Consider the following 57671-nt stretch of genomic DNA (forward strand, 5'->3'; position numbering starts at 1 on the left):
GCCGGCAAGCCCACCACGATGCCAATCAGGGCGGACAGAAAACCGGACACCCCCAGCGCCAGGAGAAATGGCAGGCCTGCCGCGATGAGGTAGGCCTGGGTGTATGCCCCTACACCCAGGAAGGCCGCATGCCCCAGCGAAAACTGCCCGGTGAAGCCAGCCAGCAGCATCAGCCCCAGGCCTGCAATCGCGTAGATCAGGACCAGGACGAGCTGCGCCAGGCTGTATTCGGCCAGCAGCCACGGAGCGGCCAGCAAGAAACCACCCAGTGCGCTGTACCAGAACACATGCCCGCCATGTTTGGCAAGCTTGATGTCCTGCGCATAGTCTGTCTTGAATATGAATCTCATACCTTCTTCCGCAGCTTTTCGCCGAACAGGCCGTTAGGCTTGACCATCAGCATGACCAGCACCACCACATAGGCTGCGGTGTCTTTGAAGCCGTCGGGCAGGTAGAAGCCGGCAAACGACTCCACCAGCCCGATCACCAGCCCGCCCACAATCGCGCCGGGCAGGCTGCCAAAGCCTCCCACCACAGCTGCCGGGAAGGCCTTGAGTCCGATCATCCCCATGTTGGCGTGCACAAACGTGATGGGTGCCAGCAGGATGCCGGCGATGGCGGCCACCGCCGCGGCGAGGCCCCAAGCGAGGCCATTGAGGCGCTGCACGGGAATGCCCATGTAATAGGCGGCCAGCTGGTTTTGTGAAGCCGCCTGCATGGCGATGCCCAGTTTGCTGTAGCGGAACAGCGCAAACAGCAGCGCACACAAGATGCCGGTGGCACCAATGATGGCCAGATGCTCCACATTGAGCACCAGTGCGCCAATGCCCATCTCATTGCCGCCAAACTTGAGGATTTCGTCTTTGTAGGGAACGGGCAGGGCATTGGTATCGGTGCCCATGCCAGGGATCATGGTGATGAGCCCGCGCGCCACATAGCCAATACCGATGGTCAGCATGACGATGGAAAAGGCCGGCTGCCCGAGGATGGGGCGGATCACCACGCGCTCCAACAGAATGCCAAACACCGCCATGGCCACGATGGCGCTGGGCACTGCGACCCAATAGGGAAAGCCCAGCAGGGTCATGCCCGCCAGACCGCCGAAGGCGCCCAGCATCATCAGCTCACCCTGGGCGAAGCTGACGGTCTCGGTCGCTTTGTAAATGAGCACGAAGCCCAGCGCGATCAGGCCGTAGATGCACCCTTGTGCGACGCCGCTGATCAGCAATTGAAGGAACTGCACCTTGCCTCCTCGTGTTGTGCAGTCCGGTTATAGCGGGAGCCCCCTGTTTTACCGATAGGGTTCTCACTGATCTCGTAGACCCTAAGCACAGGGGTCTGAACGGTGTTTTCTTGAGTTTGTGAGATTTATAAGAAATGGGCCTGTAGGGCCCATGAATGCGGCGCGAGCAGCTATAAAGGTTGTAGCATCAGATGGCGCGAACTGGTATCTCTCTGGGTTGGCCGTTGTCGTCGATGGCCACATAGGTCAGTGACGCCTCGGTGACTTTGATGTACTGGCCCTGGCTGCGAAAACGCTCGGCATAGACCTCCACCTTCACGGTGATGGAGGTCCGGCCAATGCGGCTGACCTTGCTGAAAAAGCTCAAGATGTCGCCCACACGCACCGGCTGTTTGAAGACAAATTCGTTGACCGCCACGGTGGCCATGCGGCCCTGGGTGTAGCGCGCGGGCAGCACGGAGCCGGCCAGATCGACTTGGGCCATGACCCAGCCGCCAAAGATGTCGCCGTTCGCATTGCAGTCGCCGGGCATGGGGATGACTTTGAGCACGAGCTCCTGGTCGGTGGGCAATTGGACGATGGGTGGGCTTGAATTGGTAGACATGGGCACAATCCTGACTTGAAACTTATCCCGGATTGTCCCCCATGCGCCCCTCTGGTCTCCCCGCTGCAGCCCCTGCGGCCTCCATCTCCACCACCGGTCTGGCCGTGACCGTTCCCCCCAAGTCGGACTGGGACACGCTGCGCCGCCTGTTCCCCTACCTGTGGGCCTACAAATGGCGGGTCATTGCGGCACTGGCCTTCATGGTGGGCGCCAAGATGGCCAACGTGGGCGTCCCCGTGTTGCTGAAAAACCTGGTGGACGCCATGACCCTGAAGCCGGGCGACCCCGCTGCGCTGCTGGTGGTGCCCGCTGCGCTGTTGCTGGGTTATGGCGCCTTGCGCCTGTCCACCTCCTTGTTCACCGAGCTGCGCGAGCTGGTGTTTGCCAAGGCCACTGAGGGGGCGGCGCGCTCCATCAGCCTGCAGGTGTTCCGCCACCTGCACGCCATGAGCCTGCGCTTTCACCTGGAGCGCCAGACCGGCGGCATGACGCGCGACATCGAACGCGGCACGCGCGGCGTGCACTCGCTCATCAGCTACTCGCTCTACAGCATCATTCCCACCTTGATCGAGGTGGCGCTGGTGCTCACGCTGTTGGCGGTCAAGTTTGACGTCTGGTTTGCCTGGATCACCATCGTGGCCTTGGCCGTCTACATCGCCTTCACCATCACCGTGACCGAGTGGCGCACCCAGTTCCGCAAGAAGATGAACGACATGGACAGCACGGCGCACAGCCGTGCGATCGATTCGCTCCTGAACTACGAAACCGTCAAGTACTTCAACAATGAAGAGTTCGAGGCCCGGCGCTATGACGAGAACCTGGAGAAGTACCGCCGCGCCGCCGTCAAGAGCCAGACCACGCTCTCGTTGCTCAACACCGGGCAACAGCTCATCATCGCGGTGGCGCTGGTCACCATGTTGTGGCGCGCCACCCAGGGCGTGGTCGACGGGCGCATGACGCTGGGCGATCTGGTCATGGTCAACGCCTTCATGATCCAGCTCTACATCCCGCTGAACTTCCTGGGCGTGATCTACCGCGAGATCAAACAAAGCCTGACCGACCTGGAAAAGATGTTCACGCTGATGGAGCGCGAGCGCGAGATTGCCGATGTGCCCGGCGCGCAAGCCCTGCAGCTGGCAGCCAGCGGCGCCGATGCCACGGTGCGGTTTGAGAACGTCACCTTCAGCTACGACCAGGCGGGCAGCGCCGCCGCCACGGGCACCACGGCACGCACCATCCTGCACGGCATCAGCTTCGAGATTCCGGCCGGCAAGACGGTGGCCGTGGTGGGCCCCAGCGGCTCGGGAAAGTCCACGCTGGCACGCCTGCTATTCCGCTTTTATGACGTACAGCAGGGCCGCATCACCATCGCCGGGCAGGACATCAAGCAGGTCACCCAAGGCAGTGTGCGCCAGGCCATCGGCATCGTCCCGCAAGACACCGTGCTGTTCAACGACACGGTGGAATACAACATCGCCTACGGCCGTCCTGGCGCCACACGCGCCGAGGTGGAGGCTGCTGCCAAGGCCGCCCATATCCACGCGTTCATCGCCGCGGCGCCCAAGGGCTTTGAGACCATGGTGGGCGAGCGCGGCCTCAAGCTCAGCGGTGGTGAGAAACAGCGTGTGGCGATTGCCCGCACGCTGCTGAAGAACCCGCCGGTGATGATTTTTGACGAAGCCACCAGTGCACTGGACAGTGCCAACGAACGCGCCATCCAGGCCGAGCTGGCGGGCGTGTCACAGAACAAAACCACCCTGGTCATCGCCCACCGCCTCTCCACCGTGGTGGATGCGCACGAAATCCTGGTGATGGATGCGGGTCATATCATCGAACGCGGTACCCACGCCCAGCTGCTGGCCGCCAACGGCCGCTACGCGCAGATGTGGGCGCTGCAGCAGAGTGCGGAGTGATTTGAGGGTGTTTTATGCCTCCGGGGCTCATGGATATTGCGTGAAAAGCTATTGAATTGATAGCGTTCGAGGCGCGGTGCAGGGATACTCTGCGCCCGCGTACACTCTGCGCCGACTGTTCCCCTCCGCATTTCTGATCCCTATTTCCCCATGGACCTTCTGATTTTTGCCGCGCTGGTGATTGGCGTGGTGGTACTCAAAAAACGCGACCAGCGCCGCCGCATCCTGCTGCTGGGCAGCCATCTGGCCCGCTATGACATCGAAAAACTCATGGAAGGCCTGACCGAAGGCTACTTGCGCGTGCTGGGCGAGGCCGATGTCGAGCGCCAGGCGCAGGTGTGGAGTTTTCTCGATACGCAAGAGGTGAAGCTGCGTGACCAGTTCCAGACCTTTGCGACCGAGTTTGCTCAGGAAGACGCGGCACTCACCCGGGTCAGCAAGCTGCCCTTTGCCCTGCCGTTTGCCACCACCCTGTTTCCTGCAGCCACCTTCGACGTGCGCCAAGCTTTGCAGATCCACGCCCAAGCCATTGCCGACGCGGTAGAGAACCGCGAGCGACGCAGCCAAAAGGCCAAGGCATTCACGCTGTCGGCCGAACTGTTTCTGATGCAACACACCTGCCACTGGTTTTGCCGCTCCAAGGCGGTAGCCTCGGCGCGTTTGCTGGCGCGCCACAAAACGCCGTACGCGCAAGTGCTGGCCTCGGTAGCCCCGGCCACCCGCGCGCGTTATGAGGCATTGCTGCAGGGGCGTTGAAGCCACCGCGCATAATTTGCGCATGTCCCGCTCCCGTGCCGCATCCCTGTCCACCAAGCTGATCCGCATTGGCGCCAGCCTCTTGGTGGTGGCGCTGATGTCGATTGGCCTCACCCTGTGGGTGACCTGGCAACTGGAGGGCGGCGCGGCTTCGGTCAATGAGGCCGGGCGCATGCGCATGCAGGCCTGGCGCCTGGCCAGTGCCTTGCAGGCCGATGTGCCGCGTCCACAGGTGTTGGCGTTGGTGGCGCAGTTTGACCAGAGCCTGGAATTGCTGCGAACCGGTGACCCCTCGCGTCCGCTGTTTGTGCCCTGGGATGCGGGCGTGCGTGAGCGTTTTACGGGAGTCAATCGCCTGTGGCAGGCCCAGCGCAGCCAGTGGGCGGGGGAGCCGCCGCCCACAGCGAAGGCGTCGTTGCAGGCTGCTGAGGAATTTGTGGCCGCCATCGATGCGCTGGTGCTGGCCATCGAGCACCAGCTCGCCCGACTCACAGCCATCCTGAACCTGTTCCAGTTTGTGATGATGGCGCTTGCCATTGGCGGGGCGGTGCTGATGCTCTACACCGGCTACTTGTATGTCATCAACCCGCTGCTGCAGCTGCAGCAGGGCTTGCACAAAGTGGAGGAAGGGGACTTTGGCACCCGCATCGAAGTGGATAACCAGGACGAGTTTGGCCAGGTGGCGCAGGGCTTCAACCGCATGTCTACGCAGCTGCAGGCCATGTACGACGGGCTGGAAGCCCAGGTCATTGCCAAGACCGAGCGCATCGAGGCGCAGCGCGCACGCATTGAGGCCTTGTACGAAGTCAGTGCATTTTTGGCTGGCGCCAATTCCATCGAAGAGATGTCGCGCGGCTTTGCGCAGCGGGTGCGCCTGGTGATGAGTGCCGATGCCGTGACTGTGCGCTGGTCAGACGAGGCCAATCAGCGTTACCTGATGCTCGCATCCGATTGCTTTCCGCAGGACATGCTGGAGGAAGAGCGCAGCCTCTTGGCCGGCGCTTGCGCCTGCGGCAGCCTGCAGCCCGATGCGCGCACGCGTGTGATCCCCATCCATGACCACACGGCAGCGCCCATGCGCCGCTGCGTTAAGGCCGGCTACGAAAGCCTGGTCAGCGTGCCCGTGCGGCTGCAGCAGCGTCTGATGGGGGAAATTGACCTGTTCTTCCGGCACGCGGTGGAGCTCTCCAAGGACGAGGTGGAGCTGCTCGACGCACTGGCCAGTCACCTGGCCAGTGCCCTGGAGGGGCTGCGTGCGGCTGCGTTGGAGCGGGAAGCGGCGGTGGGCGAAGAGCGGGCCTTGCTGGCACGCGAGCTGCATGACTCGATTGCGCAGTCGCTGGCGTTTCTCAAAATCCAGGTGCAGCTGTTGCGCAGCGCGACCCACAAGGCTCAGCCGGAGCAGGTGCAGTTGGCGCTGGACGAGCTGGACACCGGGCTCAAGGAAAGTATCAACGATGTGCGCGAACTGCTGGTGCACTTTCGCACCCGCACCAACACCGAAGACATCGCGTCCGCGTTGCTGGAAACCTTGCAAAAGTTCAAGCACCAGAGTGGCTTGGCCACGCAGCTGCACATCAGTGGCGATGGCCTGCCGCTGCCTTCGGACGTGCAGGTGCAGGTGCTGCATGTGGTGCAAGAGGCCTTGTCGAATGTGCGCAAACATGCCCAGGCGAACCAGGTCACACTGAATGTGACCAAGGGCGAGTGCTGGCGCTTTGCCGTGCAGGACGACGGGGTGGGGTTTCTGGCCGCGCAGCAGCGTGACAGTTCACACGTGGGGCTCACCATCATGCAGGAGCGTGCCGCCCGCATTGGTGCCACTGTCGAGGTGCAGTCCCACCCCGGGAGCGGCACCACCGTGAGCTTGGATCTGCCGGCCCACCCGGTGATCGGCAATGTTTCGGCGCCCGCCCCCTTGGCCTGACAATACCCGCCATGACGCTTCTCCGACTGATGGTGGTGGACGACCACTCCCTGTTTCGCCGTGGGCTGGTGGCCCTGCTGTCCCAGGACGGCCGCTTCGAGGTCGTGGCCCAGGCCGCTGACATGGGCGAGGCGCTGCGCTGCGCGGGTACCTTGGCCCCGCAGCTGATCCTGCTGGACAACCACCTGCCGGGCGTGCGCGGGGTGGATGGCATTGCCGCTCTGAAAGAGGCCTTTGCCGGCGTGCGCATTCTCATGCTCACCGTCAGCGAGGACGCGCAGGATTTGGCCGCGGCCATGCAGGCCGGGGCCGATGGCTACCTGCTCAAGACCGTGGAGTCCGAGCACCTGTGCGATGCGCTGGTCAAGGTCATGGCGGGGGAGCCCGTGATCAGCCCCGAGATGATGACCAAGTTTGTGGCCGCTTTCCGGGCCAAGCCGGTGCAAGCAGCCGTGGCGCCGGCCGAGGCCAGCCTGACGGCCGACCTGGCGCCCGCGGATGGCGGGCTGGAATCGCTGTCGGCCCGCGAGCGCGAAATCCTGGCGTACATCGCGCGCGGCGACAGCAACAAGTTGATCGGGCGGGCATTGGACATTGCCGAAACCACGGTCAAGGTGCACGTGCAGCACATCCTGCGCAAGCTGCAGCTCAGTTCGCGGGTGCAGGCGGCGGTATACGCCGCGGCGCGCGGCCTAGTTTGATCCAGATCAGGCGCCCGCCACACTTCCTGGACGCTACTCCTTTGGAACTATGCCGCCCCGTGGCGACATAGTTCTTTGGCGGCCTGCGACCAGTACCAATGGCGGATGTTCAATCCGCCCCCAAACCACGACAGTCATTCCATCCCTAGGAGATGGAATATGGCCTCTGATTTAAGCAACGCGCGCAAAGCCTGGTCGGTACTCATCGTCAGCACGTTGGCGTTTACCGTGTGTTTCATGGTGTGGATGATGTTTGGCGTGATCGGTATCCCGATCAAGAAGATGCTGAACCTGAATGCCACGGAGTTCGGCCTGCTCACCGCCACGCCGGTGCTCACCGGCTCGCTGATCCGGGTGCCGCTGGGCATCTGGACCGACCGCTTTGGTGGTCGCATCGTCATGGCGGTATTGATGGCTGTGACCGTGCCTGCCATCTGGATGATGGCCTACGCCACCCAGTACTGGCACTTCATCACCATCGGCCTGTTTGTCGGTCTTGCCGGCGGCTCGTTCTCGGTCGGCACCCCTTATGTGGCGCGCTGGTTCCCCAAGACCAAGCAGGGCACGGCCATGGGCATTTACGGAGCGGGCAACTCGGGCTCGGCCGTCAACAAGTTTGTGGCGCCGGTGATTCTGGTCGCCTTTGGTTGGACCATGGTGCCGCAGGTCTATGCGGCCATCATGCTGGGCACGCTGGTGCTGTTCTGGATGTTCAGCCACAGCGACCCGGCCCACTTGGTGCCCAACAACGTCAAGTTCACCGACCAGCTCAAGGCGCTGAAAGACCCCAAGGTCATCAAGTACTGCCAGTACTACAGCATTGTGTTTGGCGGCTATGTGGCGTTGGCGCTGTGGATGGTGCAGTACTACGTGGGCGAGTTTGGCCTGGACATCCGCGTGGCTGCCTTGCTGGCCGCGTGTTTCTCCTTGCCCGGTGGGGTGCTGCGTGCCTTCGGCGGCATGCTGTCCGACAAATACGGTGCCCACAGCGTGACCTGGTGGGTGCTGTGGGTGAGCTGGATCTGCCTGTTCCTGCTGTCCTACCCGCAGACCGATTTCACCGTCATGACGGTGAACGGCCCCAGCACCTTCCACATCGGCCTCAACGTCTATGTGTTCACCGGCCTGATGTTCATCCTGGGCATTGCCTGGGCCTTTGGCAAGGCCAGTGTCTTCAAGTACATCAGCGATGACTATAGCCACAACATCGGCGCCATCAGCGGCATCGTGGGCCTGGCCGGCGGCCTGGGCGGCTTCATCTTGCCCATCCTGTTTGGCGTGTTGATGGACCTGACCGGCATCCGCTCCAGCGCTTTCATGCTGATGTACGGCGTGGTCTGGGTGTCGCTGATCTGGATGTACTGGACCGAGGTGCGCAAGACCGAAGTCATGGGTCAGAACGCCAAAAACTTTTCCCTTCAAAGCTAGGACATTGACATGAGCACCAACGCCTCCTCGCGTGCTGACATTGCCGACTGGCGCCCCGAAGACGAACGCTTCTGGGAGAGCACAGGCAAAAAGGTCGCTTACCGCAACCTCTGGATTTCCATTCCGGCCCTGCTGTGCGGCTTTGCCGTCTGGGGCATGTGGGGCATCATCACCGTGCAGATGCTGAACCTGGGCTTTCCCTTCACCCAGGCCGAACTGTTCACGCTGACCGCCATTGCCGGCATCTCGGGCGCCACCATGCGCATCCCGGCGTCCTTCCTGATCCGCATGGCGGGCGGGCGCAACACCATCTTCCTGACCACGGCCATGCTGCTGGCCCCCGCCATCGGTACCGGCGTGGCGCTACAGCACCCCGAGTGGCCGCTGTGGGTGTTCCAGCTCATGGCGCTGTGGTCGGGCGTGGGCGGCGGCAACTTTGCGTCCTCCATGTCCAACATCAGCACCTTTTTCCCCAAGCGCCTGCAGGGCACGGCCCTGGGCCTGAACGCCGGCTTGGGCAACTTTGGCGTGACCACCATGCAGATCGTCATCCCGCTGGTCATGACCATCGGCATCTTTGGCGCCTTCGGCGGTGAAGCCAAGGCCCTGGTGAAAGACAGCGGCTGGATCTTCGGCAAGATTGCGGCCGGCACCCCCACCTACATCCAGAACGCGGGCTTTGCCTGGGTGCTGTCGCTCATTCCGCTGTCCATCCTCTGCTGGTGGGGCATGAGCAACCTCAAGACCGTGTCGCCCACGACCGGCAACCCGCTGGTGGCCTTCGGCAAGATCACGTATCTGTATTCGCTGGCCTTCATCCCGTCCATCGGCATGTTGTACCTGTACCTGCCAGCGCCCACCGGCCTGGGCCTGCTGAACATGTGGGTGGCGATTCCTTTGGACATTCTGGCCGCCGTGCTGATGATGCGCGTCGCTGCCTTCGGCGCCATGCGCGAGAACGTGCAAAAGCAATTCGCCATCTTCCGCAACAAGCACACCTGGAGCATGACCGCGCTCTACGTGGTCACCTTCGGCAGCTTCATTGGCTTCTCCATGGCCCTGCCCCTGGCCATCACCGTGATCTTCGGCTTCCAGCACATCCCCGATGCGGCTGGCGTGCTGCAGCACACGGTCAAGAACCCCAACGCCCCATCGGCCCTCACCTACGCCTGGATAGGCCCCTTTGTCGGCGCCGCCGTGCGGCCCGTGGGTGGCTGGATCTCGGACAAGGTAGGCGGCTCCATCGTCACGCAAATCATCTCCGCCATCATGGTGCTGGCGTCGGCCGCCGTGGGTTACGTGATGTTGCAGGCCTACCAGTCGCCCACGCCCGAGCAGCACTTCATGGCCTTCATGGGCCTGTTCATCGTGCTGTTTGCCGCCAGCGGCATTGGCAATGGCTCCACCTTCCGCAGCGTGGGTTTCATCTTTGACCGCCAGCAGGCCGGCCCGGTGTTGGGCTGGACCTCGGCGGTGGCAGCCTACGGCGCCTTCATCGCCCCGGTGCTCATCGGCCAGCAGATCAAGGCCGGAACACCGCAATACGCCTTCTACGGCTTTGCCGTCTTCTACGCCCTGTGCCTGGTGCTGAACTGGTGGTTCTACCTGCGCAAGGGCGCCGAGATCCAGAACCCCTGAGACGGAAGATTGCTACCAAATGTATAGCTGCTTGCGCATATTTCACCTGGGCTACGGCCTGATTTCATTCAAAAAATCGACTGCAGAGGTATCCCCATGAGCCATTTTCTGGACCGCCTGAGCCATTTCTCGGCTCCCACAGAGGAGTTTGCCGACGGCCACGGTGTGGCCACCGGCGAAGACCGCACCTGGGAAGACGCCTACCGCGACCGCTGGGCGCACGACAAGATTGTTCGATCCACCCACGGTGTGAACTGCACCGGTAGCTGCTCGTGGAAGATATACGTCAAGGGCGGCATCGTCACCTGGGAAACCCAGCAGACCGACTACCCCCGTACCCGCGCCGACCTGCCCAACCACGAACCCCGCGGCTGCGCCCGCGGTGCCAGCTACAGCTGGTACCTGTACAGCGCCAACCGCGTGAAGTACCCCATGATCCGGGCCCGCCTGCTGCAGCACTGGCGCGCAGCCCTGCTGGTGGCCAAGAGCCCGGTGGACGCCTGGGCCAGCATTGTGGAGAACCCGCAAGCCCGCGCCGAATGGCAAAAGCAGCGTGGCCTGGGCGGCTTTGTGCGCAGCACCTGGGAAGAAATCAACCAGCTGGTGGCCAGCGCCAACGTCTACACCGCCAAGCAATATGGCCCGGACCGCATCATCGGCTTCTCGCCCATTCCGGCCATGAGCATGGTGAGTTATGCCGCAGGCAGCCGCTACCTCAGCCTCATCGGTGGCGTGTGCATGAGCTTTTACGACTGGTACTGCGACCTGCCGCCCGCCAGCCCCCAGGTCTGGGGTGAGCAAACCGACGTGCCCGAGAGCGCCGACTGGTACAACAGCACCTTCATCATCGCCTGGGGCTCCAACGTGCCCCAGACCCGCACGCCCGATGCCCACTTCTTCACCGAGGTGCGCTACAAGGGTGCCAAGACGGTGGCCATCACCCCCGACTACGCCGAGATCAGCAAGCTCGCCGACCTGTGGATGCACCCCAAACAGGGCACCGACGCCGCCGTGGCCATGGCCATGGGCCACGTCATCCTCAAGGAGTTTTACTTCGACAAGCGCAGCAGCTACTTTGACAACTACGTGCGCCGCTACACCGACATGCCGAATCTGGTGCAGTTGGAGGAGCGCACGCTGCCCGATGGCCGCAAGGTCATGGTGCCCGGCCGCTACCTGCGCGCCAGCGACTTCAACGGCAAGCTCGGCCAAAGCAACAACCCCGAGTGGAAGACCGTCGCGCTGGACGAGAACGACAAGATGGTGCTGCCCAACGGCTCTATCGGTTTCCGCTGGGGCGCGGCCGAACGCGAGGATCTGGGCAAATGGAACCTGGAAAACAAAGAGGCCCGGGGAGACACCGAGGTCACGCTCAAGCTCAGCCTGATGGAGGGCGGCGCGAATGGTGCCGCTGCCGACTATGAGGTGGGAGAGGTCGGCTTCCCGTACTTTGGCGGCATAGACACCCCCAACTTCGACGCCAACAAACAAAGCGCCGCTGTGGGTGACGTGCTGGTGCGCAAGGTGCCGGTGCGCCGCGTCAAGCTGGGCAAGGCGGGGGAGGAGCGCTACGCCCTGGTGGCCACTGTGTTCGACCTGACCGTGGCCAACTACGGTGTGGCCCGGGGCCTGCCTGGCGAGAACGCCGCCATGAGCTTTGATGACGACACCCCTTACACCCCCGCCTGGCAGGAAAAAATCACCGGCGTCAAGCGTGACCAGGTGATCGCCGTGGCGCGCCAGTTTGCCGACAACGCGGACAAGACCCGTGGCAAGAGCATGGTCATCATCGGCGCGGCCATGAACCACTGGTACCACAGTGACATGAACTACCGCGGCATCATCAACATGCTGATGATGTGCGGCTGCATCGGCCAAAGTGGCGGCGGTTGGGCGCACTACGTGGGCCAGGAAAAACTGCGTCCCCAGACCGGCTGGACGGCGTTGGCCTTTGCGCTGGATTGGGTGCGCCCACCGCGCCAGATGAACAGCACCAGCTTCTTCTACGCCCACACCGACCAGTGGCGCTACGAGCGCCTGGGCGTGGACGAGATCCTCTCGCCCCTGGCCGACAAGAGCAAGTTTGGCGGCAGCCTGATCGACTACAACGTGCGCGCCGAGCGCATGGGCTGGTTGCCCAGTGCCCCGCAGCTGCAGACCAACCCCATGCAGGTGGTGAAGGATGCTACCGCTGCTGGCATGGACCCCAAAGACTATGTGGTGCAGTCGCTCAAGGACGGCAGCCTGGCCATGAGCTGCGAAGACCCGGACCACCCCGCCAACTGGCCGCGCAACATGTTTGTCTGGCGCTCCAACATTCTGGGCTCCAGCGGCAAAGGCCACGAGTACTTCCTCAAGCACCTGCTGGGCACCACCCACGGCGTGCAAGGCAAGGACCTGGGGGTGGACGACGCCAAACCCACCGAAGTGCAATGGCACGACAAGGCACCCGAAGGCAAGCTGGACCTGCTGGTCACGCTGGACTTCCGCATGAGCACCACCTGTCTGTACTCCGACATCGTGCTGCCCACCGCCACCTGGTATGAGAAGAACGACCTCAACACCAGCGACATGCACCCCTTCATCCACCCCCTCAGCACGGCGGTGGACCCGGCCTGGCAAAGCAAGAGCGACTGGGAGATTTACAAGGGCTTCGCCAAGTCCTTTAGCGAGGTCTGTGTGGGCCACCTCGGTGTGGAAAAAGAAGTCATGCTCACCCCGCTGATGCACGATACGCCCGCCGAATTGGCCCAGCCTTTTGGCGTGGCCGAGTGGAAGAAGGGCGAGTGCGACCTCATCCCCGGCAAGACCGCACCCAGCATCCAGGTGGTGGAGCGCGACTACCCCAACACCTATGCCCGCTTCACAGCCCTGGGCCCTTTGCTGGAAAAAGTGGGCAATGGCGGCAAAGGCATTGCCTGGAACACCCAGACCGAAGTGGCCCAACTCAAGGAGCTCAATGGCAATGTACATACCGAGGGTGTCGCCAAGGGCCTGGCCCGCATTGAGACCGATATTGACGCCTGCGAGGTGGTGCTGCAACTCGCCCCCGAGACCAATGGCCACGTGGCCGTGAAAGCCTGGGAAGCCCTGGGCAAGCAAACCGGGCTGGACCACACCCACCTGGCCATCCACCGCGAGGACGAGAAGATTCGCTTCCGTGACATCCAGGCCCAGCCGCGCAAGATCATCAGCTCGCCCACCTGGAGCGGCATCGAGAGCGAGACCGTGTCCTACAACGCGGGCTACACCAATGTGCATGAGCTGATTCCCTGGCGCACCCTGACCGGCCGCCAGCAGTTCTACCTGGACCACCCCTGGATGACCGCGTTTGGCGAAGGGCTCTCCAGCTACCGCCCGCCCGTGGACCTGAAGACCGTGGGGGACATCATGGGCCGTAAACCCAATGGCAACAAAGAGATCTCGCTCAACTTCATCACGCCGCACCAGAAGTGGGGAATCCACTCCACCTACACGGACAACCTGATGATGCTGACGCTCAACCGCGGTGGCCCGGTGATCTGGCTCAGTGAAGACGACGCCAGGAGCGCCGGCATTGTGGACAACGACTGGGTCGAACTGTTCAACACCAACGGCGCCATTGCGGCCCGTGCGGTGGTGAGCCAGCGCGTGAAGGTGGGCATGGTGATGATGTACCACGCCCAGGAAAAGATCATCAACACCCCGGGCGCCGAGATCACCGGCACCCGCGGCGGCATCCACAACTCGGTGACCCGCATCGTGACCAAACCCACCCACATGATCGGCGGCTACGCGCAGTTCAGCTACGGCTTCAACTACTACGGAACCATCGGTACCAACCGCGACGAGTTTGTGGTGGTACGCAAGATGCGCAAGATCGACTGGCTCGATGGCGAGTCCGCCACACCGACCATCCAGGCCTGAGGAGACATTACTATGAAAGTACGCGCACAAATCGGCATGGTGCTGAACCTGGACAAGTGCATCGGCTGCCACACCTGCTCGGTCACCTGTAAAAACGTCTGGACCAGCCGCCCCGGGGTGGAATACGCCTGGTTCAACAACGTGGAAACCAAGCCCGGCATCGGCTACCCCAAGGACTGGGAGAACCAAGACCGCTGGAACGGCGGCTGGGTCCGCAAGGCGGACGGCTCCATCGAGCCCCGCCAGGGCGGAAAGTGGAAGTTGCTCATGCGCATCTTCGCCAACCCCAATATGCCGCAGATTGACGACTACTACGAGCCCTTCACCTTCGACTACGACCACCTGCAAACCGCCAAGGAAACCAAGGCCGCGCCGACCGCACGGCCGCGCTCGCTGATCACCGGCAAGCGCATGGAGAAGATCGAGTGGGGCCCCAACTGGGAAGAAATCCTGGGTGGCGAATTCAGCAAGCGCAGCCAGGACGCCAACCTGGCCAACTTCGACCAGATCCAGAAGGACATGGTGGGTCAGTTCGAGAACACCTTCATGATGTACCTGCCGCGCCTGTGCGAACACTGCCTGAACCCGGCGTGTGTGGCCTCGTGCCCCTCGGGCTCCATCTACAAGCGCGAAGACGACGGCATTGTGCTGATCGACCAGGACAAGTGCCGCGGCTGGCGCATGTGCGTGTCGGGCTGCCCCTACAAGAAGATTTACTACAACTGGCAGACCGGTAAGGCCGAGAAGTGCATCTTCTGCTACCCCCGCATTGAGGCCGGCCAGCCCACCGTGTGCTCCGAGACCTGCGTGGGCCGCATCCGCTACCTGGGGGTGGTGCTGTACGACGCCGACCGCATTGCTGAAGCGGCCAGCGTAGAAAACGAGAAGGACCTGTACCAGGCCCAGCTCGACATTTTCCTGGACCCGAGCGACCCCGCCGTCATCGAACAGGCGCGCAAAGACGGTATCCCCGAAGCGTGGCTGGAAGGTGCGCGCAAGAGCCCGGTCTACAAGATGGCCGTGGAGTGGAAGGTGGCTTTGCCCCTGCACCCCGAGTACCGCACGCTGCCCATGGTGTGGTACGTGCCACCGCTCTCGCCCATCACCTCGGCTGCCAACGCCGGTCACATCGGCCCCAACGGCGAGCTGCCCGACATTGCCCAGATGCGCATTCCCGTGCAGTACCTGGCCAACCTGCTCACCGCCGGCGACTGCGGCCCCGTGGTGCGGGCGCTGGAGCGCATGCTGGCCATGCGCGCCTACCAGCGCAGCAAACATGTGGACCAGATCGAGAACCTGGCCGTGCTGCAGCAAACCGGCCTGACCGTGGCCGAGGTGGAGGAGATGTACCAAATCATGGCGATTGCCAACTACGAAGACCGCTTCGTCATCCCCAGCAGCCACCGCGAGTACGCCGAGAACGCGTTCGACCTGCGCGGCGGCTGCGGCTTCTCGTTTGGCAATGGTTGCTCCGACGGCGCCTCGGAGACCAGCCTCTTCGGTGGCAGCAAGTCGCGCACCATCCCCATCAAGTCCATGCTCTGAGCAGGAGAAGACCTATGAAAGACAACCGTTACTCCCTGCGGGCCCTGGCGCTGCTCCTGGGCTACCCCGACGCCGCCCTGCGTGCCCAGTTGCCCGCCTTGATGGACGTGCTGGACCAGGAGGGCAGCGTGCCCGCCGCCCGCCGCGCCGAGCTGCGCAGCTTGGCCGCCGATCTGAGCCGTCGCGACCCGCTGGAGGTGGAAGCGCAGTACGTGGAAACCTTTGACCGGGGCCGCGCCACCTCGCTGCACCTGTTCGAGCATGTGCACGGCGACTCGCGCGACCGTGGCCCTGCCATGGTGGACCTGGCGCAAACCTACGAAAAAGCCGGGCTGCGCCTTTCCGCCGAAGAGCTGCCCGACCACCTGTGTGTGGTGCTGGAGTTCGCATCCACCCAGCCACCGCAACTGGCCCAGGATTTTTTGGGCGAGATGGCCCACATCCTCACATCCATCTTCAGTGCCCTGCTCAAGCGCGGCAGCCCCTACGCAGCCGCGGTGGCCGCGGTGCTGGAGCTGGCAGGCCAGCGCGTGCAGGCCGTGCCCTTTGTGGCCGATGCGCCGCTGGACGACAGCTGGGCCGAGCCTGAGGCCTTTGACGGCTGCAGTACCAAAGGCCAGTCCCGCCCCGGCGAAGCCCAGCCCATTCACATCGTGCGCAAGGCCCCAGCCGCGCAAGGAGCCGCTGTATGAACGCCCTCGACAACTTCCTCTTCGGCATCTACCCCTACATCTGCCTGAGCGTGTTTCTGCTGGGCAGCCTGTTGCGCTTTGACCGCGAACAGTACACCTGGAAGAGCGACTCCTCGCAGTTGCTGCGTGCCGGTCAGTTGCGCTGGGGCAGCAACCTGTTCCATGTGGGGGTGCTGTTCCTGTTCTTTGGCCACAGCTTTGGCATGTTGACGCCACACTTCCTCTACGAGCCCTTCATCAGTGCCGGTGCCAAGCAACTGGTGGCCATGGTCTCGGGTGGTGCGTTTGGTTTGCTGGGTTTCATCGGGGTCAGCCTATTGCTGCACCGCCGACTGAGCGACGAGCGTATTCGGGCCAACTCCAAAACCAGCGACATCATGTTGCTGGTGTTGCTGTGGCTGCAACTGGCCCTGGGTCTGGCCACGATTCCCTTGTCGGCCCAGCACCTGGACGGCGGCATGATGATGAAGCTGGCCGAGTGGGCCCAGCGCATCATGACGCTGCGCGTTGGTGCTCCCGAGCTGCTGGCCGAGGCGGGTTGGATCTTCAAGGCCCACATGTTCCTCGGCATGTCCATCTTCCTGGTCTTCCCCTTCACCCGCCTGGTGCATGTGTGGAGCGGCTTTGGCACTGTGGCCTACCTGGTGCGCCCCTACCAGCTGGTGCGCAGTCGCCGCATCGGCATGACACCACGCGAGCCCATGAGCCGCAGCCACCCACACCGCTGAAAGGACTCCTTCCATGAACGCCTCCACCTCCCATTCCGGCGGCTGCGGCAGCGGCAGCTGCCAGTGCGCTGCCGCCGCAGCCTCCGGTGCCGTGTCTGTGGCCAGCATCAATGGCATCAGCCTGCATGCGCCCGGCGAGCAGCCCGATCCGTTGACCCTGCAGGAGCTGGCTTACACCGAGCTGCTGCGCCAGCAGGCGGTCAAGGCCGGCCTGCTGCCGCGCAGCAAAGGCCTGAGCGCGCCAGTGTTGAACGATGCAGAGCGCAAAGTGCTGGAAGACATGCTCGACGCCGCCGTCACCAGCCCACAGCCCACCGAAGAAGAATGCCAGCGCTACTACACGGCCAACATGGCGCAGTTTGTGGTGGGGCAGGCCGTGCATGTGCGCCACATCCTGTTTGCGGTAACCCCCGGTGTGAATGTGCACGCCCTCACCGTGCGCGCTGAAAAGGCCCTGATTGAATTGCTGGGCAAGGACGTGGCGCCCGACCGCTTTGCGGCCCTGGCGGCCGAGCTGTCCAACTGCCCCACCAGCACCCAAGGCGGTGACCTGGGCTGGCTGCAGCCCCACGATTGCGCGCCCGAGCTGGCCAACGAGCTGTTTCACCAGGCCCAGGCGGGTCTGGGGTTGGGCGTGCACCCGCGGCTCATCCACACCCGCTTTGGCTTTCACATCATCCAGGTGCTGGCCACCCGCAAGGGCAAGCAGGCCCCGTATGAAGAAGTGCGCGAGCGCATTGCGGCCCAGCTCACGCTGCAGTCGCGTGCCAAAGCCTTGCACCAGTACATGAGCCTGCTGGTGGGGCAGTCCCTGGTGGAGGGCGTGAGTCTGGAGCGGGCCGATTCCCCCCTGGTGCAATGAAGGAAGCGACGCCAGCCCCCGACGAGCTGCTGCTGCGGCTGCGTCGCTTCCATTCCAACTACTTTCCGCTGCACCAGCAGCGCTTCCAGGACCTGGTGGCGCAGGGGCAGCACCCCAAGACCCTGTTTATTGGCTGCTCCGATTCGCGCCTGGTGCCCTATTTGTTGACCGGCGCCGGACCGGGTGAGTTGTTCATCGTGCGCAATGTGGGGGCGCTGGTGCCGCCTTACGACGGTTCACATGGGCTGCATGGCACCATGGCGGCCATCGAATACGCGGTGCTGAACCTGCATGTGGAGCGTGTCATCGTCTGTGGGCACAGCCACTGCGGCGCCATCCGTGCCGCCTACGAAGGTGTGCCGGAGGAGGCCCGCGCGCTGCAGGCCTGGCTCAAACTGGCGCAAGAGGCCTTGCTGCCCGTGCAAAGCAGTCCCGAGGCGCTGTTGCGGACCGAGCAGCGCTCCGTGGTGCTGCAGCTGGAGCGGCTGATGGACTACCCCATGGTACGCCGCGAGGTGGAGGCCGGTCGTCTCACGCTGCATGGCTGGCACTATGTCATTGAGGACGGCGAGATCCATGTGTTTGACGCCCAGCAGGCCGGCTTTGTGCCGGCCTCCACGGCATCGAACAGCGGCACCGGCCCCTACCAGCCCTATGTGGAGTACGACGGCCAGGCCTTCACGGTGCCCGAGGAGGACTTGCCATGAGTGGCCCCGCCCAGTTGCGCGCCGAGCAGCAGCGCTACGCCCAGTTGCCGCTGGTCTATGCCTGCTCGGGCTGCTCCAGCGCGGCCCAGCTGTCCAACCAGATGGCGCTGCGCCTGGACCATGCGGCGCTGGCCGAGATGTCGTGTATTGCCGGGGTGGGGGCGGGCGTCAAGCCGCTGGCGCGCACGGCCCAGTCCGGCCGTCCCATCCTGGCGCTGGACGGTTGCCCGCTGCATTGCGTGCGCCATGCGCTGGCCCAGCAGGGCGTGCAGCCCACGGTGCATGTGGACCTGTCGGACCACGGCGTGCGCAAAGACCTGCACCGCCTGCCCAGCAGCACCGAGAGTGAGGCCGTGTGGACCTCTGTGGTACTGCCAGCCCTGCAACACACCCTTGTGTCCGCACCTGCGGACGTGATGTCCAAGAAAGAAACGCTATGACCGTCCACGGCCTGAACGCCGACAAGCCCCAGCCCATCAGCCAGGATGTGCTGGCCGAGAAATACCTCAAAGCCGGGGAAACCTGTGCCGACGATGTGTACCTCCGCGTGGCGCGGGCCCTGGCCAGCGCAGAAGCACCGGAGCAGCAGGCGCATTACGAGGCGCTGTTCCTGGGCAACCTGCGCGCAGGGGCCATCGGTGCCGGCCGCATCATGAGTGCGGCGGGCACCAGCATCCAGGCCACGCTGATCAACTGCTTTGTGCAGCCCGTGGGCGACTGCATCCAGGGCACGGACGACGAGGGCTACCCCGGCATCTACGAAGCCCTGCGTGAAGCTGCCGAGACTATGCGCCGCGGTGGCGGTGTGGGCTACGACTTCTCGCGAATCCGCCCGCGCGGGGCTGATGTGAAAGGCACGGCCTCGCTGGCCTCGGGCCCGTGCAGCTACATCAATGTGTTCGACCAGTCCTGCTCTACGGTGGAGAGCGCAGGCGCGCGGCGCGGTGCGCAAATGGGGGTGCTGCGCATCGACCACCCCGATGTGCTGGAGTTCATCACCGCCAAGCGCACGCCGGGGCGTTGGAACAACTTCAATGTCTCGGTGGGCGTGCCCGATGCCTTCATGCAGGCCCTGCAGGCCGATGCGCCCTGGGGACTGGTGCACCGCGCCAGGCCCGGTGCGGCCCTGCTGGCGCAGGGGGCGCGCCAGCGTGCCGACGGGCGCTGGGTCTACACCACCGTATCGGCCCGCACCCTGTGGGACACGGTGATGCGCTCCACCTACGACTTTGCCGAGCCTGGCATCCTGTTTCTGGACCGCATGAACCAGGACAACAACCTGGCCTATTGCGAAACCATAGAAGCCACCAACCCCTGCGGCGAGCAGCCGCTGCCCGCCTATGGCTGCTGCGACCTGGGGCCCATCATCCTGCCGCGCTTTGTGCAGCACCCCTTTGGCCAGGGCGGCGGCGCAGCGTTTGACTTTGCGGGTTTTGCCCAGTCCGTGGCCCTGCAGGTGCGGGCGCTGGACAATGTGCTGGACGTGACGGTGTGGCCGCTGCCCCAGCAGCAGGCCGAGGCCGCCGCCAAGCGCCGCATCGGCGTGGGTTTTACCGGCCTGGGCGACACGCTGACCCTGCTGGGCCTGCGCTACGACAGCGCTGAGGGCCGAGCCCTGGCCGTGCAGATTGCCAGCTGCATGCGCGACAGTGCCTACGCGGCGTCCGTGGCTCTGGCGCAAGAGAAAGGTGCCTTTCCCCGGTTTGACGCAGACGGCTACCTGGCAGAAGGTACCTTTGCCAGTCGCCTGCCCGCAGCCCTGCAGGCTGACATCCGCACGCACGGCATTCGCAACAGCCATTTGCTCTCCATCGCCCCCACCGGCACCGTGAGCCTGGCCTTTGCCGACAACGCCTCCAACGGCATCGAGCCTGCGTTCTCCTGGACCTACACGCGCAAAAAACGCGAGGCCGATGGCAGCACCAGCGAATACGCGGTGGAAGACCATGCTTGGCGCGTCTACCGCGCACAAGGCGGCGATGTGAACCAACTGCCTGCCAGCTTTGTGTCTGCGCTGGAAATGGCTGCGCAAGACCACATCGCCATGATGGAGGCGGTGCAGCCGCTGGTAGACACGGCCATCTCCAAGACCGTGAACGTGCCGGCCGACTACCCCTATGAAGATTTCAAGGGCCTGTACCTGCAGGCCTGGCAGGCGCGGCTCAAGGGCCTGGCCACCTACCGGCCCAACGCCATCCTTGGCTCCGTGCTGCAGGTCACTCCTTCACCTGTTGCAGTGCCAGAAGTTACTCCCGAGTTGATAGCTGCTCGCGCAGATCCCATGCGTGCTGTGATCGAAAAACGCCCTAAAGGTTCGCTGGCCGCCGTGGCCGAGAAGGTGGAGTATTGGACGCAGGAAGGGCACAAGACCCTGTACCTGCTGGTGTCCTTTTTGCCGGTGCCGACAGCAGACGGCAGGGGCACCGTGGAGCGTGCCATCGAGTTCTTCATGCCGCTGGGCCAAAGCGGGGAGTCGCAGCAGTGGATTACGTCCAGCATGCGCCTGCTCTCGCTGGCGGCGCGTGGTGGCTTTCTGGAGCGGGCTCTGCGCGACATGCGCAAAGTGGCCTGGGACCGCGGCCCGGTGCGCCTGGGCCACTACACCAAGCAGGATGGCAGCAAGGTCCCGCTGTGGCACGACTCCGAGGTGGCTGCCATTGCCTACGCGCTGCAGCAAATCATTGCGCGACGGCAGGCGCCTGCCGGTGCGTCGGAGGCTGCAGACGACGCCGAAGACAACAGCCTGGGGCTGAGCACACCGTCGGCCAACCCGGTGATGGTGGGCAAGAAGTGCGGTGAGTGCGGCGCCTATGCCGTGATCCGCAAGGATGGCTGTGGCTACTGCACCCAGTGCGGCCACGTGGGGACCTGCGGATGAGCGCACCTATGTCTTGGCACCCGCGCCACCTGTTGCTGGCGCCGCACCGGTTGGGCTTCTTTCTGGGCATGGTGTTGCTGTGGGCGGCGGGCCTGTGGTGGGCGCTGGTGCAACTGGATCGGGTCACCAGCGCGCTGGGTCTGGCCTACGTGCTCTCGCCCTCGCTGGTGCATGGGGCAGTCATGACCTTTGGCTTCATCCCGCTGTTTTTCTCAGGCTTTCTGTTCACCGCCGGCCCCAAGTGGCTGGGCGTACCGCCGCCGGAGGCTCCGCAACTGCTGGCGCCCTTGCTTTTGCAGGCCGGTGGCTGGCTGCTGTGGCTGGCCGGTGCGCACCTGCACTTGGCGGTCGGGCTGTGCGGGTTGGTGATGGCGTGTGTGGGGCTGCTGTGGATGAGTGCGCTGTTCTGGCGCTTGCTGGCCCGTAGTGAGGTGGTGGATACGGTCCATGCCCTGGTGATTGCCCAAGCCTGTGGTGTGGGGTGTGCCAGCCTGCTGGGCTTGGTCGTGAGCGTATGGGCCGTGGCCGAAGCGGTGGCACTGGCGTGTGTGCTCACGAGCCTGTGGGGCTTTGTGGTGGCGGTCTATGTGGCCGTGGCCCACCGCATGATTCCATTCTTCACCTCCAGCGCCATGCCACAGCTCGCCGCGTGGCGGCCGTTCTGGGCGCTGGGGCTGATGCTTGCTGTGGTGGTGCTGGAGGTGCTGGCCGTCTGGCTGGACTTGCTGCAGCCGGCCGACGTGGCGTGGGGCACGCTGTGGCTGCTGCTGCGCGGTACGCTGGAGCTGGCGGCCGGGGCAGTGCTGCTGTGGCTAGCCGGCGTGTGGGGGCTGGTGCAAAGCCTCAAGAACCGCCTGCTGACCATGCTGCATATCGGCTTTGTGTGGCTGGGCCTGGCCTTGCTGTTGGCCGGCGCCAGCCAGTGGCTCAGCTGGGGCCTGGGCACACCTGTGCTGCCCTTGGGTGCCTTGCATGCGCTCACCATGGGTTGTCTGGCCTCGCTGATGCTGGCCATGGTGACCCGCGTGTCGGCCGGCCACAGTGGCCGCGCCTTGGTGGCTGATGGCTGGGTGTGGTCCCTTTTCATGCTCTTGCAGGTGGCCACGGCTCTGCGTATTCTGGCTGCAGGTGCGGCCGCATGGGCAGCGCCGATGCTGGCGGTGGTGGCGTGTGGGTGGTTTGCCGTGATGGCCCTGTGGGGCGGCAGGCTGGTGGGCTGGTATGGTCGCAGGCGCAGCGATGGGCGCCCCGGATAAGCAATATGCAAGGACTTGGTGATGATTTCCAATTTTGATGAATTGCTGCAAGCAGCGCGTTCCCAACCCACGGCGCAGCGCCTGCTGCTGGTGTTTGCGGGGGCCGAGTTGCCCGAGGACGCCGATGCCGCGCAGCGCGCCCGGTACCAAGCGGGGCAGGGCGGGGCCCTGGTGCCCCTGATGTATGTGGACAAAGCGGTGGACGAGGTGGCCTCGTTTGCCGCGCTGGCGCAGGAAGCGGCCCAGTTTGGTCCGCCCTGGGCGATGGTGTTTGCGGCCGCCATGTCGGGCCAGGGCGCGCAGGCGCCCAGCGCAGACGATGCGGCCCCTGTGCTGCAGCGCATGGTGGATGCCATTCAGCGCGGCGACATTGCCGCCTACATCCCCTTCAACCCGCAGGGCGAGGCGGTGCAGCTTGGCTGAGCCCCTGCCGCACCCGGCACCGCAAGCAGGGTTTGAGGCGCCGTTTGAGCTGCTGCAGGCCTGCCACGAGCGAGTGCAGCGAACCCTGGCGCTGATGGCGCGCTTGCAGCAGCATCTGCATACGGTGGGCTGCGACGACAACGCGCGCCAGGCCGCGCGCGATGTGCTGCGCTACTTTGATGTGGCAGCCCCTTTGCACCACCAGGACGAAGAATTGCATGTGTTTCCCCCGTTGCTGCTGGGGGCCGACGCAGCCTTGCGTACGCTGGTGCGCCAGCTCATGCAAGATCACCGTGACATGGAGGCCGCCTGGGTACAGGCCCGGGCCGCCCTGCTGGCGGTGGCAGAAGACTCTACGGGGACGTTGGCGCTGAGCCCTCGCCAGACCCAGGCGCTGGACCAGTTTGCAGTCTTGTACGGCCAGCACATCGTGCATGAAGAAGGGCTGGTATATCCGGCCGCGCAAGCGGCGCTGTCCAGCACGGCCTTGCAGGCCATGGCACAAGACATGATGCAGCGTCGCGGCGTTCGGGCCGTTTAGGGCGCGAAGGTCAGGCTGCCGCGGCGCACGCAGTGCTTGCCTGCGCTCTTGCCCTCGTACATGGCGGCATCCGCGCACTTGAGCAGGGCAACCGCATTCATCCCGTCCTGCGGTGCCAGCGCATATCCGGCCGTCAGGCCGATGTGGCAGGTCTGCTGCGCCAAGGCGAAGGGGTCTGCAAAGGCTTCCAGCAGCTTTTCACCAATGTCGTGGGCTTCCTGTGCGCTGTGCAGGTGGCATGACATCACCACAAACTCATCGCCGCCCAGGCGGGACACCACGTCGGTGCTGCGCACATTGGCCTGCAGGCGCCGGGCCACAGCCACCAGCAACTCATCCCCCACGTCATGGCCGTACTGGTCATTGATCTGCTTGAAACCATCCAGGTCGAGGACATACACCGCCACCATGTTGTCGGCATGCGCGCCCTGGATGGCCGCCTCTACGGCCGTGTGAAGCCCACGGCGGTTGGGCAACTCGGTCAGCGGGTCGGTGTGCACCAACGAGCGCAGGTTGTCACGCTCCTGCGTGGCGTCCTGCACTGCGGTGTGCAGCGCCTTGGTACGCAGCCCTAGCACACGCATGAAGATCAGCATGTCCAGGGTGGCGCCGATCTGGAAGGCGTGCATTGTCCAGAAGTTGGCATCCACCCGGCCTTTGATCACTTGGATCAGTACAAAGGTGCTGATGAAGTAGGTGGCCCACGCCAGCAGAAAGTAGAGGCCCACGCTGTCACCCCGGCGCGCGCGCGCAATGGCGCCTGGCGCGGCCAGCAGCGCTGGCGCCAGACCAATGGTGCTCACAATCGCCGTGACGGCAAACACATCCAGAAGGTCGAAGGCGTACAGCACCGCGGAAGTCGCCGTAATGCCCGCCCCCATTTTCATGAGCCGGCGTTGCCATGGGCGCAGGTCCGGCCCTGCCAGTGCCTGTTCATTGAAAAGAAAGGAGCCAGTGGCGGCAATCAGCGCGGACAGCCCCCCCATATGGATCTCGGCCCATGCATTGCCGCCCCACAAGTACTGGGAGCCAATGCCAAAGTGCAACAAGGAGAACAGCAGGCTGCCTGTCACCAGCAGCGCGTACTTGCCGTACAAGGGCTCGCGCAGCGTAAGCCACTGGGCCAGGCTGTAGACCAGCAGGCACAGGGCCAATCCGGTGAGCAGTCCTTGCAGCATCTGTTCCTGCAGTGCGCGTGCGTGGAATGTGTTGGGCTTGCTCAGGGTGATGGGCAGAATCATGGTGCCCGTGTTGGTGATGCGCAGATAGAGGTCGTAGGTTTCTCCCGGCTTGAGCTGCAGCCCAAAGCTGTGGGCACGCCCCTGGATGGCCCGCTTTTCATATGGCTCCAGATTGCCTTGCTGCAGGTATTTGAGCACCTGCGTCCCCTGGGTCAGGTACACCGCAATGTGGTTAAGCACCGGGTAGTCGATGTCCAGGACCCACAAGCCGTCCCCGGAAGGGGCCACGGTCAGGGGGATGTGCAGCCATACCTGGTGGTGCTCCATGCCAAGCGTGCCGTTGGCGGTTGTCGGGGGCTGGAACTGGTGGCGCTGGGCCATGGCGTCTGGCAAGCCCAGTGTCTGGTCGGGATCCGCCAACACGCGCAGGGCGTGCCACACCGGTGTGGATGGCGTGTGGTCGTCGAGATGCGCGACGACCTCGTTGGCCGAAGCAAAGCGGCCCAAGCCAAGGAGTGCGCAGACCAGCAGTAGCTGCGCAACGCACCAGCGAGCCAAGAAGGTATTTCCGGTTTTCATCCAACGACGCATTTTGTGGCGCAATGGCTTGCGCGATAGGCCATTTTAGAGATTCGCCGTTTCAAGGGTACGACCCTGGGATGTGGGGGCATCCGAGCAAAGGGTGTGCGATCTATGCGCTCCGCGCATAATCTCGCCCCATGGAAACCAAATGGCTTGAAGACTTTGTGTCTTTGGCTGAGACCCGCAGTTTCAGCCGCTCCGCGCAGTTGCGCCACGTTACCCAGCCTGCTTTCTCGCGGCGCATCCAGTCGCTGGAGGCCTGGGCCGGCACCGATCTGGTGGACCGCAGCAGCTATCCCACGCGCCTGACGCCGGCCGGCGAGACCCTCTACGACCAGTCGCTGGAAGTGTTGCAGGCCCTGCAGAGCACGCGCGCCATGCTGCGTGGGCATACCACCGCGGCGCAGGACGTGGTGGAGTTTGCGGTGCCACATACGCTGGCCTTCACCTTCTTTCCGGCGTGGGTGTCCGAGTTGCGCGAGAAGTTTGGCCCGCTCAAGAGCCGGCTGATTGCGCTCAATGTGCATGATGCCGTGATGCGCTTGGTGGAAGGCAGCTGCGATCTGCTGATCGCCTACCACCACCCTTCGCAGCCTTACCAGTTGGACTCGGAGCGTTACGAAATGGTGAGCTTGGGCGAAGAGGTGGTGGCACCGTATTCCAAACCCGACAGCGATGGCAACCCCATGTTCTCTTTGCCCGGCAAGGTGGGCCAGCCCTTGCCCTACCTGGGCTATGCGCCCGGCGCCTACCTTGGGCAAATGGTGGAGCTGATCCTCAAGCAGGCCGACGTGGCCATCCACTTTGACCGCGTCTATGAAACCGACATGGCCGAGGGCCTCAAGGCCATGGCGCTGGAGGGCCACGGGGTAGCCTTCCTGCCCCATAGCGCGGTGAAAAAAGACCTGCGCGCCAAGAAGCTGGTGAGTGCCTTGCCGCCGCACATGAAAGGGCTGCACATCACCATGGAGGTGCGCGCCTACCGGGAGCGCCTCTCCAGCCGCGAGGCCGCCCGCGGGCTCAATGCCGCCCAGCGTGCCCAGACCCGTACGCCCAAGGGATCGGCCCAGGCCCTGTGGGACTATTTGCTAACCCAAGGTGCTGCGGCATAGAAGTTGCATTCATTTTTTGCATACCGCGCCAACCAATCGGCATTGGCTGCGGGGCTAGGCGCTGGCTAGAGTGGCCAGCTTCGGTCAACACGGATCGTTGGAGTTTCTATGAAAAATAAGGTGTGGTGCCTCTGGGGCACGGTAGTTTGGGTCATGCTGGCCACTGGTGGCGCCAGCGCAGGCGTTTTGGAGCGCGTGGCTGCAGGCGGGGCGCTGGTGGTGGCGCACCGGGAGTCTTCCATCCCCTTCTCTTACCTGGACGGTAAAAAAGAAGCCGTGGGTTACGCGGTCGACCTGTGCCTCAAGCTGGCGGAGGCCGTGCGCAAGAAGACCGGTGCCAAGAACATGCCGGTCGAATTTTTGCAGGTGACACCGGCCAACCGAATTGCCATGGTGGAAGCCGGCAAGGCGGACCTGGAGTGTGGCTCCACCACCAACAACGCCGAACGCCGCCAGAAGGTGGCTTTCACCATTCCCCATTTCATTACTGGCGCGCGCATGCTGGTGCGCACCGAGAGCAAGGTCGAGCGCATTGAAGACCTCAACGGCAAAAAGCTGGTGTCCACCAAGGGCACCACACCCCTGAAGGCGGCGGAGCAGGCCAACCGGGAGCGCCTGATGAACATTACGATTCTGGAGGCGCCGGACCATGCCAGAGCTGTGGAGATGGTGGAAAAGGGCGAGGCCGACGCTTTTGTGATGGACGATGTGCTGCTCTACGGCCTGGCCGCCAACCGTGCCAAGCCTGAAGCTCTGAAGGTGGTGGGCAAATTTCTGACCACCGAGCCGCTGGCCATCATGCTGCCCAAAAACGACCCCGAGTTCAAAAAACTCATCGACGAAGAAATGCGCCGCCTGATCGTGAGCAAAGAGATTCAGCCGATCTACGACAAGTGGTTTTTGAAGCCGATCCCCCCCAACGACAAGCCACTGAACCTGCCAGTGAGTTACTTGCTCAAGGACTTCTGGAAGTACCCCAGCGACTTTGTCCCTTTCTAGCTTTTCCGGGCATGAGGGCCTGGTGGATGATTTGGGACAATAGCGCCCATGACCGCATCCACCCCCCAGACCCTCACCATCACCCGCCCGGACGACTGGCACTTGCATGTGCGCGACGGCGGCGCCCTGCACACCGTAGTGCCGCACACCGCAGCTCAGTTCGCCCGCGCCATCATCATGCCTAACCTGAAGCCGCCGGTGACTACCGCGGAGCAGGCCCTGGCCTACAAGGCGCGCATCCAGGCCGCGGTACCCGCCGGCATGCAGTTCGAGCCGCTGATGACGCTCTACCTCACCGACAACCTGCCCGCTGAAGAAATTGCGCGCGCCAAGGACGCCGGTGTGGTGGCTGCCAAGCTCTACCCCGCAGGCGCCACCACCAACAGCGATGCCGGTGTGACCGACATGCGCAAGACCTACAAGACGCTGGAGGCCATGCAAAAGGCCGGTCTGCTGCTGCTGGTGCACGGCGAAGTGACCAGCAGCGACATCGACCTGTTTGACCGCGAGGCGGTGTTCATCGACACGCAGTTGATCCCGCTGCGCCGCGACTTCCCTGAGCTGAAGATTGTTTTCGAGCACATCACCACCAAGGAAGCTGCCCAGTATGTGGCGGACAGCGACCGCTTTACTGCGGCCAGCATCACGGCCCACCATCTGCTCTACAACCGCAACGCCATCTTCACCGGCGGCATTCGCCCGCATTACTACTGCCTGCCCGTGCTCAAGCGTGAAACGCACCGCCAGGCCTTGGTGCAGGCGGCCACTGGCGGCAGCGCCAAATTCTTTTTGGGCACCGACAGCGCGCCGCACCCTACGCACCTGAAGGAGCACGCCACCGGTTGCGCGGGCTGCTACACCGCCCACGCGGCCATGGAGCTGTATGCCCAAGCGTTTGACACCGCTGGCGCGCTGGACAAGCTGGAAGGCTTTGCGTCTTTTCACGGTGCTGACTTCTACGGCCTACCACGCAACACCAGCACCATCACCCTGAAGCGCGAGAGCTGGACACCACCCGAAAGCTTTGCCTTCGGCGAAACCTCCCTCAAACCCCTGGCTGCGGGCGAAGCACTGCATTGGAAGCTGGTATGAGCAGCCGCTTGCCCGTCCGCAATGAAGCGCGTATCGCCTTGCTGATTGATGCAGACAACTCCCCCGCTAGCAAAATCGACGTCATCTTGACTGAGTTGTCGACCTTTGGGGTTACCAATGTGCGGCGTGCCTACGGCAACTGGAAGAAAAGCGAGTTGCGTGGATGGGAAGAAAAATTGCATGAACACGCCATTCGCCCGATGCAGCAGTTTGACTACTCCAAAGGGAAAAATGCCAGTGACATTGCAATGGTCATCGACGCATTGGAGTTGCTTTATACCGATCAGCCAGATGCCTTTGGAATCGTGTCGTCCGATGCTGATTTCACGCCCTTGGTGATGCATTTGCGTGCCAAAGGGGCTGCTGTATACGGGTTTGGGGCGCAGAAGACCCCTGAGCCCTTTGTGAACGCATGTTCGCGGTTTTTGTATCTGGATCGACTGGGAACGGCGGAAGTCCCAGACGCCGCCGAAGCTGCAGTGGTGTCCGGAATTTCAGCTGTGGATTCCGATGCGCCTGCAGTAAAACAAGCGCAGCCTTTGCGGGTGCCTACGGATCAGCTGCGCAAGGACAACAAGCTGTTGTCTTTGTTGCGCGCCTCTGTGATTGCTTGCGAAGACGAGGACGGTTGGGCCAAGGTGGGTGCAGTGGGCACTCACCTGAGCAATCGCGCGTCCTTTGATCCCCGGAACTATGGGTATGCCACGTTGACCAAGTTGCTGATCGCTACCGAGGCCTTCAACCTGCGAGATGAGGGAACCTCCAAAGTCTCCGTGCGCGACAAGCGGCACTTTCTGGCTTTATCCGGGGCATGATCAAGCTGCAGCAGTCCCCCGTGGATATTGCCGCAATCAACTGGGACGCACCCTGGCTGCAGCCCTGGCGCGCCGTGGGCGAGGGGCTGGCCGCGCAGATCAACGGCGGCTTGAGCGTGGCGGATGCCTTGAATGCGGCGCAGCGCGCACCGGTGCGGTTTGTGCCGCAGGCCGAGTTGCCTGCAGGCATGGCCTATGAGCAGCACATTTTTGAGACCGGCCGCGTGCCCACGCGGGATGGTCTGCATGACTTTTTCAACGGACTGTGCTGGCTGCACTTTCCGCTGGCCAAGCAGAAACTCAACCAGCTGCAGGCCGAGCAGATTGCCCAGATCGGCATCCAGCCCGTGCGCGGCGCTGCGCGTGATGCGCTGACCGTGTTTGACGAAAACGCAGCGCTGCTGGTCGCACCCGAACCTTTATGGCAGGCCCTGCAAGCCAAGGACTGGGAGACGCTGTTTGGCCGCCTGCGCCCGCTGTGGGCCCAGGCCTCGCTGCTGCTGTTTGGCCATGCGCTGCTGGAGAAGCTCATTTACCCACGAAAACCGATCACAGCCCATGTATTTGTTGTGCAAGCAGCTATCGAATCCATAGCAGAACTGGACGTCTGGTTGGCCCAAACTCTCTCGGCACCGCTCTTGGCCAGCAAACCGTTTGCGCATTTGCCGGTGTTGGGCGTGCCGGGCTGGTGGCCCGACAACGAGACGCCCGCGTTTTACGCCGATGCCAGCGTCTTCCGGGCGCCACGCCCCTCCGCAGGAGCGCTGCAAAGCCCATAAATTTCGTGGGCTCAAGGGGTGTTGCGCTTGAAATCGGCCTCCGCGCCCCTACCATCCGTGTCAATGACGGGAGCCCCGTCGCTTTCCGAAAGAAGAACCATGAAACGTATTGTCTTGTTTGTAATGACCAACCTGGCCGTGGTGCTGGTGTTGGGTGTGGTGGCCAATTTATTGGGCGTCAACCGCTTTTTGACCGCCAACGGCCTGAACCTGGGCGCACTGCTGGGCTTTGCGCTCATCATGGGTTTTGGCGGCGCCATCATTTCCTTGTTGATCAGCAAGCCGATGGCCAAATGGACTTCGGGCGTGCGCGTGATCGATCAGCCCCAGAACATGGACGAAGCTTGGATTGTGGACACCGTGCGCAAGTTTGCGGACAAGGCCGGCATTGGCATGCCCGAAGTGGGTATCTTCGAGGGCGCACCCAACGCCTTTGCCACTGGCGCCTTCAAGAACTCGGCCCTGGTGGCGGTGAGCACGGGCTTGCTGCAGGGCATGACGCGTGAAGAAATTGAGGCTGTGATTGGCCACGAGGTGGCCCACATTGCCAACGGCGACATGGTGACCATGACGCTGATCCAGGGTGTGATGAACACCTTTGTGGTGTTCATCAGCCGCGTGGTGGGGTACGCCGTGGACAGCTTCTTGCGCAAGAACGACGAGCAAAGCAGCGGCCCCGGCATTGGTTACTATGTCACCACCATCGTGCTGGACATCGTGCTGGGCTTTGTGGCCGCCATCATCGTGGCCTGGTTCAGCCGCCAGCGTGAATTCCGTGCCGACGCAGGTGCTGCCCAGCTCATGGGCCGCAAGCAGCCCATGATGAACGCGCTGGCCCGCCTGGGCGGCATGACACCCGGCGAGCTGCCCAAGAGCGTGGCTGCCATGGGTATTGCTGGCGGTATTGGCCAGTTGTTCTCGACCCACCCGCCGATTGAAGAGCGCATTGCTGCGCTGCAAGCTTCCGGCAACTGATGGGTGCGGCACACGCCGCGTCCAGCGACCCCTTTGTGCCCCGTGTGCAAAGGGGTTTTGTTTTTTGGGGCGTGTTACAAAGCAGGCCCGATGGATGGAACGGATGTGCAGATGGAACTCTCGACTTGGCTTGCCTTTTTTGCCGCCTCCTGGGCGATCAGTATTTCGCCCGGTGCGGGGGCGGTGGCGGCCATGAGTGCCGGACTCAATCACGGGTTCAAGCGGGGCTACATCACCACGCTGGGCCTGGTACTGGGCATCTGGACGCAGATCGTGGTGGTTGGCGTGGGCCTGGGCGCGGTGGTGGCCACCAGCGCCACCGCCTTTCTAGTCATCAAGTGGGCCGGTGTGGCCTATCTGGTGTGGCTGGGCATCCAGCAGTGGGGGGCGCCCACCGTGCCGCTGGCGGCCAAGACGGAAGAGGCCGGCCAAGCCAGTGTGCGCAGCATGGTGTTCCGGGCCTGGGTCATCAACGCGCTGAACCCCAAAGGCACCGTGTTCCTGCTGGCGGTGGTGCCGCAGTTTCTGAACCTGGCGCAGCCGCTGGCACCGCAGTACCTGGTGATTGCGGCCACACTGGGCTTTACTGATCTGGTGGTGATGGGTGGCTACACCGCGCTGGCCGCCAAGGTGCTGCGCGCACTCAAGTCCGAGGCACACCTGCGGGCCTTGAACCGGGTATTTGGTGGCTTGTTTGTGGCAGCTGGCACGCTACTGGCATTTTTCAAGCGCGCGGCGTGAGCATGTCCAAGGCCAGAGCCTCTGCCACTTTGATGCCGTCCACCCCTGCGGACAAAATGCCGCCGGCGTAGCTGGCACCTTCGCCGGCCGGATACAGACCGCGCACGTTGGTGCTTTGCAGGTCATCGCCACGTGGCATCTTGATGGGGCTGGAGGTACGGGTTTCCACACCGGTCAACACTGCGTCTGCCATGTCAAAGCCCTTGATCTTCTTGCCAAACGCGGGCAGCGCCTCGCGCAGCGCGGCAATGGCATAGCCGGGCAGGCTGGGCGCCAGGTCACCCAGCTTCACGCCGGGCTTGTACGACGGGGTCACACTGCCAAATTCGGTGGAGGGCTTGGCGGCGATGAAGTCGCCCACCAGCTGGCCGGGCGCCTCGTAGGTGCCGCCGCCTAGTGTGTAGGCGCCACTCTCCAGCTGGCGCTGGAACGCAATGCCTGACAGGGGGTGTGCGGCTTTGGGGTCCTGGGCCTTCATCGCGGCGGCTTCTGCCGCGTAGCGCTGGCCTTTCTCTTCGCCAAAGGCGTGCACAAAAGCGGCTTCGTCGTCCGGGTAGTCGGGCGGGTCGATGCCCACCACCATACCGGCGTTGGCGTTGCGCTCGGCGCGTGAGTACTGGCTCATGCCGTTGGTGACCACACGGCCCGGCTCGCTGGTGGCGGCCACCACGGTGCCACCGGGGCACATGCAGAAGCTGTACACCGCGCGCCCGTTGGCGGCGTGGTGCACCAGCTTGTAGTCCGCCGCACCCAAGAGCGGGTGGCCAGCGTGGCGGCCCCAGCGTGCGCGGTCGATTACGCTTTGCGGGTGTTCGATGCGAAAGCCCACCGAGAACGGCTTGCTCTGCATGGCTACGCCGCGCTCATAGAGCATGGCAAAGGTGTCGCGGGAACTGTGGCCCAGCGCCAAGACTACGTGGCGGGCAGGCAGCACGTAATGCTCTCCGTTTTGAAGGTTTTCGACCTCTAGCCCTCGTAGAGTCTGCGCGGATAGCTCCTGATTCAATAGCAAATCTGCCACCCGCTGCTCAAAGCGAATCTCTCCGCCCAGTGCGATGATCTGCTCGCGGATGCCTTCAACCACCTTCACCAGCTTGAAGGTGCCGATGTGCGGGTGGGCTTCATACAGGATCTCGGCTGGCGCACCGTGCTGCACAAACTCGTGCATGACCTTGCGGCCCAGAAATCGCGGGTCCTTGATCTGGCTGTAGAGCTTGCCGTCCGAAAACGTGCCCGCGCCGCCTTCGCCAAACTGCACATTGCTCTCGGGGTTCAGGTTCTTCTTGCGCCACAGGCCCCAGGTGTCCTTGGTGCGCTCGCGCACCGGTTTGCCGCGCTCCAGCACGATGGGCTTGAAGCCCATTTGCGCCAGCACCAGCGCCGCAAACATGCCGCACGGCCCAAAGCCCACCACCACCGGGCGCTCGGCCAAATCGGCCGGAGCCTGCGCGACCAGATGGTAGGCCATGTCCGGCGTGGGCAGGATGTGCGGATGGTTCGGGAATTTGGCGAGTAAGGGCGCTTCCAGCGCCAGGTCCGTCAGCGTGAGGTCCACGATGTAGACCGCCAGCAAATCGGCCTTGCGCGCATCAAAGCTGCGCTTGAAGACATGCAGGTCGGCGATGGCCGCCATGTCGATGCCCAGTGCCTGGGCGCTGAGGCGCTTGAGCGCATCGATTGGGTGCGCCACGGGCGCGCGGTCGGCCTCGGTCTCGGTGGGGGCGTCGGCGGCACGGCGCTCTTCCACGGGCAAGGCGGACAGGGGGAGTTTGAGTTCGGTCAGGCGGATCATGGGGCGGGCTCGTGGTTATCAAGCAAGGCCGGGATTTTACGCGCCACCCGTTGCGTGGGGGCCCTCAGAGGGGCAGGCGACCCCGTCAGTGCGGTCCGCTGGAGCAGTCTGCCGACGGACTGTGGCCAAACAGTTTGCGGTAGTCGCTGGAGAATTGGCTGAAGTGCCAGAAACTCCAGTCCGCAGCCACATCACTGACGGTACTGGCGGCCTTGTTGCGCAAATCGCGCCGCGCGCCATTGAGGCGCAGGATACGCAGGTACTGCAGGGGGGCCATGCCCAGCACATCTTCAAAGCAGTACTGCAGGGTGCGGCGGCTCACAAACAGCTGCTGGCACAGGTCAGGCACGGTGATGGCCTGGTCGTGGTGGGCCAGCAGGTAGTCGCGCGCCTTGGCCACAATGCGCTGGCGCCGGGCAAAGCTGTCGCGCACCTCGCGCTCCACCACCCCCGTGTCGATCAGGGGCAGCAAGGCCGCCACTACAGCCTGCTGGGTGGCTTCAGCGCCCTCGGGGTGGCCGGGGTGCTGCAACAGGGCACCCAGGGTGTGCAGACACTGTTGGCGCGCTGCCGGGGAGGCATGCACCAGTTCGGCCCCACGCATGCGTTCCCAGTCAATCGCATAGCCCAGGCGCTGAGCCGCGTCGTGCAGGGTGTCCTGGCGCACCACAATGCCAAAGATGGTGTAGTCCGCCGGTGTAATGAGTTCGAACTCACAGTCGCCCGGGCGCACCAGCACGCTGTTGGGGGCCACGGTACGGCCGTTGATGCGGGTCGCCTGCGCCGAGTAGGGCAAGCCGAACCACAACGCGTCTGGCCATACGCAGCACGTCTGGCGCATGCCCTGGCTGGTGCTTTCCCGGAAGACCTGCATGGCCGGGAGTTGCAGCTCTTCCAGCAGGCCGTGGAACACGCCGGCGGTGGTCTGGTCGTAACACTGCTCCCAATTGGTGAGGTTGCGGGCGTGTTCGTCTGCGTCCATGGCCTCCACGATGCGGAGTGCGGGCGGGTAGGTGTGGTGCATGGGGTCCTCCAACGGTGCAAGCCCAAGCCGGCGCACCGCGCGGGTGCGCACTGCAGGTTTGCCGATTTTCGATACCGGCTTGGCGTGGGGCTGCCTACAGTCGCTGCAAGCAAAGCCCATGCCGAAATGCATGGGCGCCCTGTCTCAATCCCTGTCGGAGGAAATTCATGTCATCTGCACAACCATCCACGGGCGCACACACGCTCAAACCGGTGCTCGGCACCCTGCAGCTCTGGGGCATTGCCGTGGGGCTGGTGATCTCGGGCGAGTATTTCGGCTGGAGCTTCGGCTGGGCCTCGGCCGGAACCCTCGGCTTCACGGTCACCGCGCTGTTCATCGCGGCCATGTACACCACCTTCATCTTCAGCTTCACCGAGCTGACCACCTCCATTCCCCACGCCGGCGGCCCGTTTGCGTACAGCAAGCGCGCGTTTGGTCCCACCGGCGGCTACCTGGCCGGGGCGGCCACCTTGGTGGAGTTCGTCTTTGCGCCGCCGGCGATCGCACTGGCCATCGGCGCCTACCTGAATGTGCAGTTCCCTGCCCTGGACCCCAAGCTGGCCGCCCTGGGCGCCTATCTGGTGTTCATGACGCTCAACATCGTGGGCGTGCAGATTGCCGCGACCTTTGAGCTGTGCATCACCGTGATTGCCATCTTCGAGTTGCTGGTGTTCATGGGCGTGGTGTCGCCTGGCTTCTCCATGGCCAACTTCACCAAGGGCGGTTGGTCCGGTAGCGATGACTTCAGCTGGGCCGCGATCCCGGGCATGTTTGCCGCCATTCCGTTCGCCATCTGGTTCTTCCTGGCGATTGAAGGGGTGGCCATGGCCGCCGAAGAGGCCAAAGACCCCAAGCGCTCCATCCCGATTGCCTACATCACTGGCATCCTGACGCTGGTGTTTTTGGCGGTAGGCGTGATGGTGTTTGCCGGCGGCGCTGGCGACTGGACCAAGCTCGCCAACATCAACGACCCGCTGCCCCAGGCCATGAAGCTCATCGTGGGTGAAAACAGCGGTTGGCTGCACATGCTGGTGTGGTTGGGCCTGTTTGGGTTGGTTGCGTCCTTCCACGGCATCATTCTGGGTTACTCGCGCCAGATCTACGCCTTGTCGCGTGAGGCCTTTTTGCCGTCCTACTTTGCCAAGGTGCACCCCCGCTTCAAGACCCCGCACCGCGCCATCCTGGCCGGTGGCGTGGTAGGCATTGCCGCCATCTACAGCGACGCCTTCATCACCATCGGCGGCCAGTCCCTGACAGCCAACATCGTCACCATGTCCGTGTTCGGCGCCATTCTGATGTACATCCTGAGCATGCTGAGCCTGTTCAAGCTGCGTCGCAGCGAGCCCGCCATGGTGCGCCCCTTCCGTGCGCCGCTGTACCCCTACTTTCCAGCCTTTGCGCTGTTCGGCGCGCTGGTGTGCATGGCCACCATGGTTTATTACAACCCCCTGATTTTTGGCTTGTTTGTCGGCTTCCTGGTACTGGGCTACGGCTACTTTAAGATGACCGGACAACAACGCGCCGATGCGCTGCCCCTGGGCGTCAGTGCCCCCGTCGCCAAGTAGTCTCCCTCCGTTTCTCCATGCCCAGTTGCTCCTTTCGCCATACCGTAGGCAGCCGTACCTACGGATTTCGTGACCTCAAAGACCTCATGGCCAAGGCCACGCCGCTGCGCTCGGGCGATGTGCTGGCCGGCGTGGCCGCCCACAGTGCCGAGGAGCGGGTGGTGGCGCAAATGGTGCTGTCCGCGTTACCGCTGCGCACCTTGCTGAACGAAGCGCTGGTGCCTTACGAAGAGGATGAGGTTAGTCGCCTCATCCTCGACAGCCACGACACGGCCGCGTTTGCCCCCATTCGCCATTTGACCGTGGGTGACTTCCGCGATTGGCTACTGAGCGACGCGGTAGACAGTGGGACGCTGGCCGCCATGGCCCCGGGCATCACGCCGGAAATGGCGGCGGCGGTGAGCAAAATCATGCGCAACCAGGACCTGATTCTGGTGGCCAAGAAGTGCCGTGTGGTCACCGCCTTTCGCAGCACCATTGGCTTGGCCGGTCGCATGGCCACGCGCCTGCAGCCCAACCACCCGACAGACGACACCACCGGCATCGCTGCCAGCCTGCTGGACGGTCTGCTCTATGGCAGTGGCGATGCGGTGATCGGTATCAACCCTGCGACCGACAACGTGGGCCAGGTGGTCAAGCTGGTGCACATGATGGACGACATCATCCGCCACTACGCCATCCCCACCCAGTCTTGTGTGTTGACGCATGTGACCAACACGGTGCAGGCCATCGAGCGTGGCGCCCCGGTGGACCTGGTGTTCCAGTCCATCGGCGGCACCGAGGCCACCAACCGCAGCTTTGGCGTGGACCTGGCGCTGTTGGCCGAGGCGCGCAGTGCCGCCTTGTCGCTGAACCGGGGCACGGTGGGCAACAACGTGATGTACTTCGAGACCGGGCAGGGCAGCGCTTTGTCCGCCAACGCGCACCATGGCATGGACCAGCAAACCTGCGAGGCGCGTGCCTATGCGGTGGCTCGCGCGTTCAAACCCTTGCTGGTCAACACGGTGGTGGGCTTCATCGGCCCTGAATACCTGTTTGACGGAAAACAAATCATCCGCGCCGGGTTGGAAGACCACTTCTGCGCCAAGCTGCTGGGCCTGCCTATGGGCTGCGACGTCTGCTACACCAACCATGCCGAAGCCGACCAGAACGACATGGATGTGCTGCTCACCCTGCTGGGCACGGCAGGGTGCAGTTTTGTCATGGGCATTCCGGGCTCGGACGACATCATGCTGAACTACCAGACCACGTCCTTCCATGACGCGCTGTACGCCCGCCGTGTGCTGGGCCTGCGGCCCGCGCCCGAGTTCGAGGCCTGGTTGCAGCGTATGCAGATTTTCAGCGAAGCGGGTGCCGACTTTGCCCTGCATGCAGCCGTACCACCCGCTTTCCAGAAAGCTGTGCTGCAGCTGGCATGACGACCATGAGCGCCCCGCACAGCCCTGTCATCCCCAACCCCTGGTCTGGCCTGCGCCAGTTCACCGATGCGCGCATTGCGCTTGGGCGCTCTGGTGTGAGTCTGCCCACGGCGCCCCAGTTGGCCTTCCAGTTGGCCCATGCCCAGGCCCGCGATGCGGTACACCGCGGCTTGGACGTTGCCCGCTTGGCCGATGGATTGGCCGCCGCCTGGCCAGATGCGCCGCCGCCTTGTCTGCTGCTGCACAGCGCCGCCGCCGACCGCAGCCAGTACCTACAGCGCCCCGATTTGGGCAGGCGGCTGGATGCGGCGTCGCTGGACGTGCTATCGCAGCTCTACCGGCCTGCGTTCGCGGACGACGTCGTGCAAGACCGCCCCTATGACCTGGCGTTGGTGGTGGCGGACGGTTTGTCCGCATTGGCCATCGAACAGAATGCCGCACCGTATTTATATGCCTTGCACCAGCGCATGGCGGGTGAGGGCTGGCGCGTGGCGCCGCTGTGCATTGCCCAGCAGGCACGCGTGGCGATTGGCGATGACATTGGCCAGGCGCTGGGCGCCAAAGCGGTGGTGGTCTTGATTGGGGAGCGCCCGGGCCTGAGTTCACCCGACAGCATGGGCCTGTACCTGACCTGGATGCCCCGCGTGGGGCTGAGCGATGCCAGCCGCAACTGCATCTCCAACGTGCGCCCTGCAGGCTTGGCGTATGCGGACGCCGCCTTCAAGCTGCACTACCTGCTGGCCCAGGCGCGCCAGCGGCAGCTCTCCGGGGTTGACTTGAAGGACGAAACCGCACCTGCGGCTACCGTCCTGCATGCGGAGCGCGGCAACTTTCTGCTGAAATAAGCCGCCGCGGCCGCGTGGGCTCAGGTGGGCAGGTAGCCGTCCACCGACAGGTAGCGCTCGCCGGTGTCGTAGTTGAAGCCCAGCACCGTGCTGCCGGCAGGAATTTCGGGCAGTTTTTGGGCGATGGCGGCCAAGGTGGCGCCGCTGGAGATACCCACCAACAGCCCCTCTTCGCGTGCGCTGCGGCGGCCGTACTCGCGGGCTGGCTCCGCATCCACCTGGATCACGCCGTCCAGCAGCTCGGTCTTCAGGTTTTTGGGGATGAAGCCTGCGCCAATGCCCTGGATGGGGTGCGGTGCAGGCGCGCCGCCGCTGATCACGGGGGAGGCGGTAGGTTCCACCGCAAACACCTTTAGCTGCGGCCACTGTGCCTTGAGCACCTGCGCCACACCGCTGATGTGGCCACCCGTACCGACGCCAGTGACGAGGACGTCGACGCCGTTCGGGAAGTCTTTCAGGATTTCCTGTGCCGTGGTGCGCACATGCACGTCGATATTGGCGGGGTTTTCAAACTGCTGTGGAATCCACGCCCCTGGCGTTTGCTCTGCCAGCTCCTGCGCGCGCGCGATGGCGCCTTTCATGCCTTTTTCGCGGGGGGTCAGGTCAAACGTGGCGCCATAGGCCAGCATCAGGCGGCGGCGCTCGATGGACATGCTGTCGGGCATGACCAGAATCAGCTTGTAGCCCTTGACGGCGGCCACCAGGGCCAAGCCCACGCCGGTGTTGCCCGAGGTGGGTTCAATGATGGTGGCGCCGGGCTTCAGGGCGCCGCTTTTCTCTGCGTCTTCCACCATGGCCAGCGCAATGCGGTCCTTGATGGAGCCGCCAGGGTTGCTGCGCTCGCTCTTCACGAACACCTGGTGGGTGCTGCCAAACAGCTTGTTGATGCGAATGACGGGGGTGTTGCCGATGGTTTGCAGGACGTTGTCGAATGCCATGGGGTGTCTCCGAGTGAGGGGGATCAGTCCCTCATTTTGGCCCCAATGTCTGAATTCCTTGCGACACTTTGGGTATATCCATATGCCAGTTGCGCAGGGGTGGGGTTGGCAGGCGCGATAATCGTCATGTGAAGCCCACCAGACCACCGCTGGTGCAATCTGGGAAACCAGGCACTGGAGGAACGTCCGGACTGCATAGGGCAGCGTAGCAGTTAACGACTGTCCACCGACAAGCGTTTGGCGTAAGCCAAGCGCCCTAAGGTGAGGATTAGAGCAACAGAGACGAGTTTTGGACTCGGACGCAACGCAAGTTGCGGCACGAGCCCAAAGGTGAAACGGGCAATCTCTACGCGCAGCAATACCAAGTAGGCCAACGTTGACGGGGCCCCCGGAGTTGGCGGGTAGGTAGCATCGAGCCGTTTGGGTGACCAGCGGCCCAGAGTAATGGTGGTCACGTGGGGGGAAACCCCCATGCACAGAATCCGGCTTATCGGTGGGCTTCACACTTTTTTTGTTGTATGGTTGGGTCTTCACAGTCACTGGGAGATGAAGCCATGCGACCGATTCTTGAACTGTTGGAAAAACAAGGCGGTGCCGTCTGGAGCCTGAGTCCCGATGACAGCGTCTACCAGGCTCTGGAGATGCTGGCGGAGTGCAATGTCGGCGCGCTCATGGTGCTGCAGGCTGACAAGCTGGTGGGCATCTTCTCGGAGCGGGATTACACCCGCAAGATCGCGCTGGCAGGGCTCTCATCCAAAGACACCAATGTGCGCGACATCATGACCTCGCAGGTGTTGACCGTAACCCCCAAGACGTCCACCGATGACTGCATGGCCCTGATGAGCCAGAAGAAGATCCGCCACTTGCCGGTGGTCGATGGCAGCAAAGTCGTCGGTATGGTCTCCATCCGTGATCTGATGGACGACATCATCAAGGACCGCGAGCAGACCATCACCCAGCTGCAGAACTACATCACTTCTTGATATCGCCCCCACGCTCCGCCCACGCACGGCCTGCAGGCCGTGCCGGGCGTATTGCCACAACGTGAGCGCATCTGCGACCGCAGATGCGTGAGCGGGTCGCTGCCCCCCCGAGGGGGCTAATTTCCCTTGGGGCGGCCCGGCGGGAGATTGCACTAAAACTTCTCGTATCCAGCGAGAAACCGCCACTGCCCCACAGGCATGTCGGCCAGGGTGACGCGGCCCAGGCGGATGCGGCGCATGGCCAGGATATCGAGCTTGGCCAGTCCGCACAGGTAGGCCACCAGGCCGGGGTGCGAGCCTTTGATGGCGAAGCGCAGCCGGCTCAGTTCTGGGGTGCTGCTGTTCACGCTCACCTTCACCGACGGTAGGTCCAGGCGCTCGTCCTTGAGCGCGTAGCCAATCGGTTTGAGGGCATCGGCTTCCACTGCGCCTTTCACCTCCACCAAGAACTCGTGCTCCATGGTCGCCATGTCTTCGGTCAGCTTGCGCGTGGTGCGCCAGTCCTGTGTGAACACCACCAGTCCGCTGGCACCGTTCTCCAGCTCAATGTCAGCCTCCAGGTGCTTGAAATGGCGCTGCAGCACGGGCGTGTCCGTCGGGTCGTGTTCCCAGTGGGTCTGCGCCGTCAGCAGGTTGCGTGCGTCGGGAATCGCCTTGCGTCCGCGTGCAGGGGACATTTCTTCTGTGCCATCTGTGTAGCCCGGCGGTTTGTTCAGCAGCAGGGTCACGGCAGTCAGGTTGAGCAGGCTCGCGTTCGGGTCCACGGTGATGGTCTCGCGGTCTACGCGGTGCGCAGGCTCTTCCACCACGACGCCATTAACGCGCACCCAGCCGCCCTCGATGTATTGCTCTGCTTCCTTGCGCGAGCATTCCTTGAGCTGCATCACGCGCTTGGACAGGCGCTCGCCAGTGTCGGGCAGGGGCTTGGGCGCAGCCTTGCCCGGTGCCCTGGCGCGCGGCGGGCGGGCATCCGCTGTGGCAGCGCGGACTTTGTTGGGGGCTGCCGCAGGGCGGCCTGCGGGCCGTGGCCCAGCTGGGCGCGGGGTTGGCGCGCGTGCGGGCTTGGCGGGGGGGGGCGATGCAGGCGCCTTGCGGGCCGCAGGTGCTGCCTTAGGCGCAGGCTTGGGTTTGGGCGTGAGCTTGAGGGTGGGGCGGTTCATGGCAGGGAGCCTTTCTGCGCCGCCAGTGCCTGGATGCGCTCCACATGCGCCAGCAGGGAGCGCTTGGCCACGGGCCATAGGCGCGAGTCCACGTCGTCATAGGCCAGGGGCACCCAGTCGTCAGGGCTGCCCGCCGGGATGGCTTGCATGGCGGCAGCGACCTTGGCCTCGCGCGCCAGGCGGTGTGCCTTGAGCTTGGCAATCGCTTCTAGCGCACCGTCGATCACATGCCCATGCGCTGGCAGGATGTACTGCACACCGTGTGCGGTACAGGCCTCGGTTAGCGTGTCCAACGAGTCCAGGTAGTCGGCCATACTGCCGTCGGGCGGGTCAATCACCGTGGTGCTGCCGTTGAGGATGTGGTCGCCGCTGAACAGCAGGCCGTCCTCCTCCAGCAGCAGGCACACATGGTTGGCGGCGTGGCCGGGGGTATGGATCACCTGCAGCGTGTGCACGGGCTTTAAAGCAGTTTCAACGTCCAGCCCAGGCAGCATATGCGCGAGCAGCTCCCGATTTAATAGCGGCCGGTCGGGCGTGAAGGCGCTGGCGGCGCGTGCTGTGGGAGCAGACGGCAGGCCCAGGATGGGTGGGCCGCCCTGGCACAGGGCCTGCAGCGGTGCGGCGCCGGGCGAGTGGTCGGGGTGGGAATGGGTGCAGACGATGCGCAGGACGTTGCCGCCCGTGCCGTCCTCAAACTGCGCGGCCTGCCACAGGCGCTGCAGGTGGTCGGCATCGGCCGGGCCGGGGTCGATCACGGTGTAGCCGGTGGCGGGCTCGCCCACCAGGTAGCTGTTGGTGCCGGGGCCGGTCATCACGCCGGGGTTGGGCGCGGTCAGGCGCAGCACATTGCGGGTCAGGGGGACGGGGCGTTCGGTTTGCCAGGCGTCAACGAGCGAGGCGGCCGCGGGCAAGGTATCCGCAGGCAGGGTGTGGGTGGGTCTAACCATGCGGCGGATTGTGACGCCAAACGCGGATAATCCGGCCATGCGAATTCCGTTCACCAAAATGCAGGGCGCCGGCAACGACTTTGTCGTGCTCGACGAAACGCGCGGTCGGCTGGGCCTGACCGAGGCGCACTATCGCTTCCTGGGTGACCGCCACTTTGGCGTGGGCGCCGACCAGATTCTGACGGTGCGCCCCTCGCCGGCCGAGGGCATCGACTTCGAATACGTAATCCACAACGCTGACGGCAACGAGGTGGAGCAGTGCGGCAATGGCTCGCGCTGCTTTGCCCGCTTTGTGCACGACCGCGGCCTCACCACCAAAGACCGCATCCGCGTGCAGACCATGAAAGGCGTGATCGAGCCGCGCCTGAACGCCGATGGCCGCGTCACCGTGGACATGGGCGCGCCGGTGTTCACGCCGGCCGAGATTCCGTTTGACGACAGCGGTCTGGTGCTGCAGCCCATGGGCTCTTGGGGAAATTGGCCGCTCGCCCTCGCGGAAACTGCGCAAGCCGCTCCTCTTTTCGTAGCAACTGTGTCCATGGGTAATCCTCATGCGGTGACGCTGGTGGACGACGTGGACACCGCCGCGGTGGCCACACTGGGCCCGGCCGTGCAGGCCAGCCCGCGTTTCCCGCAGGGCGTGAACGTGGGCTTTCTGCAGGTGGTGGACCGTAGCCATGTGCGCCTGCGGGTGTTTGAGCGCGGTGTGGGCGAGACCCTGGCCTGCGGCACCGGCGCCTGCGCGGCCGTGGTGGCTGGCATCCGCTTGGGTCTGTTGGACGCCAGCGTGGACGTGCAGACCCGCGGCGGCGTACTCACCATTGCGTGGGCGGGCCTGGGCCAGTCGGTCTTCATGACTGGCCCCGCCACCACCGTGTTCCACGGCGAAATTGACCTTCCCGAATAACCTCACATCCTCACCATGACCACACCCGTGAACCAGGCTTTGGCCAACCCCATCACCGAAGACGACATCGCCAACTACCTGGCCAACACGCCTGACTTCTTCCAGCGCCACGCCGAGCTGCTGGCCACAGTGCAGTTCACCAGCCCGCACAGCCACCGCGCCGTGAGCCTGCAGGAGCGCCAGGCGGAGATGCTGCGCGAGAAGATCAAGCTGCTGGAGCAGCGCATCATGGAAATGATCCGCAACGGCAACGAGAACGTGATGCTGTCGGACAAGATCCTGCGCTGGGCGCGCACCCTGTTCCTCACCACGAACCTGGCCGATTTGCCTGCGGAAATCGTTCAGGAGATCAAAGACCAATTTGCCGTGCCCCAAGTCGGCCTGCGCATGTGGGGGGTGGCTGACGCGTTCTCCGGACTCGCTTGTGTGCAGGGTGTGAGCGATGACGCGAAGGTGTTTGCCTCCTCACTGACCGAGCCTTTCTGCGGCCTGAACACCGGGTTTGAAGCCGTGAGCTGGCTGGAGGACGCCCACAACGTGAGCTCGCTGGCCCTGATTCCCCTGCGTAGCGGACCGGCTGGCAGCGCGGCTCCGGCGTTCGGCTTGCTGGTGCTGGCCTCCAGCGATGCGCAGCGCTTCAACAGCGGCATGGGCACCGAGTTCTTGGCGCGCATCGGCGAGCTGGCCAGCGCGGCGCTCTCCCGCCTGCGGTAACCCTCGTTGGTCGTGACTACCGACGATACGGCTCTGGTCGAAAAATACCTGGAGTACGTCCGCGTCGAAAAACGTTTGGCCACGCGTACGGTCGAGCTGTATGCGCTGGACTTAGGCAAGCTGGGCTCCAACGCTACCCAGGCCCAGGTGGCGCTGCGGGAGGTGAAGAACCACCACATCCGTCGCTGGGTGGCACAAATGCACAGCGGAGGGAGCAGCGGCCGTGGCATTGCGCTCATCCTCTCGGGCTGGCGCGGCTTCTACACCTGGCTGGGCCGCCAAGGCCTGGTGGCCAGCAACCCGGTGCAGGACGTGCGTTCCCCCAAAGCCCCCAAACCCCTGCCCAAGGCCCTGGGCGTGGACGATGCCGTGCAACTGGCCGATTTTGAGAGCGACGACAACGCTTGGCTGGAGGCGCGCGACGCGGCCATGGTGGAGCTGCTCTACGGCAGCGGCCTGCGTGTGGGCGAACTGGTGGGGTTGGACGTGGTGGCCGGCAAAGACGCCAAAGGTTGGGTCGACCTGCAGGCCGCCGAGGCCCATGTGCTGGGCAAAGGCAGCAAGCGGCGCACCGTGCCGGTGGGTACACAGGCGTTGGTGGCGCTGCAGCGCTGGCTGGAGGTGCGCGGCCCCAGCGGCACGGCGAGTGCTGCGCCTGTGCATGCGACTCAGGCCGATGCCAGCGCCGCCCTCTTCACCGGGCGCAACGGTACCCGGCTGACGGCGCAGAGCATCTGGCAACGCTTGCGCCGGCGCAGCCAACAGGCTGGCCTGAACACCCCGGTGCACCCGCATATGCTGCGCCATTCGTTTGCCAGCCATGTGCTGCAAAGCAGCGCCGACCTGCGCGCGGTGCAGGAGCTGCTGGGCCACGCCAACATCACCACTACCCAGGTCTACACCCGGCTGGATTTTCAGCACCTGGCCAAGGCCTACGACGCGGCACACCCGCGGGCGCGCCTGCGTGGCCCCAAGAAAGACGGAGCGACCTAGCTAGCCCGGCAGGGCCTGCTGCATGCCTGGCAGCCGGAACACCGAGACGGCGCGTACCTGCTCTCCGGCCAATCCCTTGAGGCTGCTGGCAGCGGCCGCCATTTGCTCCACCAAGGCGGCGTTTTGCTGGGTGGTCTGGTCCATTTGCACCACGGCCTCGCCCACCTGCTCCACGCCCTTGGCCTGCTCGCTGCTGGCGGCGCTGATCTCCGCCATGATGTTGGTTACGAGCTGGATGCTCTGTACGACCTCGGCCATGGTCGAGCCCGCCTCGTCCACCAAGGTGGTGCCTTGCGCCACGCGTTCCACGCTGGTGCTGATCAGGGTCTTGATTTCCTTGGCCGCCTCGGCGCTGCGCCCGGCCAGGCTGCGCACCTCGCTGGCCACCACGGCAAAACCGCGGCCCTGTTCGCCCGCCCGCGCCGCTTCCACGGCAGCGTTCAGCGCCAGGATGTTGGTCTGGAAGGCGATGCCGTCGATCACGCTGATGATGTCGGCGATCTTGTTGCTCGATTCGTGGATGCCCTTCATGGTCTGCACCACCTGGCCACCCTTTTGCGCCACGCTGGAGGCCGTGCTGGCCAACTGATTGGCTTGCTTGGCGGCGTCAGCGTTGTGCTTCACCGTGGCGCTGAGTTCTTCCATGCTGGCCGCGGTTTCTTCCAGTGCGCTGGCCTGTTGTTCCGTACGGGTCGAGAGGTCGTTGTTACCCTGCGCAATCTCCGCGCTCGCGCTGGCCACGCCTTCTGATCCCTGGCGCACCGTGGATACGACGGCTACTAGGCTGTCCTGCATATCGCGCAGCGCACCCAGCAGAAGCCCCGTTTCGGTCTTTCCTTTCGCTTCAATGTGCTGGGTCAGGTTGCCTCCTGCCACTTCGCGGGCCAGGTCCACCGCCTGGTTCAGGGGCTGGGTGATGGCGCGAATCAGCAACACACCAATGGCGCTGCCCACGGCGATCGCGGCCACCACAATGATGCTGAACAGAAGCATGGTTTCCTGGTAGCTGGCAGTGGATCGGTCGTATTCGGCCTTGGCCTCTGTCAGTTGCAAGTCCACCAGCTTACTCAAGCCTTCGCTCAGAGGGTCCACCTGCTCGTACAGCGGGCGCACCAGCGCAGCCACTTGTTCGCGGCTGCCCGCTGCCAGAGCGGCTTGCAGGCTCGCCACGACCGGGGCTGCCTTGCCCACGCGCTCGGTGACGGCGGCTGCGTCCAGTTTTTCCTGCGGGGTGAGTTCGGTGGCCAGGTAATCTTTCCACTGCTTTTGAATGTCGACCAGGCTGTTGCTGACGTTGGCTTGGGCTGCCTTGGGCTCGAGCAAGCCTGCGGATACCTTGTTGGCGTTGTCGATGATGTTGACTGCGTAAAGGTCAGACACCGCCTTGAGCTGCTTGAGAGGGACCACCCGGTCGGCATAAATGGTGCCAATGGACTGGTTGGTCACGCGGACTTCGTACAGGCCGAAGGCTGCCATCAGTGCCACCAGGGCGACCAGACTGGCAAAGCCCAAGCTCAGGCGGGTGGAGAACTTCACATTGCTCAAGTCCATAGCGGTCCCTTTGTTCCAGACGTTGCGGGTGGGTGTCGCCGCGGCACGGGCTCGCAGCGACGCAATTTTTCTCCGGTGCATCCCAATATAGGCCAGCGTCTCTGGCTTGTAAACGGGAGGTTGCCGCTGGATGGCCGACAATTGCAGGCATGAAAACCATTCGCCTGCGCGCCGGCAAAGAGCGCTCCCTGTTACGCCGCCATCCCTGGATCTTTGATTCGGCCATTGCCAAGGGCGGTGGTGACAGCGGGGAGACCGTGCGCGTGGAGTCGGCCGAAGGGCAGTTCCTGGGCTGGGCAGCATTCAGCCCGCAGTCCAAGATCCGCGCGCGGGTCTGGAGTTTTGACGAAAAGCAGCGCATCGATGCTAGCTTTTTCGTAGCTGCTTGCGCAGAATCTGTAAGGGCTAGAGCCAGATTTGATATCAAAAGCGATGGTGTGCGCCTGGTGCACGGCGAGTCTGACGGCCTGCCCGGCCTCATCGTGGACCGCTATGGCGACACGCTGGTGGCCCAGTTCACCTCCGCTGGCGTGGAGAAGTGGAAGGGCGTGATCGCTGATGCGCTCTTGGCGGCCACGGGCCTGACCAAGCTCTACGAGCGTTCCGACGCCAGCAGCCGCGCACTGGAAGGCCTGCCCGAGGCCACGGGTTGGCTGCGCGGTGAGGGCGCCACCGACTTGGTGCTGCAGGAGCATGAATGGAAGTTGGCGCTGAGCATTGCCGAGGGCCACAAGACCGGCTTCTACCTGGACCAGCGCGACAGCCGCAAGCGCTTTGCCGACACGACACGCCGCCTGGGTTTCCAGACCGTGCTCAACTGCTACTGCTACACGGGCGGCTTCACCGTGGCAGCGCTCTCGGGCGGTGCGGACCACGTGACTTCCATTGACTCCAGCGGCCCGGCCATCGAGAAAGCGCGCGCAAACGTGGCGCTCAACGGTTTTGAAGCCAGCCGTGCCACCTTCATGGACGCCGACGTGAACGCAAGCTTGCGTGCTTTTGCCGCTGAGGGCCGTACCTTTGACGCCATCATCCTGGACCCGCCCAAGTTCGCGCCCACTGTGGCCCATGCGGAGCGGGCAGCCCGCGCGTACAAGGACATCAACCGCCTAGCCTTCAAGCTGTTGCAACCCGGGGGCGTGCTATTCACCTATAGCTGCTCGGGCGGCATTAGCGCTGACCTGTTTCACAAGATCATCGCCGGCGCCGGTTCGGACGCTGGGGTCGATGGCTACATTACCGAACGCATGGGCGGCGCGCCGGATCACCCCATGACCATTGCCTTCCCCGAAGGAGAGTACCTCAAAGGTCTGGTGGTGATGCGGCGCTGAATCAGTCTATGGCTGGCCGCAGCGGGGTGGGGGCTTGACAGGCTCGCTACACTCCCCAACTACCGTCTTTTGCACCGCACCATTTTTGGAAGACTCCCATGAGCCTGATCCCCGCCACCATCCTGACCGGCTTTCTCGGTTCCGGCAAAACCACGCTGCTCAAGCGCGTGCTGGCCGAAGCCCACGGCCAGAAGATCGCCGTCATTGAAAACGAGTTCGGCGAAGAGAACATCGATAGCGATATCTTGGTCAGCGACACCACCGAGCAAATCATCCAAATGAGCAACGGCTGCGTCTGCTGCACCATCCGCGAAGACCTGCGCACCACGCTGAAAGACCTGGCTGAGAAAAAACGCAAGGGCGAGCTGGATTTCGAGCGCGTGATCATCGAAACCACCGGTGTGGCCGACCCCGGCCCCGTGGCGCAGACCTTCTTTATGGATGACGAGGTGGCCGAGACCTACCTGTTGGACTCCATCCTCACGCTGGTGGATGCCAAGCACGCCGAGCAGCAGCTCAGCGACCGCCAGGAAGTGCGCCGCCAGATCGGCTTTGCCGACCAGTTATTTATCAGCAAGTCCGATCTGGTGTCCAAGGACGACCTGGACGCGCTGATGCACCGCATCAAGCACATGAACCCACGCGCGCCGCAGAAAGCAGTGCATTTTGGCGAGGTGGCGCTGAACGAAGTGTTGGATCTGCGCGGCTTCAATCTGAACGCCAAGCTCGACATCGACCCCGACTTCCTCAAGGAAGACGATCACGAGCACCACCACCATGATCATGACCACGAACATGGCGAGCACTGCGACCACCCCTCGCACAAGCATGAGCACGGTCATGGCCATGCCCACCACCATCACCACGATGACGATGTGAAAAGCTTCGTCTTCAAGTCCGAGCGCCCCTTCGATCCGGCCAAGCTGGAAGACTTCCTGGGTGCCGTGGTCAACATCTACGGCCCGCGCATGCTGCGCTACAAGGGCGTGCTCTATATGAAGGGCACCGAGCGCAAGGTCATCTTCCAAGGCGTGCACCAACTCATGGGCAGTGACCTGGGCCCAGCCTGGGCAGAGGGTGAGCAGAAGTGCAGCAAAATGGTCTTCATTGGCATCGATCTGCCCAAGGACATCTTCCTGCAGGGCATGGAACAGTCCCTGGTCTGACCCGGAACACACCACCGAATCGCAGGGAAACAAATGTTTGTCTCGCTTTTGCAACTGATGGGCTTACCGATGGGGAAACCTGTACACTCGCGCGCCGAAGAAACCCGCGTTGAGCCCCCTTCAAAGAGGGCAAAGACGCCAGCAGCCACCAGGGACCGTGCGCAGGCGAGTACTGCCAGGAGACAAGAAGTGAAAGCGACATCCGGGAAAGACACCAAGGCCAAAGACGCGAAAGCCAAAAGCGTCAAGGCCAAGCCTGCGGCCAAAGCAGCAGCCAAGCCAGTAGTGAAGGTGCAAGCCAAAGCTGCCGTCACCAAGGCAGCCACCAAAGCCGTGAGCAAACCCGTGGCCAAAGCGCCGCCGCCCAAGGCCAAGGCCGCCGCCAAGCCGGTTGCCAAGGCGCCGGCCAAGCCTGTCGCGAAAGCTGCGTCGAAGGCTGCAACCGCCAAGGCCCCGGCCAAGCCAGTGGCCAAAGTGGCAGCCAAACCCGTCGCCAAGGCGCCCGCAAAGGCTGCGCCCGCAGTTAAAATCAAGGCGGTTGCCGAAAAACCGGCCGCCAAGCCTACCGTGAAGGTCGTGGCCCCTGTGAAAACTGCGCCCGCCAAAGTGGTCGCGGCGCCTGTAGCAGCCAAAGTCCCGGTGACGGCACCCGTACCCGCTCCTGCGGCTGCGGTGCCTGCCAAGTCAGGACGCCCGTCATCCCGGTTGGCCCAACTTACCGTGCCCTCCATGGCGCAATCTGTGGCCTCCACAGCCGCCAAAGCCAGCTATACCCCTACCATGACTTCCCCCGTGATTGCCCCTGTGATTCCCGCCGCCGTCAAGAAAGACGCCAAGCTTGCCAACAACTGGAAGTCCAAGCCGGTGGCAGAACTGACGGATGCCGAGCTGCTGGCCATGCCTGACTCGGAATACATGAACGATGTGCAGTTGGCGGCGTTTCGCCTGAAGCTCTCCATCCTCAAGCGAGACATCCTCAATAGCGCGGGAGAAACCACCGAACACCTGCGCGAAGATACCTCCGTGGTGCCGGATCCTGCCGACCGTGCCACGATTGAGGAAGAGCATGCGCTGGAGCTGCGTACGCGCGATCGTGAGCGCAAGCTGCTGAAAAAAATTGAGCAATCCATCGTCCGCATTGACGCGGGCGATTACGGCTACTGCGATGAAACCGGCGAACCCATCGGCGTTGGCCGTCTGTTGGCCCGCCCCACGGCCACCCTGTCGCTTGAAGCGCAGCAGCGTCGTGAACTCAAGCAGAAAATGTTTGGCGACTAAGCGTAATTTACTGGCCTGCGGAGCACCCCCACTGACTTATGGCGACCAAAGACGATCGACCCGGTTTATTGTCCAAGGTGGCGATGTTTGTGCGCAACCCGACCAAGGATTGGTCGGAGTTGGACCGGGCGGAACCCGAGCAGGACAGCGGTTATGACAAACAGGCCCTGAAGGCCATGATTGAGCGCAAGCGGCAGAATGACTTTGTCCGCAAGCGCGAATTCGACCAGCTGCGCAAACTGCGCAACCGCGACCCCTCGGCCACTGCGGCCTTGGCACGCCCCTCTTACTTCCAGACCAGTATCCCCACGGACCCTGATGGCCGTGCTGTCACTCTTAAAAAGATTGACGAGATTGAAGCCCAGATGTCCAAGCAATGGTGGAAGGGCAAGCAGGACGCTGCCGCCGCACAGGGCGGCTTCCCCGTAGTCGGCAGTGCCAGCAGTGCGGCTGAGCCGCTGTCACCCCAGGCCTCGGCCCCCACGGTCCCAGCGGCCTTGTCGTCGCGTTTTGAAGCGACGGAGTCGTCGGAGCTGCATTCCAGCGTGTCGGGTGTCGTTCCTTCGGAATACGCAGCCACACAAATGGGCAATGGCATGCCCCCCCCCATGTCCAGCCATGTCCCTTTGCCTGCGCGCGCGCCGCAGGGGCGGAGCGCCAAGGCGGGGGATTCCTCTGGACTGAGTTTCTCCACGTCCGAGCTGTTCGCCATCGAGGTGGATGACATGGCTACGGACCCGGAGTTAGAAGAGGCGGCGATTCGCTTTGCCAATGGCGACGATGTGGGCGCTGAAACCGGCTTGCTCAATGCACTGCAAAGTATTACCGCTACGCCTGAGGCTTCCGCCTCATGGGCTGCGGCATTGATGGATCTGTACCGCGCCACCAACAACCGAGCACGCTTTGATTGGGCCTTGGTGGAGTTGGCGCGCGTGTGGGGCCCTTCGCTCCCTGTCTGGTCGTCACTCTCCCTTGCTACGCAAGGTATGGATACGACGGCGGCCGCGCCTTTTGCAGCATCAGGCTCGGGCCGTAGCATGCTGGGTGCGGCCCCGGCGATTTGGCGTTGCCCGCCCCGGTTGACGGCTTTGGCCATGGAAGATTTGCGGGAGGCCATGTCCACCCAACCCATGCCCTGGGTGATCGATTGGTCGGCAGCGGCAGTCCTGGATGCTGAGGCGATGCCTTTGCTGGGGGGGCTGTTTGGCAGTTTGTGTGACGAAGCGGTGGCACTGCAATTCGGTGGTGCTGAAAGTTTGGTGTTGGCGCTGCGCGCAATCACGCCGTCCGGAGACCGGACCGTGGACCCCGCGTGGTGGGCTGTGCGCTTGAATGCATTGCGCACCATGCAAATGCTGGACGAGTTTGAGTTGGTAGCGCTGGACTATTGCGTCACCTACGAGGTCTCTCCGCCCGCCTGGGAGCCAGCGCGTTGCCACTATGAGTCAGCAGAAGTTGCTGCGATGGGGGGGGGCATCTCGCCAGCTGTCCACGAATCCGCCGCGACTGTGCCTATGGGCTTGATGGACAGTGTGTCAGTCTCGGGTTTGGAGTTGCGGGGCGATGTGCTCGGGGATGCGACCCAGGCTTTAGCGGGCTTGGATGCTGCCCGGGAAGACGGGGGGCGCATCGTGGTGTCGTGCCGGAACTTGATTCGTGTCGACTTCTCCGCTGCAGGCAGCATTCTCAACTGGGTGGCCATGCGCCAGTCTGAGGGACATCTGGTGCAGTTCCAAGACGTGCACCGTCTGGTAGCGGCCTTTTTTAATGTGATTGGCATCAATGAGCATGCCAAGGTTGTGCCTCGCGCCATGTGAGTGCGCGCACCTTGTGCGCAACCGCTTGATTTGGGTGCCATTCACCCCACCTGTACACCATGGAACAATTTCACGGAACCACCATCATCAGTGTCCGGCGCAAGACGCCCCAAGGCGACCAAGTCGCCATTGGCGGCGATGGTCAGGTTACCTTGGGCAACATCGTCGTCAAAGGCTCCGCCCGCAAGGTGCGCAAGCTGTATCACGGCAAGGTTTTGGCGGGTTTTGCCGGTGCTACGGCCGATGCATTCACCTTGTTTGAGCGCTTTGAGGCCAAGTTGGAGAAGCACCAGGGTCATTTGGTTCGGGCTGCCATCGAACTGACCAAAGATTGGCGCACTGACCGCGTGTTGCGTCGGCTGGAAGCCATGTTGGCTGTGGCGGATAAAGATGCCTCCCTGATCATCACCGGCAATGGGGATGTCCTGGAGCCCGAGAACGGCATCGTGACCATCGGTTCTGGTGGTGCTTACGCCCAGGCGGCTGCCGTCGCCCTGCTCAACCACACCGAACTGCCCGCGGCCGACATCGTGAAGCGTTCGCTGGAGATTGCGGGCGAGCTGTGCATTTACACCAATATGCACCACACCATTGAGACCCTCTGAATTTCATGCAAGCCCTGACTCCCCAAGATATCGTCGCCGAACTCGACAAACACATTGTTGGACAAGCCCAGGCCAAACGTGCAGTAGCCATTGCCCTGCGCAACCGGTGGCGTCGGCAAATGGTGGACGCTGCGCTGCGCAGCGAAATCACCCCCAAGAATATTCTGATGATTGGCCCCACCGGCGTGGGCAAGACAGAGATCGCCCGCCGTCTGGCGCGTCTGGCTGATGCACCTTTTATCAAGGTAGAGGCTACCAAGTTCACTGAAGTTGGCTACGTGGGCAAGGATGTGGATGCCATCATTCGTGACTTGGCTGACATTGCTGTCAAACAAACGCGTGAGGAAGAAAAAACCAAAGTGCGTGCGCGTGCCGAAGACGCTGCAGAGGAACGCATTCTGGATATCTTGGTGCCGCCTCCGCGCGCCGATTTTGGCGTGACTGCCGCCAGCGATGCGCCAGAGAACGCGGCGCGCCAGACCTTCCGCAAGAAGTTGCGTGAAGGCCAGTTGGCTGAGCGCGAGATCGAGGTCGATGTGGCGGCACCTGCGCCCCAGCTGGAAGTCATGGGGCCAGCTGGCATGGAGGAAATGACGGAGCAGTTGCGTGGCATGTTTGGCCAGATGGGCCAGGGCAAGCGACAGACGCGCAAGCTCAAAATCAGCGAGGCGCACAAATTGCTGGTGGACGAAGAGGCTGCCAAGCTCGTCAACGAAGATGACATCAAGACCCAAGCTTTGCACCTGCTGGAGCAAAACGGCATTGTGTTTATTGATGAAATTGACAAGGTGACGTCCCGCAGCGAAGGCAGCAGCGGGGCCGAGGTGTCGCGCCAGGGAGTTCAACGTGACTTGCTGCCATTGGTGGAGGGCACGACGGTGTCTACCAAATACGGCATGGTCAAGACCGACCACATTCTGTTTGTTGCCTCCGGCGCTTTTCACCTGAGCAAACCCAGTGACCTGATTCCCGAGTTGCAGGGGCGGTTTCCCATTCGGGTGGAGTTGCAGTCCTTGTCAGTGCAAGACTTCGAAGCCATCCTGACCCAGACCCATGCCTCCCTCGTCAAGCAGTACCAGGCGCTGCTGGCCACGGAGCAGGTGGCACTGGTCTTTACCCCTGAGGGCATTACGCGCCTGGCACAGATTGCCTTCGAGGTGAACGAGCGCACGGAGAACATTGGTGCGCGTCGTTTGTCTACCGTGATGGAGCGCCTGCTGGATGAAGTCAGCTTTGATGCCGCGTCTTTGGCCGGGCAAACCGTGTCGATTGATGCGGCTTATGTGGATGCGCGTCTGGGCCAGCTGAGCCAAGACGAAGATCTTTCCCGTTACATCCTGTAAGCCGTTCGGATGAACGGTGATGGAAGTGGATGTTTCAAGCATCACTTTCATAAGGCGCGCTAAGTGCTTAATTTAGAACGATTTTTGCCCGTCGATAGCCTGCAAAAACGCTTCTAAGTCCTTGATTTCATTGGAAAATTTTCGCGCAAGCCCTCTTGCAAGCGTGGCTTTTGCTGATACAGTGCAAAAAAGTGCAATTTAGTGGTGAAAAGTGCCGCGCAATTGCTATTTCTACGCTGTCGCAACAAAAGTAGGTATTTCACGGTGTTCCAAGGGGCCTCGTCTCTCAGTCTGGATGCAAAAGGTCGGCTATCAGTGCCGACCCGGCATCGTGACGTCCTGAGTGCGACGGCGGCTGGCCAACTCACGATCACCAAACACCCGCACGGTTGCCTGATGGTGTTTCCCCGCCCCGAGTGGGAGAAGTTCCGTGAACGTATTGCGGCACTACCCATGTCTGCCCAATGGTGGAAGCGCATTTTTCTTGGCAATGCCATGGATGTGGAAATGGATGCCACGGGTCGCGTGCTGGTATCGCCTGAGTTGCGCGAAGCGGCGGGTATCGCCAAAGACACCATGTTGCTGGGCATGGGCAACCACTTTGAGCTGTGGGACAAGGCCACCTACGACGCCCAAGAGGCCAAGGCCATGCAGGGCGAGATGCCCGATGTCTTCAAAGACTTTTCTTTCTGAGGTGTGACGGTGGAAGCTCCTTGGACCCACACCACCGTCTTGTTGAACGAAGCAGTAGACGCATTGTTCAGCAACGACGGGCAAGCCTACGCGGGCGCTGCGGACGGCACGTACGTGGATGCCACTTTCGGTCGTGGTGGTCATTCGCGCCGCATTCTGGAGCGTTTGAGTCCGGCCGGGCGCTTGGTCGCCTTTGACCGCGACCCCGATGCGGTGGCGCAATCTGCGAGCATCACCGACCCCCGCTTTTCCATCCGCCACGAGGGCTTCTCCCATTTGGGCGAGTTGCCATCCGCCAGCCTGTCTGGTGTGCTGATGGACCTGGGCGTGAGTTCCCCCCAAATCGACAACCCGCAGCGGGGCTTCAGCTTCCGCTTTGAAGGTCCTCTGGATATGCGCATGGATACCACGCGCGGCGAAAGTGTGGCCCAGTGGCTGGCAACGGCCGAGATCAATCAAATCACGGAGGTGATACGTGAATACGGTGAAGAACGGTTTGCTGGGGCAATTGCAAAGGCGATTGTTGCTCGCCGACAGGAACGGGGGCCAATTTCAACCACCTCCGAGTTGGCCCAACTCGTGGCTGACACGGTCAAAACCCGCGAGCAGGGCCAGAACCCTGCAACGCGCACATTTCAGGCTCTTCGGATTTTCATCAACGCCGAGCTTGAGGAGTTGCAACAAGCGCTAGACGCCAGCCTCGATGTATTGCAGCCTGGCGGGCGTTTGGCTGTGATCAGCTTCCATTCGCTGGAGGACCGCATCGTCAAGCAGTTCATCGCCAAACACTCCAAAGACGAATATGACCGCCGCGCTCCGTTTGCGGCCCCCAAGGTCATGAAGCTCAAGGCGCTGGATCGCATCAAGCCCAGTGCGGCGGAGGTGGCGGGCAACCCGCGTTCGCGCAGTGCCATTTTGCGTGTCGCGCAAAGGATGGCGGCGTGATCCGGTTGAATCTGGTGTTGCTTTTGGCTGTCGTGGCCAGTGCCCTGTATCTGGTCGGCATGCAGTATGAGTCGCGCCGTGTGTTTGTCGAGCTGGAGCGCGCCCGCGCCGAAGCGCGTCGGCTGGAGACGGAGTTTGAGCGTTTGCAAGTGGAAAAGCGTGCCCAGGCAACACCCGCCCGCGTGGAGCGTTTGGCCAAAGACCAACTGCAAATGCGCCAGGCCACGCCCGGCATCACCACCTATGTGACGTACACCGCACCAGGAGCTGCCCCGTGAGCCGCAGCGTTCTGTACACCTCCAGCCCTTTGCTGGCCAGTCGCACACCGGTGTGGCGCAGCAAGTTTGTCGTGGGCGTGATCGCGTTGGGGTTCGTGGGTTTGGCCGCGCGTGCGGCCTACATCCAGGTGGTGGCGAACGATTTTTTCCAGCGCCAGGGCGAAGTGCGTTTTGCCCGAACTCTGGATCTGCCAGCCAACCGTGGTCGCATTTTGGACCGCAATGGTTTGATTCTGGCGTCCAGCGTGCCTGCACCGAGTATTTGGGCCATTCCGGAAGACGTGGAAATGGACAAGGCCCAGCTGCAGCGTTTGGCCAAGTTGCTGGACATGCCGGCTGCCGATATTTCGCGCAAGCTCGCGAATGAGGACAAGACTTTTGTCTGGATCAAGCGCCAAGTCGACGCTGCGGTGGCCAGGCAAATTGCCGAACTCAACATCAAAGGCATTTACCAGCGCAAGGAATACAAGCGCGAGTACCCGGAGGGTGAGTCGGCCGTGCATGTGGTCGGCTTTACCAATGTGGAAGACAAAGGCCAGGAGGGCGTGGAGCTCACCTTCAATAAAGAACTGGCCGGACGCAGCGGTTCCCGCCGTGTGATCAAGGATCGCTTGGGCCGGGTGGTGGAGGATGTGGGCGACCAGATTCCCCCCCTGGAAGGCAAGGACTTGCAGCTCAGCATTGACAGCAAGGTGCAGTTTTTCGCTTACCAGAAGCTGCGTGATGCCGTGGTGGAAAACAAGGCCAAGGCAGGCAGTGTGGTCGTGCTGGATGTATTGACGGGAGAGGTGCTGGCGCTTGCCAATTACCCCAGCTACTCGCCTGCCAAGCGCGCCAATCTGACCGGGGCACAGTTACGGAACCGGGCTCTCACCGACACCTTCGAGCCAGGCTCCACCATGAAGCCGTTTGTGGTGGCCTTGGCGCTGGAGCAGGGCATGGTTCGGCCCGAGACACCGATTCAGACCGCACCAGGGCGCATCACGATCACGGGTTCGACCATCACTGATTCACACCCCCACGGGGTTTTGTCGGTGAACGAGGTAATCCAGAAGTCCAGCAACGTGGGCACTGTCAAACTCGCCATGCAAATGGAGCCCCACGAGATGTGGGACATGTTCAGCCAGGTGGGGCTGGGGCAAAAGCCCCAGGTGCCTTTTCCTGGCGTGGTGAGTGGTCGTCTGCGCGCCTACAAAACTTGGCGCCCGATTGAGCAGGCCACCATGAGTTATGGCTACGGCCTTTCGGCCAGCTTGTTCCAGTTGGCGCGCGCCTACAGTGTGTTTGCGCGTGATGGCGAGCTGGTGCCGGTGACCTTGCTCAAGACCTCGGAGCAGGTGGCCGGTGTGCGTGT

The 57671-nt window shown here is 63.2% G+C and carries 48 protein-coding genes, 1 other RNA gene and 2 pseudogenes (2 of these 51 running past the window's edge); 41 read left to right on the top strand and 10 right to left on the bottom strand.

What is annotated here, in order from left to right; translation table 11 throughout:
* The 3 genes from CHU94_RS16750 to CHU94_RS16760 form a co-directional block, all read right to left on the bottom strand.
* Nucleotides 1-350, bottom strand: partial view of a branched-chain amino acid ABC transporter permease gene (locus tag CHU94_RS16750; RefSeq protein ID WP_094481969.1) — the 5' portion only. Its footprint begins 727 nt before the window's first position; 350 of the gene's 1077 nt are visible here — the first part of the coding sequence; the start codon lies at nucleotides 348-350; the stop codon falls past the left edge of the window.
* Nucleotides 347-1243 carry a branched-chain amino acid ABC transporter permease gene (locus CHU94_RS16755; protein ID WP_094481971.1) on the bottom strand — a complete coding sequence of 299 codons (897 nt, stop codon included), beginning with the start codon at nucleotides 1241-1243 and terminating at the stop codon, nucleotides 347-349. The genes CHU94_RS16750 and CHU94_RS16755 overlap by 4 nt, the downstream gene beginning before the upstream one ends.
* Nucleotides 1244-1430: 187 nt before the next feature.
* Complete coding sequence (locus tag CHU94_RS16760) at nucleotides 1431-1847, bottom strand: acyl-CoA thioesterase (protein WP_094481972.1); 417 nt, start codon at nucleotides 1845-1847, stop codon at nucleotides 1431-1433.
* Nucleotides 1848-1888: 41 nt separating this feature from the next.
* Here CHU94_RS16760 and CHU94_RS16765 point away from each other — a divergent pair, with 41 nt between their 5' ends.
* The 16 genes and pseudogenes from CHU94_RS16765 (at nucleotide 1889) to CHU94_RS16845 (ending at nucleotide 23748) form a co-directional block, all read left to right on the top strand.
* Nucleotides 1889-3760, top strand: coding sequence for an ABC transporter ATP-binding protein/permease (locus CHU94_RS16765; protein ID WP_094481973.1), 1872 nt, complete (start codon nucleotides 1889-1891; stop codon nucleotides 3758-3760).
* A 150-nt stretch (nucleotides 3761-3910) separates the two neighbouring features.
* Nucleotides 3911-4516, top strand: coding sequence for a hypothetical protein (locus CHU94_RS16770; protein ID WP_094481974.1), 606 nt, complete (start codon nucleotides 3911-3913; stop codon nucleotides 4514-4516).
* Between the two features lie 22 nt (nucleotides 4517-4538).
* Nucleotides 4539-6443: a type IV pili methyl-accepting chemotaxis transducer N-terminal domain-containing protein gene (locus CHU94_RS16775; protein WP_094481976.1), complete on the top strand. Its 1905-nt coding sequence runs from the start codon at nucleotides 4539-4541 to the stop codon at nucleotides 6441-6443.
* 11 nt (nucleotides 6444-6454) lie between these two features.
* Nucleotides 6455-7144 carry a response regulator gene (locus CHU94_RS16780; protein ID WP_176452066.1) on the top strand — a complete coding sequence of 230 codons (690 nt, stop codon included), beginning with the start codon at nucleotides 6455-6457 and terminating at the stop codon, nucleotides 7142-7144.
* A gap of 159 nt (nucleotides 7145-7303) precedes the next feature.
* A pseudogene (locus CHU94_RS19585) lies at nucleotides 7304-10210 on the top strand (nitrate/nitrite transporter).
* A 96-nt stretch (nucleotides 10211-10306) separates the two neighbouring features.
* A complete protein-coding gene (locus tag CHU94_RS16795) occupies nucleotides 10307-14116 on the top strand; it encodes a nitrate reductase subunit alpha (protein WP_094481984.1) in 3810 nt (1269 codons plus the stop codon).
* Nucleotides 14117-14128: 12 nt separating this feature from the next.
* Nucleotides 14129-15661, top strand: a complete 1533-nt coding sequence (gene narH, locus CHU94_RS16800; RefSeq protein ID WP_094481986.1) for a nitrate reductase subunit beta — start codon at nucleotides 14129-14131, stop codon at nucleotides 15659-15661.
* A 14-nt stretch (nucleotides 15662-15675) separates the two neighbouring features.
* Complete coding sequence (gene narJ / locus CHU94_RS16805) at nucleotides 15676-16353, top strand: nitrate reductase molybdenum cofactor assembly chaperone (protein WP_094481988.1); 678 nt, start codon at nucleotides 15676-15678, stop codon at nucleotides 16351-16353.
* A complete protein-coding gene (gene narI, locus CHU94_RS16810) occupies nucleotides 16350-17081 on the top strand; it encodes a respiratory nitrate reductase subunit gamma (protein WP_094481990.1) in 732 nt (243 codons plus the stop codon). Before narJ ends, narI begins: the two co-directional genes overlap by 4 nt.
* 13 nt (nucleotides 17082-17094) lie before the next feature.
* Entirely contained in the window at nucleotides 17095-17943 is an 849-nt protein-coding gene (locus CHU94_RS16815) for a peptidylprolyl isomerase (RefSeq protein ID WP_094481992.1), read from the top strand.
* On the top strand, nucleotides 17940-18650 hold the full coding sequence (locus CHU94_RS16820; RefSeq protein WP_094481994.1) for a carbonic anhydrase: 711 nt from the start codon (nucleotides 17940-17942) through the stop codon (nucleotides 18648-18650). Before CHU94_RS16815 ends, CHU94_RS16820 begins: the two co-directional genes overlap by 4 nt.
* A complete protein-coding gene (locus CHU94_RS16825; RefSeq protein WP_094481996.1) occupies nucleotides 18647-19090 on the top strand; it encodes a putative zinc-binding protein in 444 nt (147 codons plus the stop codon). The genes CHU94_RS16820 and CHU94_RS16825 overlap by 4 nt, the downstream gene beginning before the upstream one ends.
* Entirely contained in the window at nucleotides 19087-21528 is a 2442-nt protein-coding gene (locus CHU94_RS16830) for an adenosylcobalamin-dependent ribonucleoside-diphosphate reductase (protein WP_094481998.1), read from the top strand. Before CHU94_RS16825 ends, CHU94_RS16830 begins: the two co-directional genes overlap by 4 nt.
* An 8-nt stretch (nucleotides 21529-21536) precedes the next feature.
* Complete coding sequence (locus CHU94_RS16835; protein WP_255034008.1) at nucleotides 21537-22784, top strand: NnrS family protein; 1248 nt, start codon at nucleotides 21537-21539, stop codon at nucleotides 22782-22784.
* An 18-nt stretch (nucleotides 22785-22802) separates the two neighbouring features.
* Complete coding sequence (locus CHU94_RS16840; RefSeq protein WP_094482825.1) at nucleotides 22803-23207, top strand: ribonucleotide reductase subunit alpha; 405 nt, start codon at nucleotides 22803-22805, stop codon at nucleotides 23205-23207.
* Nucleotides 23200-23748 carry a hemerythrin domain-containing protein gene (locus CHU94_RS16845; RefSeq protein WP_255034009.1) on the top strand — a complete coding sequence of 183 codons (549 nt, stop codon included), beginning with the start codon at nucleotides 23200-23202 and terminating at the stop codon, nucleotides 23746-23748. The genes CHU94_RS16840 and CHU94_RS16845 overlap by 8 nt, the downstream gene beginning before the upstream one ends.
* On the opposite strand, the gene CHU94_RS16850 is transcribed toward CHU94_RS16845, so the two are convergent.
* Nucleotides 23745-25508: a diguanylate cyclase gene (locus CHU94_RS16850; protein ID WP_255034010.1), complete on the bottom strand. Its 1764-nt coding sequence runs from the start codon at nucleotides 25506-25508 to the stop codon at nucleotides 23745-23747. The two genes, CHU94_RS16845 and CHU94_RS16850, sit on opposite strands and share 4 nt — an antisense overlap.
* A 140-nt stretch (nucleotides 25509-25648) precedes the next feature.
* Between CHU94_RS16850 and CHU94_RS16855 the strand changes: the two genes are divergently transcribed.
* From CHU94_RS16855 to CHU94_RS16885, 7 genes are all read left to right on the top strand, one after another.
* Nucleotides 25649-26623 carry a LysR substrate-binding domain-containing protein gene (locus CHU94_RS16855; protein WP_094482006.1) on the top strand — a complete coding sequence of 325 codons (975 nt, stop codon included), beginning with the start codon at nucleotides 25649-25651 and terminating at the stop codon, nucleotides 26621-26623.
* Nucleotides 26624-26776: 153 nt separating this feature from the next.
* A complete protein-coding gene (locus CHU94_RS16860) occupies nucleotides 26777-27622 on the top strand; it encodes an amino acid ABC transporter substrate-binding protein (RefSeq protein WP_255034047.1) in 846 nt (281 codons plus the stop codon).
* Between the two features lie 48 nt (nucleotides 27623-27670).
* Nucleotides 27671-28714 (top strand): dihydroorotase, encoded by a 1044-nt coding sequence (pyrC, locus tag CHU94_RS16865; RefSeq protein ID WP_094482010.1) that lies wholly within the window; start codon nucleotides 27671-27673, stop codon nucleotides 28712-28714.
* Entirely contained in the window at nucleotides 28711-29529 is an 819-nt protein-coding gene (locus CHU94_RS16870) for an NYN domain-containing protein (RefSeq protein ID WP_094482012.1), read from the top strand. The genes pyrC and CHU94_RS16870 overlap by 4 nt, the downstream gene beginning before the upstream one ends.
* A complete protein-coding gene (locus CHU94_RS16875; protein WP_094482014.1) occupies nucleotides 29526-30308 on the top strand; it encodes a DUF3025 domain-containing protein in 783 nt (260 codons plus the stop codon). Before CHU94_RS16870 ends, CHU94_RS16875 begins: the two co-directional genes overlap by 4 nt.
* Before the next feature lie 99 nt (nucleotides 30309-30407).
* Entirely contained in the window at nucleotides 30408-31283 is an 876-nt protein-coding gene (gene htpX / locus CHU94_RS16880) for a protease HtpX (RefSeq protein ID WP_094482016.1), read from the top strand.
* Between the two features lie 111 nt (nucleotides 31284-31394).
* Entirely contained in the window at nucleotides 31395-32024 is a 630-nt protein-coding gene (locus CHU94_RS16885) for a LysE family transporter (RefSeq protein ID WP_094482827.1), read from the top strand.
* Here the strand turns inward: CHU94_RS16885 and CHU94_RS16890 are convergent.
* Both CHU94_RS16890 and CHU94_RS16895 read right to left on the bottom strand, forming a co-directional pair.
* Nucleotides 32008-33816, bottom strand: a complete 1809-nt coding sequence (locus CHU94_RS16890) for an NAD(P)/FAD-dependent oxidoreductase (protein WP_094482018.1) — start codon at nucleotides 33814-33816, stop codon at nucleotides 32008-32010. The genes CHU94_RS16885 and CHU94_RS16890 overlap by 17 nt on opposite strands.
* A gap of 85 nt (nucleotides 33817-33901) precedes the next feature.
* Nucleotides 33902-34840 (bottom strand): helix-turn-helix domain-containing protein, encoded by a 939-nt coding sequence (locus CHU94_RS16895; RefSeq protein WP_094482829.1) that lies wholly within the window; start codon nucleotides 34838-34840, stop codon nucleotides 33902-33904.
* Between the two features lie 167 nt (nucleotides 34841-35007).
* Here CHU94_RS16895 and eat point away from each other — a divergent pair, with 167 nt between their 5' ends.
* The 3 genes from eat to eutC are packed head-to-tail and all read left to right on the top strand — an operon-like array spanning nucleotide 35008 to nucleotide 38668.
* Nucleotides 35008-36405, top strand: coding sequence for an ethanolamine permease (gene eat, locus CHU94_RS16900; RefSeq protein ID WP_094482020.1), 1398 nt, complete (start codon nucleotides 35008-35010; stop codon nucleotides 36403-36405).
* A 17-nt stretch (nucleotides 36406-36422) separates the two neighbouring features.
* The gene (locus CHU94_RS16905; RefSeq protein WP_094482022.1) at nucleotides 36423-37823 is read left to right on the top strand and encodes an ethanolamine ammonia-lyase subunit EutB; all 1401 of its coding nucleotides are present in this window, start codon (nucleotides 36423-36425) and stop codon (nucleotides 37821-37823) included.
* 5 nt (nucleotides 37824-37828) lie between these two features.
* Nucleotides 37829-38668 (top strand): ethanolamine ammonia-lyase subunit EutC, encoded by an 840-nt coding sequence (gene eutC, locus CHU94_RS16910; RefSeq protein WP_094482831.1) that lies wholly within the window; start codon nucleotides 37829-37831, stop codon nucleotides 38666-38668.
* A 20-nt stretch (nucleotides 38669-38688) separates the two neighbouring features.
* Here eutC and cysK read toward each other — a convergent pair whose 3' ends face one another.
* Nucleotides 38689-39606 carry a cysteine synthase A gene (cysK, locus tag CHU94_RS16915; protein WP_094482024.1) on the bottom strand — a complete coding sequence of 306 codons (918 nt, stop codon included), beginning with the start codon at nucleotides 39604-39606 and terminating at the stop codon, nucleotides 38689-38691.
* 130 nt (nucleotides 39607-39736) lie between these two features.
* Here cysK and rnpB point away from each other — a divergent pair.
* An RNA gene (gene rnpB, locus CHU94_RS16920) (RNase P RNA component class A) lies at nucleotides 39737-40112 on the top strand.
* 48 nt (nucleotides 40113-40160) lie between these two features.
* Nucleotides 40161-40589, top strand: coding sequence for a CBS domain-containing protein (locus CHU94_RS16925; RefSeq protein ID WP_094482026.1), 429 nt, complete (start codon nucleotides 40161-40163; stop codon nucleotides 40587-40589).
* Nucleotides 40590-40741: 152 nt separating this feature from the next.
* On the opposite strand, the gene CHU94_RS16930 is transcribed toward CHU94_RS16925, so the two are convergent.
* Nucleotides 40742-41749 (bottom strand): RNA pseudouridine synthase, encoded by a 1008-nt coding sequence (locus CHU94_RS16930; protein WP_176452067.1) that lies wholly within the window; start codon nucleotides 41747-41749, stop codon nucleotides 40742-40744.
* A pseudogene (locus CHU94_RS16935) lies at nucleotides 41746-42630 on the bottom strand (MBL fold metallo-hydrolase); the annotation flags it as partial. The pseudogene CHU94_RS16935 and the gene CHU94_RS16930, both read right to left, overlap by 4 nt.
* Nucleotides 42631-42733: 103 nt before the next feature.
* Here CHU94_RS16935 and dapF point away from each other — a divergent pair.
* The 3 genes from dapF to CHU94_RS16950 are packed head-to-tail and all read left to right on the top strand — an operon-like array spanning nucleotide 42734 to nucleotide 45310.
* Nucleotides 42734-43603: a diaminopimelate epimerase gene (gene dapF, locus CHU94_RS16940; protein ID WP_094482032.1), complete on the top strand. Its 870-nt coding sequence runs from the start codon at nucleotides 42734-42736 to the stop codon at nucleotides 43601-43603.
* Nucleotides 43604-43618: 15 nt separating this feature from the next.
* Entirely contained in the window at nucleotides 43619-44317 is a 699-nt protein-coding gene (locus CHU94_RS16945; RefSeq protein WP_094482034.1) for a DUF484 family protein, read from the top strand.
* A 12-nt stretch (nucleotides 44318-44329) separates the two neighbouring features.
* A complete protein-coding gene (locus tag CHU94_RS16950; protein WP_255034011.1) occupies nucleotides 44330-45310 on the top strand; it encodes a tyrosine recombinase XerC in 981 nt (326 codons plus the stop codon).
* Here CHU94_RS16950 and CHU94_RS19670 read toward each other — a convergent pair whose 3' ends face one another.
* Nucleotides 45311-46861, bottom strand: coding sequence for a methyl-accepting chemotaxis protein (locus tag CHU94_RS19670; RefSeq protein WP_094482038.1), 1551 nt, complete (start codon nucleotides 46859-46861; stop codon nucleotides 45311-45313).
* Between the two features lie 149 nt (nucleotides 46862-47010).
* Here CHU94_RS19670 and CHU94_RS16960 point away from each other — a divergent pair, with 149 nt between their 5' ends.
* The 10 genes from CHU94_RS16960 to CHU94_RS17005 all read left to right on the top strand — a co-directional run.
* Nucleotides 47011-48192 carry a class I SAM-dependent rRNA methyltransferase gene (locus CHU94_RS16960; protein ID WP_094482040.1) on the top strand — a complete coding sequence of 394 codons (1182 nt, stop codon included), beginning with the start codon at nucleotides 47011-47013 and terminating at the stop codon, nucleotides 48190-48192.
* Nucleotides 48193-48290: 98 nt separating this feature from the next.
* Nucleotides 48291-49358 carry a GTP-binding protein gene (locus CHU94_RS16965; RefSeq protein WP_094482042.1) on the top strand — a complete coding sequence of 356 codons (1068 nt, stop codon included), beginning with the start codon at nucleotides 48291-48293 and terminating at the stop codon, nucleotides 49356-49358.
* Nucleotides 49359-49547: 189 nt separating this feature from the next.
* Nucleotides 49548-50636: an RNA polymerase-binding protein DksA gene (gene dksA / locus CHU94_RS16970; RefSeq protein WP_255034012.1), complete on the top strand. Its 1089-nt coding sequence runs from the start codon at nucleotides 49548-49550 to the stop codon at nucleotides 50634-50636.
* Nucleotides 50637-50674: 38 nt separating this feature from the next.
* Nucleotides 50675-52453: an STAS domain-containing protein gene (locus CHU94_RS16975; protein ID WP_094482044.1), complete on the top strand. Its 1779-nt coding sequence runs from the start codon at nucleotides 50675-50677 to the stop codon at nucleotides 52451-52453.
* Nucleotides 52454-52512: 59 nt separating this feature from the next.
* Nucleotides 52513-53058 carry an ATP-dependent protease subunit HslV gene (hslV, locus tag CHU94_RS16980; protein WP_094482046.1) on the top strand — a complete coding sequence of 182 codons (546 nt, stop codon included), beginning with the start codon at nucleotides 52513-52515 and terminating at the stop codon, nucleotides 53056-53058.
* A 5-nt stretch (nucleotides 53059-53063) separates the two neighbouring features.
* Nucleotides 53064-54401 (top strand): ATP-dependent protease ATPase subunit HslU, encoded by a 1338-nt coding sequence (gene hslU / locus CHU94_RS16985; RefSeq protein ID WP_094482048.1) that lies wholly within the window; start codon nucleotides 53064-53066, stop codon nucleotides 54399-54401.
* A gap of 264 nt (nucleotides 54402-54665) precedes the next feature.
* The gene (mraZ, locus tag CHU94_RS16990) at nucleotides 54666-55094 is read left to right on the top strand and encodes a division/cell wall cluster transcriptional repressor MraZ (RefSeq protein ID WP_094482051.1); all 429 of its coding nucleotides are present in this window, start codon (nucleotides 54666-54668) and stop codon (nucleotides 55092-55094) included.
* Between the two features lie 9 nt (nucleotides 55095-55103).
* Nucleotides 55104-56039 (top strand): 16S rRNA (cytosine(1402)-N(4))-methyltransferase RsmH, encoded by a 936-nt coding sequence (rsmH, locus tag CHU94_RS16995; protein WP_094482835.1) that lies wholly within the window; start codon nucleotides 55104-55106, stop codon nucleotides 56037-56039.
* On the top strand, nucleotides 56036-56317 hold the full coding sequence (gene ftsL / locus CHU94_RS17000) for a cell division protein FtsL (protein ID WP_094482054.1): 282 nt from the start codon (nucleotides 56036-56038) through the stop codon (nucleotides 56315-56317). Before rsmH ends, ftsL begins: the two co-directional genes overlap by 4 nt.
* Nucleotides 56314-57671 carry the 5' portion of a penicillin-binding protein 2 gene (locus CHU94_RS17005; RefSeq protein ID WP_094482056.1) on the top strand. The gene runs 376 nt beyond the window's last position, so 1358 of the gene's 1734 nt are visible here — the first part of the coding sequence; its start codon is at nucleotides 56314-56316; its stop codon lies beyond the right edge, outside the window. The genes ftsL and CHU94_RS17005 overlap by 4 nt, the downstream gene beginning before the upstream one ends.

The sequence above is a fragment of the Rhodoferax sp. TH121 genome (assembly GCF_002251855.1).
Lineage (GTDB): Bacteria > Pseudomonadota > Gammaproteobacteria > Burkholderiales > Burkholderiaceae_C > Allorhodoferax.

Bases quoted from the DNA above. Each gene is read 5' to 3' on its own strand.
- CHU94_RS16760 (WP_094481972.1), bottom strand. From the start codon at position 1,847: ATGTCTACCAATTCAAGCCCACCCATCGTCCAATTGCCCACCGACCAG.
- CHU94_RS16765 (WP_094481973.1), top strand. From the start codon at position 1,889: ATGCGCCCCTCTGGTCTCCCCGCTGCAGCCCCTGCGGCCTCCATCTCC.
- CHU94_RS16770 (WP_094481974.1), top strand. From the start codon at position 3,911: ATGGACCTTCTGATTTTTGCCGCGCTGGTGATTGGCGTGGTGGTACTC.
- CHU94_RS16775 (WP_094481976.1), top strand. From the start codon at position 4,539: ATGTCCCGCTCCCGTGCCGCATCCCTGTCCACCAAGCTGATCCGCATT.
- CHU94_RS16780 (WP_176452066.1), top strand. From the start codon at position 6,455: ATGACGCTTCTCCGACTGATGGTGGTGGACGACCACTCCCTGTTTCGC.
- CHU94_RS16795 (WP_094481984.1), top strand. From the start codon at position 10,307: ATGAGCCATTTTCTGGACCGCCTGAGCCATTTCTCGGCTCCCACAGAG.
- narH (WP_094481986.1), top strand. From the start codon at position 14,129: ATGAAAGTACGCGCACAAATCGGCATGGTGCTGAACCTGGACAAGTGC.
- narJ (WP_094481988.1), top strand. From the start codon at position 15,676: ATGAAAGACAACCGTTACTCCCTGCGGGCCCTGGCGCTGCTCCTGGGC.
- narI (WP_094481990.1), top strand. From the start codon at position 16,350: ATGAACGCCCTCGACAACTTCCTCTTCGGCATCTACCCCTACATCTGC.
- CHU94_RS16815 (WP_094481992.1), top strand. From the start codon at position 17,095: ATGAACGCCTCCACCTCCCATTCCGGCGGCTGCGGCAGCGGCAGCTGC.
- CHU94_RS16820 (WP_094481994.1), top strand. From the start codon at position 17,940: ATGAAGGAAGCGACGCCAGCCCCCGACGAGCTGCTGCTGCGGCTGCGT.
- CHU94_RS16825 (WP_094481996.1), top strand. From the start codon at position 18,647: ATGAGTGGCCCCGCCCAGTTGCGCGCCGAGCAGCAGCGCTACGCCCAG.
- CHU94_RS16830 (WP_094481998.1), top strand. From the start codon at position 19,087: ATGACCGTCCACGGCCTGAACGCCGACAAGCCCCAGCCCATCAGCCAG.
- CHU94_RS16835 (WP_255034008.1), top strand. From the start codon at position 21,537: ATGTCTTGGCACCCGCGCCACCTGTTGCTGGCGCCGCACCGGTTGGGC.
- CHU94_RS16850 (WP_255034010.1), bottom strand. From the start codon at position 25,508: ATGAAAACCGGAAATACCTTCTTGGCTCGCTGGTGCGTTGCGCAGCTA.
- CHU94_RS16855 (WP_094482006.1), top strand. From the start codon at position 25,649: ATGGAAACCAAATGGCTTGAAGACTTTGTGTCTTTGGCTGAGACCCGC.
- CHU94_RS16860 (WP_255034047.1), top strand. From the start codon at position 26,777: ATGCTGGCCACTGGTGGCGCCAGCGCAGGCGTTTTGGAGCGCGTGGCT.
- pyrC (WP_094482010.1), top strand. From the start codon at position 27,671: ATGACCGCATCCACCCCCCAGACCCTCACCATCACCCGCCCGGACGAC.
- CHU94_RS16870 (WP_094482012.1), top strand. From the start codon at position 28,711: ATGAGCAGCCGCTTGCCCGTCCGCAATGAAGCGCGTATCGCCTTGCTG.
- CHU94_RS16875 (WP_094482014.1), top strand. From the start codon at position 29,526: ATGATCAAGCTGCAGCAGTCCCCCGTGGATATTGCCGCAATCAACTGG.
- htpX (WP_094482016.1), top strand. From the start codon at position 30,408: ATGAAACGTATTGTCTTGTTTGTAATGACCAACCTGGCCGTGGTGCTG.
- CHU94_RS16885 (WP_094482827.1), top strand. From the start codon at position 31,395: ATGGAACTCTCGACTTGGCTTGCCTTTTTTGCCGCCTCCTGGGCGATC.
- CHU94_RS16890 (WP_094482018.1), bottom strand. From the start codon at position 33,816: ATGATCCGCCTGACCGAACTCAAACTCCCCCTGTCCGCCTTGCCCGTG.
- CHU94_RS16895 (WP_094482829.1), bottom strand. From the start codon at position 34,840: ATGCACCACACCTACCCGCCCGCACTCCGCATCGTGGAGGCCATGGAC.
- eat (WP_094482020.1), top strand. From the start codon at position 35,008: ATGTCATCTGCACAACCATCCACGGGCGCACACACGCTCAAACCGGTG.
- CHU94_RS16905 (WP_094482022.1), top strand. From the start codon at position 36,423: ATGCCCAGTTGCTCCTTTCGCCATACCGTAGGCAGCCGTACCTACGGA.
- eutC (WP_094482831.1), top strand. From the start codon at position 37,829: ATGAGCGCCCCGCACAGCCCTGTCATCCCCAACCCCTGGTCTGGCCTG.
- cysK (WP_094482024.1), bottom strand. From the start codon at position 39,606: ATGGCATTCGACAACGTCCTGCAAACCATCGGCAACACCCCCGTCATT.
- CHU94_RS16925 (WP_094482026.1), top strand. From the start codon at position 40,161: ATGCGACCGATTCTTGAACTGTTGGAAAAACAAGGCGGTGCCGTCTGG.
- CHU94_RS16930 (WP_176452067.1), bottom strand. From the start codon at position 41,749: ATGAACCGCCCCACCCTCAAGCTCACGCCCAAACCCAAGCCTGCGCCT.
- dapF (WP_094482032.1), top strand. From the start codon at position 42,734: ATGCGAATTCCGTTCACCAAAATGCAGGGCGCCGGCAACGACTTTGTC.
- CHU94_RS16945 (WP_094482034.1), top strand. From the start codon at position 43,619: ATGACCACACCCGTGAACCAGGCTTTGGCCAACCCCATCACCGAAGAC.
- CHU94_RS19670 (WP_094482038.1), bottom strand. From the start codon at position 46,861: ATGGACTTGAGCAATGTGAAGTTCTCCACCCGCCTGAGCTTGGGCTTT.
- CHU94_RS16960 (WP_094482040.1), top strand. From the start codon at position 47,011: ATGAAAACCATTCGCCTGCGCGCCGGCAAAGAGCGCTCCCTGTTACGC.
- CHU94_RS16965 (WP_094482042.1), top strand. From the start codon at position 48,291: ATGAGCCTGATCCCCGCCACCATCCTGACCGGCTTTCTCGGTTCCGGC.
- CHU94_RS16975 (WP_094482044.1), top strand. From the start codon at position 50,675: ATGGCGACCAAAGACGATCGACCCGGTTTATTGTCCAAGGTGGCGATG.
- hslV (WP_094482046.1), top strand. From the start codon at position 52,513: ATGGAACAATTTCACGGAACCACCATCATCAGTGTCCGGCGCAAGACG.
- hslU (WP_094482048.1), top strand. From the start codon at position 53,064: ATGCAAGCCCTGACTCCCCAAGATATCGTCGCCGAACTCGACAAACAC.